General features: G+C 67.7%; 53 protein-coding genes and 2 tRNA genes. 32 read left to right on the top strand and 23 right to left on the bottom strand.

Going from position 1 to position 46,062, the window contains the following annotated elements; translation table 11 throughout:
- Both ASE78_RS00010 and ASE78_RS00015 read right to left on the bottom strand, forming a co-directional pair.
- A partial coding sequence (locus tag ASE78_RS00010; protein ID WP_056491654.1) for a hypothetical protein occupies nucleotides 1-818 on the bottom strand: 818 nt, incomplete at its 3' end.
- Nucleotides 819-893: 75 nt separating this feature from the next.
- Nucleotides 894-1,316 carry a CBS domain-containing protein gene (locus tag ASE78_RS00015; RefSeq protein ID WP_056491657.1) on the bottom strand — a complete coding sequence of 141 codons (423 nt, stop codon included), beginning with the start codon at nucleotides 1,314-1,316 and terminating at the stop codon, nucleotides 894-896.
- Between the two features lie 97 nt (nucleotides 1,317-1,413).
- On the opposite strand from ASE78_RS00015, the gene ASE78_RS00020 reads away from it, so the two are divergent.
- Entirely contained in the window at nucleotides 1,414-1,716 is a 303-nt protein-coding gene (locus ASE78_RS00020; RefSeq protein ID WP_056491660.1) for a hypothetical protein, read from the top strand.
- A gap of 250 nt (nucleotides 1,717-1,966) precedes the next feature.
- On the opposite strand, the gene rpmG is transcribed toward ASE78_RS00020, so the two are convergent.
- Nucleotides 1,967-2,134 carry a 50S ribosomal protein L33 gene (gene rpmG / locus ASE78_RS00025; protein WP_055761635.1) on the bottom strand — a complete coding sequence of 56 codons (168 nt, stop codon included), beginning with the start codon at nucleotides 2,132-2,134 and terminating at the stop codon, nucleotides 1,967-1,969.
- A 181-nt stretch (nucleotides 2,135-2,315) separates the two neighbouring features.
- On the opposite strand from rpmG, the gene ASE78_RS00030 reads away from it, so the two are divergent.
- The 4 genes from ASE78_RS00030 to ASE78_RS00045 all read left to right on the top strand — a co-directional run bounded on the left by ASE78_RS00030 (nucleotide 2,316) and on the right by ASE78_RS00045 (nucleotide 5,432).
- Nucleotides 2,316-2,591 carry a hypothetical protein gene (locus ASE78_RS00030; RefSeq protein WP_156351222.1) on the top strand — a complete coding sequence of 92 codons (276 nt, stop codon included), beginning with the start codon at nucleotides 2,316-2,318 and terminating at the stop codon, nucleotides 2,589-2,591.
- 7 nt (nucleotides 2,592-2,598) lie between these two features.
- Nucleotides 2,599-3,162, top strand: a complete 564-nt coding sequence (locus ASE78_RS00035) for a TMEM165/GDT1 family protein (protein ID WP_056491666.1) — start codon at nucleotides 2,599-2,601, stop codon at nucleotides 3,160-3,162.
- 113 nt (nucleotides 3,163-3,275) lie between these two features.
- Nucleotides 3,276-3,767: a Dps family protein gene (locus ASE78_RS00040; protein ID WP_055761643.1), complete on the top strand. Its 492-nt coding sequence runs from the start codon at nucleotides 3,276-3,278 to the stop codon at nucleotides 3,765-3,767.
- A 51-nt stretch (nucleotides 3,768-3,818) separates the two neighbouring features.
- Nucleotides 3,819-5,432, top strand: coding sequence for a cisplatin damage response ATP-dependent DNA ligase (locus tag ASE78_RS00045; RefSeq protein WP_056491669.1), 1,614 nt, complete (start codon nucleotides 3,819-3,821; stop codon nucleotides 5,430-5,432).
- Nucleotides 5,433-5,478: 46 nt separating this feature from the next.
- On the opposite strand, the gene ASE78_RS00050 is transcribed toward ASE78_RS00045, so the two are convergent.
- The 3 genes from ASE78_RS00050 to ASE78_RS00060 are packed head-to-tail and all read right to left on the bottom strand — an operon-like array spanning nucleotide 5,479 to nucleotide 7,613.
- The gene (locus ASE78_RS00050) at nucleotides 5,479-6,285 is read right to left on the bottom strand and encodes a glutaminyl-peptide cyclotransferase (protein WP_235514819.1); all 807 of its coding nucleotides are present in this window, start codon (nucleotides 6,283-6,285) and stop codon (nucleotides 5,479-5,481) included.
- Between the two features lie 37 nt (nucleotides 6,286-6,322).
- On the bottom strand, nucleotides 6,323-7,255 hold the full coding sequence (locus ASE78_RS00055; RefSeq protein ID WP_056491672.1) for a glutathione S-transferase family protein: 933 nt from the start codon (nucleotides 7,253-7,255) through the stop codon (nucleotides 6,323-6,325).
- A gap of 37 nt (nucleotides 7,256-7,292) precedes the next feature.
- A complete protein-coding gene (locus tag ASE78_RS00060; protein WP_056491675.1) occupies nucleotides 7,293-7,613 on the bottom strand; it encodes a metalloregulator ArsR/SmtB family transcription factor in 321 nt (106 codons plus the stop codon).
- 84 nt (nucleotides 7,614-7,697) lie between these two features.
- On the opposite strand from ASE78_RS00060, the gene ASE78_RS00065 reads away from it, so the two are divergent.
- From ASE78_RS00065 to ASE78_RS00080, 4 genes are all read left to right on the top strand, one after another.
- Nucleotides 7,698-8,624, top strand: coding sequence for an acyl-CoA desaturase (locus ASE78_RS00065; RefSeq protein ID WP_056491678.1), 927 nt, complete (start codon nucleotides 7,698-7,700; stop codon nucleotides 8,622-8,624).
- Nucleotides 8,621-9,058, top strand: coding sequence for a hypothetical protein (locus tag ASE78_RS00070; RefSeq protein WP_056491683.1), 438 nt, complete (start codon nucleotides 8,621-8,623; stop codon nucleotides 9,056-9,058). The genes ASE78_RS00065 and ASE78_RS00070 overlap by 4 nt, the downstream gene beginning before the upstream one ends.
- A 53-nt stretch (nucleotides 9,059-9,111) precedes the next feature.
- Nucleotides 9,112-9,567, top strand: a complete 456-nt coding sequence (locus tag ASE78_RS00075) for a hypothetical protein (protein WP_156351223.1) — start codon at nucleotides 9,112-9,114, stop codon at nucleotides 9,565-9,567.
- A gap of 70 nt (nucleotides 9,568-9,637) precedes the next feature.
- The gene (locus ASE78_RS00080) at nucleotides 9,638-10,090 is read left to right on the top strand and encodes a hypothetical protein (RefSeq protein ID WP_056491690.1); all 453 of its coding nucleotides are present in this window, start codon (nucleotides 9,638-9,640) and stop codon (nucleotides 10,088-10,090) included.
- Between the two features lie 28 nt (nucleotides 10,091-10,118).
- Here the strand turns inward: ASE78_RS00080 and ASE78_RS00085 are convergent, their stop codons facing one another.
- A complete protein-coding gene (locus ASE78_RS00085) occupies nucleotides 10,119-10,475 on the bottom strand; it encodes a bleomycin resistance protein (protein WP_056491693.1) in 357 nt (118 codons plus the stop codon).
- Between the two features lie 87 nt (nucleotides 10,476-10,562).
- Complete coding sequence (locus tag ASE78_RS19825) at nucleotides 10,563-11,429, bottom strand: cold-shock protein (protein WP_056491696.1); 867 nt, start codon at nucleotides 11,427-11,429, stop codon at nucleotides 10,563-10,565.
- 304 nt (nucleotides 11,430-11,733) lie between these two features.
- On the opposite strand from ASE78_RS19825, the gene ASE78_RS00095 reads away from it, so the two are divergent.
- From ASE78_RS00095 to ASE78_RS00125, 7 genes are all read left to right on the top strand, one after another.
- Nucleotides 11,734-12,354: a ribonuclease D gene (locus tag ASE78_RS00095; RefSeq protein ID WP_056491699.1), complete on the top strand. Its 621-nt coding sequence runs from the start codon at nucleotides 11,734-11,736 to the stop codon at nucleotides 12,352-12,354.
- Entirely contained in the window at nucleotides 12,347-12,985 is a 639-nt protein-coding gene (gene lptC, locus ASE78_RS00100; RefSeq protein ID WP_056491702.1) for an LPS export ABC transporter periplasmic protein LptC, read from the top strand. The genes ASE78_RS00095 and lptC overlap by 8 nt, the downstream gene beginning before the upstream one ends.
- Nucleotides 12,986-12,990: 5 nt before the next feature.
- Nucleotides 12,991-13,536 (top strand): LptA/OstA family protein, encoded by a 546-nt coding sequence (locus ASE78_RS00105; protein WP_056491705.1) that lies wholly within the window; start codon nucleotides 12,991-12,993, stop codon nucleotides 13,534-13,536.
- A gap of 125 nt (nucleotides 13,537-13,661) precedes the next feature.
- A complete protein-coding gene (gene lptB / locus ASE78_RS00110) occupies nucleotides 13,662-14,447 on the top strand; it encodes an LPS export ABC transporter ATP-binding protein (RefSeq protein WP_055761683.1) in 786 nt (261 codons plus the stop codon).
- A 1-nt stretch (nucleotide 14,448) separates the two neighbouring features.
- Nucleotides 14,449-15,927, top strand: a complete 1,479-nt coding sequence (gene rpoN / locus ASE78_RS00115; RefSeq protein ID WP_056491708.1) for an RNA polymerase factor sigma-54 — start codon at nucleotides 14,449-14,451, stop codon at nucleotides 15,925-15,927.
- Nucleotides 15,928-16,092: 165 nt separating this feature from the next.
- Complete coding sequence (locus ASE78_RS00120; protein ID WP_056491711.1) at nucleotides 16,093-16,509, top strand: hypothetical protein; 417 nt, start codon at nucleotides 16,093-16,095, stop codon at nucleotides 16,507-16,509.
- A gap of 346 nt (nucleotides 16,510-16,855) precedes the next feature.
- On the top strand, nucleotides 16,856-17,533 hold the full coding sequence (locus tag ASE78_RS00125; RefSeq protein ID WP_056491714.1) for a hypothetical protein: 678 nt from the start codon (nucleotides 16,856-16,858) through the stop codon (nucleotides 17,531-17,533).
- Between the two features lie 577 nt (nucleotides 17,534-18,110).
- Here the strand turns inward: ASE78_RS00125 and ASE78_RS00130 are convergent.
- Nucleotides 18,111-18,782, bottom strand: a complete 672-nt coding sequence (locus ASE78_RS00130; protein ID WP_055761691.1) for a glutathione S-transferase family protein — start codon at nucleotides 18,780-18,782, stop codon at nucleotides 18,111-18,113.
- A 44-nt stretch (nucleotides 18,783-18,826) separates the two neighbouring features.
- On the opposite strand from ASE78_RS00130, the gene ASE78_RS00135 reads away from it, so the two are divergent.
- Entirely contained in the window at nucleotides 18,827-19,396 is a 570-nt protein-coding gene (locus ASE78_RS00135) for a hypothetical protein (protein WP_156351224.1), read from the top strand.
- 113 nt (nucleotides 19,397-19,509) lie between these two features.
- Nucleotides 19,510-19,938 carry a DoxX family protein gene (locus ASE78_RS00140; protein WP_082466913.1) on the top strand — a complete coding sequence of 143 codons (429 nt, stop codon included), beginning with the start codon at nucleotides 19,510-19,512 and terminating at the stop codon, nucleotides 19,936-19,938.
- A gap of 252 nt (nucleotides 19,939-20,190) precedes the next feature.
- On the opposite strand, the gene gltB is transcribed toward ASE78_RS00140, so the two are convergent.
- From gltB to ASE78_RS00165, 5 genes are all read right to left on the bottom strand, one after another.
- Nucleotides 20,191-24,720: a glutamate synthase large subunit gene (gltB, locus tag ASE78_RS00145; RefSeq protein ID WP_056491720.1), complete on the bottom strand. Its 4,530-nt coding sequence runs from the start codon at nucleotides 24,718-24,720 to the stop codon at nucleotides 20,191-20,193.
- Nucleotides 24,717-25,274 carry a hypothetical protein gene (locus tag ASE78_RS00150; RefSeq protein ID WP_056491723.1) on the bottom strand — a complete coding sequence of 186 codons (558 nt, stop codon included), beginning with the start codon at nucleotides 25,272-25,274 and terminating at the stop codon, nucleotides 24,717-24,719. Before ASE78_RS00150 ends, gltB begins: the two co-directional genes overlap by 4 nt.
- Complete coding sequence (locus tag ASE78_RS00155) at nucleotides 25,271-26,716, bottom strand: NAD(P)-dependent oxidoreductase (protein WP_056491726.1); 1,446 nt, start codon at nucleotides 26,714-26,716, stop codon at nucleotides 25,271-25,273. The genes ASE78_RS00150 and ASE78_RS00155 overlap by 4 nt, the downstream gene beginning before the upstream one ends.
- 151 nt (nucleotides 26,717-26,867) lie before the next feature.
- Nucleotides 26,868-27,665: an undecaprenyl-diphosphate phosphatase gene (locus ASE78_RS00160; RefSeq protein WP_056491729.1), complete on the bottom strand. Its 798-nt coding sequence runs from the start codon at nucleotides 27,663-27,665 to the stop codon at nucleotides 26,868-26,870.
- Complete coding sequence (locus ASE78_RS00165) at nucleotides 27,666-28,619, bottom strand: complex I NDUFA9 subunit family protein (RefSeq protein ID WP_056491732.1); 954 nt, start codon at nucleotides 28,617-28,619, stop codon at nucleotides 27,666-27,668. It lies immediately after the preceding gene.
- Between the two features lie 151 nt (nucleotides 28,620-28,770).
- Here ASE78_RS00165 and ASE78_RS00170 point away from each other — a divergent pair.
- Nucleotides 28,771-28,857: transfer RNA gene (locus ASE78_RS00170), tRNA-Leu, on the top strand.
- A gap of 17 nt (nucleotides 28,858-28,874) precedes the next feature.
- On the opposite strand, the gene ASE78_RS00175 is transcribed toward ASE78_RS00170, so the two are convergent.
- Nucleotides 28,875-29,363 carry a thiamine phosphate synthase gene (locus tag ASE78_RS00175; protein ID WP_235514820.1) on the bottom strand — a complete coding sequence of 163 codons (489 nt, stop codon included), beginning with the start codon at nucleotides 29,361-29,363 and terminating at the stop codon, nucleotides 28,875-28,877.
- A gap of 58 nt (nucleotides 29,364-29,421) precedes the next feature.
- Here ASE78_RS00175 and ASE78_RS00180 point away from each other — a divergent pair, with 58 nt between their 5' ends.
- From ASE78_RS00180 to ASE78_RS00210, 7 genes are all read left to right on the top strand, one after another.
- A complete protein-coding gene (locus tag ASE78_RS00180; RefSeq protein ID WP_056491739.1) occupies nucleotides 29,422-30,096 on the top strand; it encodes a YggS family pyridoxal phosphate-dependent enzyme in 675 nt (224 codons plus the stop codon).
- A 10-nt stretch (nucleotides 30,097-30,106) separates the two neighbouring features.
- Entirely contained in the window at nucleotides 30,107-30,790 is a 684-nt protein-coding gene (locus ASE78_RS00185) for an HAD family hydrolase (protein WP_056491892.1), read from the top strand.
- Nucleotides 30,791-31,677: 887 nt separating this feature from the next.
- Nucleotides 31,678-31,878, top strand: a complete 201-nt coding sequence (locus ASE78_RS00190; protein WP_056491742.1) for a ParD-like family protein — start codon at nucleotides 31,678-31,680, stop codon at nucleotides 31,876-31,878.
- A gap of 2 nt (nucleotides 31,879-31,880) precedes the next feature.
- The gene (gene map / locus ASE78_RS00195) at nucleotides 31,881-32,648 is read left to right on the top strand and encodes a type I methionyl aminopeptidase (protein ID WP_056491745.1); all 768 of its coding nucleotides are present in this window, start codon (nucleotides 31,881-31,883) and stop codon (nucleotides 32,646-32,648) included.
- A gap of 295 nt (nucleotides 32,649-32,943) precedes the next feature.
- Nucleotides 32,944-33,366: a VOC family protein gene (locus ASE78_RS00200; protein ID WP_056491747.1), complete on the top strand. Its 423-nt coding sequence runs from the start codon at nucleotides 32,944-32,946 to the stop codon at nucleotides 33,364-33,366.
- Nucleotides 33,363-34,070, top strand: coding sequence for a glutathione S-transferase family protein (locus ASE78_RS19745; RefSeq protein ID WP_056491750.1), 708 nt, complete (start codon nucleotides 33,363-33,365; stop codon nucleotides 34,068-34,070). The genes ASE78_RS00200 and ASE78_RS19745 overlap by 4 nt, the downstream gene beginning before the upstream one ends.
- On the top strand, nucleotides 34,067-34,426 hold the full coding sequence (locus tag ASE78_RS00210; protein ID WP_056491753.1) for a DUF1428 domain-containing protein: 360 nt from the start codon (nucleotides 34,067-34,069) through the stop codon (nucleotides 34,424-34,426). The genes ASE78_RS19745 and ASE78_RS00210 overlap by 4 nt, the downstream gene beginning before the upstream one ends.
- Before the next feature lie 179 nt (nucleotides 34,427-34,605).
- On the opposite strand, the gene dnaN is transcribed toward ASE78_RS00210, so the two are convergent.
- Both dnaN and ASE78_RS00220 read right to left on the bottom strand, forming a co-directional pair.
- Nucleotides 34,606-35,718, bottom strand: coding sequence for a DNA polymerase III subunit beta (dnaN, locus tag ASE78_RS00215; protein ID WP_055761728.1), 1,113 nt, complete (start codon nucleotides 35,716-35,718; stop codon nucleotides 34,606-34,608).
- Between the two features lie 256 nt (nucleotides 35,719-35,974).
- Nucleotides 35,975-36,634 carry an outer membrane protein gene (locus ASE78_RS00220; protein WP_056491756.1) on the bottom strand — a complete coding sequence of 220 codons (660 nt, stop codon included), beginning with the start codon at nucleotides 36,632-36,634 and terminating at the stop codon, nucleotides 35,975-35,977.
- 143 nt (nucleotides 36,635-36,777) lie between these two features.
- Here ASE78_RS00220 and ASE78_RS00225 point away from each other — a divergent pair, with 143 nt between their 5' ends.
- The 4 genes from ASE78_RS00225 (at nucleotide 36,778) to rlmN (ending at nucleotide 39,925) form a co-directional block, all read left to right on the top strand.
- On the top strand, nucleotides 36,778-37,431 hold the full coding sequence (locus ASE78_RS00225; RefSeq protein WP_055761734.1) for a histidine phosphatase family protein: 654 nt from the start codon (nucleotides 36,778-36,780) through the stop codon (nucleotides 37,429-37,431).
- Complete coding sequence (locus tag ASE78_RS00230) at nucleotides 37,428-37,880, top strand: hypothetical protein (protein ID WP_056491759.1); 453 nt, start codon at nucleotides 37,428-37,430, stop codon at nucleotides 37,878-37,880. Before ASE78_RS00225 ends, ASE78_RS00230 begins: the two co-directional genes overlap by 4 nt.
- A 123-nt stretch (nucleotides 37,881-38,003) precedes the next feature.
- Entirely contained in the window at nucleotides 38,004-38,729 is a 726-nt protein-coding gene (locus tag ASE78_RS18055; RefSeq protein WP_082466916.1) for an NYN domain-containing protein, read from the top strand.
- Entirely contained in the window at nucleotides 38,726-39,925 is a 1,200-nt protein-coding gene (gene rlmN / locus ASE78_RS00240) for a 23S rRNA (adenine(2503)-C(2))-methyltransferase RlmN (protein ID WP_235514821.1), read from the top strand. Before ASE78_RS18055 ends, rlmN begins: the two co-directional genes overlap by 4 nt.
- Before the next feature lie 206 nt (nucleotides 39,926-40,131).
- Here the strand turns inward: rlmN and ASE78_RS00245 are convergent, their stop codons facing one another.
- Nucleotides 40,132-41,127 carry a ligase-associated DNA damage response exonuclease gene (locus ASE78_RS00245; protein WP_055761747.1) on the bottom strand — a complete coding sequence of 332 codons (996 nt, stop codon included), beginning with the start codon at nucleotides 41,125-41,127 and terminating at the stop codon, nucleotides 40,132-40,134.
- An 81-nt stretch (nucleotides 41,128-41,208) separates the two neighbouring features.
- On the opposite strand from ASE78_RS00245, the gene ASE78_RS00250 reads away from it, so the two are divergent.
- Nucleotides 41,209-42,474: a DUF5690 family protein gene (locus tag ASE78_RS00250; RefSeq protein WP_056491769.1), complete on the top strand. Its 1,266-nt coding sequence runs from the start codon at nucleotides 41,209-41,211 to the stop codon at nucleotides 42,472-42,474.
- Nucleotides 42,475-42,479: 5 nt separating this feature from the next.
- Here the strand turns inward: ASE78_RS00250 and ASE78_RS00255 are convergent.
- From ASE78_RS00255 to ASE78_RS00275, 5 genes are all read right to left on the bottom strand, one after another.
- Nucleotides 42,480-42,556: transfer RNA gene (locus ASE78_RS00255), tRNA-Arg, on the bottom strand.
- A 37-nt stretch (nucleotides 42,557-42,593) separates the two neighbouring features.
- Nucleotides 42,594-43,259 carry an endonuclease III gene (gene nth, locus ASE78_RS00260; protein ID WP_055761753.1) on the bottom strand — a complete coding sequence of 222 codons (666 nt, stop codon included), beginning with the start codon at nucleotides 43,257-43,259 and terminating at the stop codon, nucleotides 42,594-42,596.
- The gene (gene dapB, locus ASE78_RS00265; protein ID WP_055761758.1) at nucleotides 43,256-43,984 is read right to left on the bottom strand and encodes a 4-hydroxy-tetrahydrodipicolinate reductase; all 729 of its coding nucleotides are present in this window, start codon (nucleotides 43,982-43,984) and stop codon (nucleotides 43,256-43,258) included. Before dapB ends, nth begins: the two co-directional genes overlap by 4 nt.
- A 67-nt stretch (nucleotides 43,985-44,051) precedes the next feature.
- On the bottom strand, nucleotides 44,052-44,423 hold the full coding sequence (locus ASE78_RS00270; RefSeq protein ID WP_230770873.1) for a hypothetical protein: 372 nt from the start codon (nucleotides 44,421-44,423) through the stop codon (nucleotides 44,052-44,054).
- Between the two features lie 48 nt (nucleotides 44,424-44,471).
- The gene (locus tag ASE78_RS00275; protein ID WP_056491772.1) at nucleotides 44,472-44,996 is read right to left on the bottom strand and encodes a DUF2306 domain-containing protein; all 525 of its coding nucleotides are present in this window, start codon (nucleotides 44,994-44,996) and stop codon (nucleotides 44,472-44,474) included.
- A 175-nt stretch (nucleotides 44,997-45,171) separates the two neighbouring features.
- Here ASE78_RS00275 and ASE78_RS00280 point away from each other — a divergent pair, with 175 nt between their 5' ends.
- Nucleotides 45,172-45,957 carry a LytTR family DNA-binding domain-containing protein gene (locus tag ASE78_RS00280; RefSeq protein WP_056491775.1) on the top strand — a complete coding sequence of 262 codons (786 nt, stop codon included), beginning with the start codon at nucleotides 45,172-45,174 and terminating at the stop codon, nucleotides 45,955-45,957.
- Nucleotides 45,958-46,062: the final 105 nt, after the last annotated feature.

Raw genomic sequence — 46,062 nt, forward strand, 5'->3', positions numbered from 1 at the left:
TCGTTCCAGAAATTGAAATAACGCGCATAAGGCAGCAGCACCGGATCGGGATCGTTGGCGACGACGAAATTCGCCGCGACCTGCTCGCTGCCCCAGCGCCGCCACTGCGACACGCCGATGATCCGGTCCATTTCCAGCGACAGCGATTCGGCCAGCCCCCGGCCGTCGTCACTCCGCGCGAAACCGGCGAAACCGGCGCAGCCGCGCACATAGCGCAGCGATTCGCGCCCCGGCACGTCGATCCGGCCGAGCACCGCTTCCGACGCATCCTGCACATGGGTCGCGGGCGAGCGCGGATCGACCGGCCGCCTTGTCGCGACGAATGCCGCCACCGGCATCAACCGCGCATCGCCTTCGCCGAGCAGGGTGAAGCTGCGCCCGGCATCGATCGCCGCCGCGACCTCCGCCACCGGCCCCAGCGTTACCGTGTCCGAATCGAGCTGGATCACATAGTCGCGCACGCGCAGGTCGAGGATGGTCAGCAACCGCTCCCATACGTCGCGGCGCGGGCAGGGATCGGTCGCGACATCGTCGATCGCGACGATCCGGGGGTTGCCCAGATGCGCCGCCAGCACCGCCTTGTCCTCCGGCGTCAGCGTCCCGTCGTCGAGGATCACCACCCGCCCGCGCCCCAGATGATGGAGCAGCGATTTGACCGCGACGAGATAGGGCAGCAGCACCGCCCCGCCGATCATCGAGAAGATCACGACTCCGTCGTCGCGCACGACCGCCGGCGGCGTCGTCAGGATGCCGCGCGCCAGCCGGCGGTGTCGCCACTGTTTCCAGTGCCAGTTGAGATGTTCGCCGAGCGAGGCCATGTCCGGGTCCTATCGGCCGACGATTAAGGCGGCGTCAACGGGGTGGCCGGATCAGACTGGCGCTGGCCCCATCCCCTACCCCTGCTGGATATAGTCGCGCATCGCCGACGCCTCGGCCTCGATCCCGTCGATGCGATATTTGACGAGGTCGCCGATCGAGACGAAGCCGATCAGCGCACTACCCTCCACCACCGGCAGGTGACGGATGCGCCGGTCGGTCATCAGCGCCAGCGCGCCGAGCACCGACTGGTCGCGGGTCACGGTGACGACCGGCGTCGTCATCCGTTGTCCGACCACCGTATCGAGCGCCTCGCCACCGCCGTCCGCCAGCGATCGGATGACATCGCGTTCCGAAAAGATGCCGACGACCTCCCCGCCCCGCAGCACCGGCACCGCGCCGATCCGGTGCCGCGCCAGCAGCGCGATGACCTCGGTCACGGCCATATCGGCGTCGACCGCCACTATCGCGCGGTCCTGAATGATTCGTCCGATCGTCATCTGCCTGTTCCCTCTCCTGTGCCCCGCTTCGTCGCGTTCCGGTGCGCGAGCGGGTTCCCGAGTTGAGACTTTCACGGTTCGCGCGCATTGGAAAGCCATGGAACAGGATCTGGACGATCCCGCCTATGCCGCCTTCGCATGGGGGCGGTTCCGGCGGATGCTGGCATGGATGGCGCTGCTGTCGCTGATCGCGGCGCTCGCCGCGCTGGCTGGCATCTGGTGGTGGATCGGCGGCATGAACTGGGTGATCGCGCTCGCGACGATCGCTGGGGTCGGGCTGTCGGTGCTGCTCGGCACCGCGCTCATGGGGCTGGTGTTCCTGAGCAACGGATCGGGCCACGACGCGGCGGTCGATTCGTTCAATGCCCCGCGTGATCCGGGGCGCGATGTGGAGCGCTAGGGATTGATCCATCCACCTTCAAACAAGCATCATCCCGGCGAAGGCTGGGATCTCCCGGTGGCGGAGAGGCGACAGGAGCCGCTTGAGGCCCCAGCCTTCGCTGGGGCGACGGCTAGACGCGATGGATCGGACACGAGGTTCGATCCGGTTCGCCCGGTCGGCCTCAAAACGACAAGGCCCGCCGGTCGCACCCATGGCGACCGGCGGGCCTTGGCCAAAGCGGCACCCCCGTCACCGGGGGCGCAGGCGCTTACTTGATCTTCGCTTCCTTGAAGTCGACATGCTTGCGCACGACCGGGTCGTACTTGCGGAAGGTCAGCTTCTCGGTCTGGTTGCGCGGGTTCTTCTTGGTGACATAGAAGAAGCCGGTGTCGGCCGAGCTGACGAGCTTGATCTTGACGGTGGTCGGCTTTGCCATGACCCAAAAACCCCTTGGGCCTGACGCCCCAAAATTGACAACGAAAAGCGGCCCGCCATGCGCGGACCGCTGCATGACCGGAGCGCATGGTCCAACCGGTCGGCGAAGTCAAGACCAAGCACCTTCACGCCCCCGTAACCAATCATCCTTAGGTTGTAAAACAACAGCTTCGGGAGAGACGGTGATGCGAATCGAAAGCGCCCATATCGACGCGGAACATGCGTTCGCGCGCGGCGGCCATAGCGAACTGGACGCGATTCGGGCGATCGCCCATGCGCGCGACAACCTGCCCGCGCTGTCGGTGCTGGCGGTGGTCGACGCCGCACTGGCGCGGGGCGAGCGGCGCTCGATCGCCGAATGGACCGCGCTGGCGCGCGAGGCGGTGCGCTGCGGCCGGAGCGATCCGGCGACTGCGCAGAGCTTCGCCGCCGCCTGCGCCGTCCGCATGGCCGACTGATTCGGGGTTGGACCCGCTCGTTCCCGCGTTCGTCGCGGTGTTGCTCGCCGGCTGGACCGACAAGCCGGCGGCGCTAGCGGCGGTGCTCGCCGACCGGTTCGGCGCGCGCGCGGTGTGGCCCGGCGCGGTGCTGGCGCTGGCCGGGGGATTCGCGCTGGCCGTCGTCGGCGGCGTACTGGTCGCGCCGATGCTCGCCCCAAACGCCCGCGCGCTGTTGCTCGCGCTGGCGCTGCTGTCGGCCGGGGCGGCGGCGATGTGGCGCGGCGGGCGGTTCGACCGGCTGGAGGGGTGGAAGCTTCCCGGCAGCCTCACGTCGCTGCTCGGGCTGTTCATCCTGACGCTGGGCGATCGCAGCCAGTTCCTCGTCTTTGCGCTGACTGCGCGGACGCCCGAACCATGGCTGGCGGTGATCGGCGGCACGCTGGCCGCCACGATCCCGATCGTCGCAGCGGCGATCCTCGGCGAGCGCGACTGGCAGCGGCTGCCGCACCGCGCGATCGGCGTCGGCGCGGGCGGGCTGTTACTGATAACCGGCGCGGTGATCGGCCTTTCCGCGCTACGGCTGCTCTGATCCGGTCTGATCCAGCGCGTCGATCACCGCATCCGGAATTTCCGCCACGCCTCCACGGGAAAGATTCGCCACCGCGATCGTTGCCCACGCGACCCCATCATGGAGAACGCCCCGTGACCAATCCTGCGCTCGACACGCCGACCGATCTGCCCAACAACAAGACCGTGACGGTCGCCGACGGCCTCAACGCCGCGCTGTCGGACTGTTTCACTTTGTATCTCAAGACCAAGAACTTCCACTGGCACGTCTCCGGCCCGCATTTCCGCGACTATCACCTGATGCTCGACGATCAGGCGTCGCAGATTCTCGCCGTCACCGACGTGATCGCCGAGCGGGTGCGCAAGACCGGCAACACCACGTTGCGCTCGATCGGCGACATCGCGCGGCGCAGCGCGATCAAGGACAATGACAAGGACTTCGTGAAGCCCGACGACATGCTCGCCGAGCTGCGCGACGACAATCTCAAGCTGGTCGAGCGCTTCCGCGAAGCGCGCGAAGCCGCCGAAGACGCTGGCGACACCGCCACCAGCAGCCTTGCCGACGACTGGATCGACCAGGCCGAGGAACGCGCCTGGTTCCTATTCGAAGCCGCGCGCAAGGGCTGATCGACCGGCGGGGCGGGCGGCATTACCCCCGCCCCGCAGCTCGCGCCGCCCATGCGCGCCTTCGCCGACCTTCTCGACCGACTGGTCTATACCCGGTCGCGCAACGCCAAGCTGGCGCTGATCGGCACCTATCTGCGCGCGACGCCCGACCCCGACCGGGGCTGGGCGATCGCCGCATTGACCGGCGACCTCGATCTGCCCGCCGTCAAATCCGCCGCGATCCGCGCGCTGATCGTCGAACGGGTCGACCCGGTGCTGTTCGCGCTCAGCCGTGATTTCGTCGGCGACACCGCCGAGACGGTCGCGCTGCTGTGGCCCGATCCGCCTGCGGGCACCGCGACCCCCGGCGACTCGCTCAGTCTCGACAGCGTCGTCACCCGTCTCGCCACCCTGCCCCGTGCGCAGGCGCCGGCGGCACTCGCCGGGATGCTCGACCGGCTCGATTCGGACGAACGCTATGCGCTGCTGAAACTCGCCACCGGGGGCCTGCGCGTCGGCGTGTCCGCCCGTCTCGCCAAGACCGCGTTGGCGCAGGCGTTCGCCCTCGACGTCGATGCGGTCGAGGAGGTGTGGCACGGCATCGCCCCGCCCTATGCCGAACTGTTCGACTGGGCCGAGGGGCGCGCGGAACAGCCGCATGCCGCCGACCTGCCGGTGTTCCGCCCGTTCATGCTGGCGCATCCGCTCGACGATCTGGTCGTCGACCTCGCCGACTATGCCGCCGAATGGAAATGGGACGGCATTCGCGTGCAACTGGTCCATGTCGGCGGCGAGACGCGGCTCTACAGCCGCGCGGGCGACGACATCACCGCCGCCTTTCCCGAAGTCGCCGCCGCCTTCCGCACGCCGGGCGTCCTCGATGGCGAGTTGCTGGTGCGCGGCGACGGTCAGGGCGCGGCGCTCCATGCCGAGGACAGCGGCGCGGCCAGCTTCAACGCGCTGCAACAGCGGCTGGGGCGGAAGGTCGTGCCGAAGGCGATGCTGGCCGATTATCCCGCCTTCGTCCGCCTCTACGACATCCTGTTCGACGGCGGCGAGGATCTGCGCGAGCTGCCGTGGGACCAGCGGCGGGCGCGGCTTGAAACGTTCGTGCCGCGGCTCGATCCCGTCACCTTCGATCTCTCCCGCCTGATCGACGCCGCCGATTTCGCCGCGCTCACCAGCTTGCGCGCCGGCGCGCGCGATGCGGCGATCGAGGGGGTCATGCTCAAACGGCGCACCTCGCCCTACGTGTCGGGGCGGCGCGTCGGGCTGTGGTATAAATGGAAGCGCGATCCGTTGGTCGCCGATTGCGTGCTGATGTATGCGCAGCGTGGCAGCGGCAAGCGATCGTCGTTCTACAGCGACTATACCTTCGGCTGCTGGACCGCCGATCCGGCCGATGGCGGCGAATTGTTGCCCGTCGGCAAGGCCTATTCGGGGTTCACCGATGCCGAGCTGAAGGACCTCGACCGCTTCGTGCGCCAGCACACGACCACCCGCTTCGGCCCCGTCCGCGAGGTGGAGAAGTCGCTGGTGTTCGAGGTGGCGTTCGATTCGATCCACGCCTCCAAACGCCACAAATCGGGAGTCGCGATGCGCTTCCCCCGCATCAGCCGCATCCGCCGCGACAAACCGGCCGCCGAAGCGGACCAGATCGCGACGTTGCTCAAACTGGTGAGTTGACCAGACACCCCGTCACCCGGGACGCGTTCCAGGGTGACGATCGCGGTCAACCGGCCGCCACCGGCTCCAGCGCGATCTCGAACAGCGTCGGCCACCATTTGCCCGTCACGAACAATCGCTTGGCCCCGGCATCCCATGCGATGCCGTTCAGCACCGCTTCGGGGTCGAGCGGCCCCAGTTCGGCGCGGAGCGGCGCCAGATCGACCAGCGCATCGACCACCCCGGTCGCGGGATCGATCCGCACGATATAGTCGCGGTGCCAGATATTGCCCCACAGCTTGCCGTCGATCATCTCCAGCTCGTTGAGATTATGCACCGGCCGCCCGTTCGCCGTCACCGTCACCCGGCGCTGCTCGGCAAAGGTCGTGGGGTCCATGAAGCGCAGCTCGGGCGTCCCGTCCGACAGGATCAGCGATCGGCCGTCGCTCGCCAGCCCCCAGCCCTCGCCCGGATAGCGCGCATTGCCGCGCAGCTTGAGCGTCTTCGCGTCCCAGCGATGCGCGATCCCGTCCTGCCACGTCAGGCTGACCAACGTATCGCCCTGTAGCGCCAGCCCCTCGCCGAACTGCCGCCCCGGCAGCTTCGCGCGCGCCAGCACCTTGCCATCGGCCAGCCGCACCCGGCGCACGTCGGAGACGCCGGGCTGGCCGGTACTCTCGAACAACTGCCCGTCGTGCCATACCAGCCCCTGGGTGAACGCGGTGCGATCATGCGGATAGCGCGCGACGATCCGCGCGGCGATCCCCTCGACCGCGACCGGCGCGGTGACGGCCGGCGGCGGGGTCTGCGCGCTTGACCCGGTCGCGATCAGGAGGGCGGGCGCCAGCCAGCGCAGGAAACTCGTCATCGCCATGGCTTGGTCGCTCCTCGCTTGCCGCTCGCTGAACCGTTCAGAACGGCACCGCCGGCCCGGCCGGCACGATGCCGCTGGGATTGATGCCGGGATGGCTACGATAATAATGCTGCTTGATCTGGTCGAGGTCGATCGTCGCGGCGACTCCGGGCAACGCCGCGATCCGCTCCGTCAGCGCGCGCAGCCGGGGATAGTCGACCAACCGGCGGATGTTGCACTTGAAATGCCCGTGATAGACCGGGTCGAACCGCACCAGCGTAGTGAACAGGCGGATGTCGGCCTCGGTCAGCCGCCCACCGACCAGCCAGTCGCCCGTCAGCCGCGTCTCCAGCCAGTCGAGCGAGTCGAACAGGCCATGGACCGCCTCGTCATAGGCTTCCTGCGATTGGGCGAAGCCCGCGCGGTACACGCCGTTGTTGACGCTGTGATAGACCCGGTCGTTCATCGGATCGATCTCGTCGCGCAGCTCGGGCGGATAATAATCGCCCGGCTTGGCCCCCAGATCGTCGAACGCGGTGTTCAGCATGCGGATGATCTCGGCCGATTCGTTGTTGACGATCCGCCGCTCGCGCTTGTCCCACAACACCGGCACCGTGACCTTGCCGGTCATGCCGGAATCGGCAATCGCATAAAGCTGGTGGAGGTGCTCCACCCCCTCCACCGGATCGCCGCTCCCGCCGAACCGTTCGGCGAAGCTCCAGCCGCATTCGCCCATGATCGGCCCGACCACCGTCACCGGCAGCAGCTCCTCCAGCCCTTTGAGCGCACGCACCACCAATGTGCGATGCGCCCATGGACAGGCGAGGCTGACATAGAGGTGATAGCGATCTGCCTCCGCCGCATATCGGCTGGACCCGTCGGCGCTCAGCCGGTCGCGAAAGCCGCTGTCGGCGCGCTGGAACCGGCCCTTGTCGTCGGTCGGCGCGACCGGCGTTTCGTTGGTCCAGCGTCCGTCCTGCAACATGCCCATCGCGTAATTCCCTGTAGCCGAAGCGCTGCAACGCGCCTCAGGGGGTGTCGGGTTCCCGCGCCGCGCGCGCCGCCGCGCTCTCGCGCTTGAGCGGACGGCCGACCGGACAGACTTCCTGCACGAAGCCGTTCAGCGTGTTGGTGAGATTGTCGGGCACCAGCGCATAGAACACGAACTGCCCGCGCTTCTCGCTGCGCACCAGCCCCGCCGCCTCCAGCACCGACAGATGCTGCGAGATCGACGGCTTGGACATCTCGAACCGCGCAGCGATCTCGCCCGCGCTCATCTCGGCATGGGCGAGATAGGCGAGGATCTTGCGTCGCGGCACCGACGCCAGGGCTTCGAACACACGTTGCATGGCGCATGATCTAGGCGTTCGCACCGCGCTTGACAAACATGCTTCGCTATTTAGGTATATACCTAATTACCGAAAGGACGCCTTATGGCGATGTCAACAGCACGGATGAAGGCGGACCCCGACACCTCGGCAACCGACGGCCGGGTGCGCTGGGCACCGGTCCGCTCGCTGTGGATCGGGGGCATGACGCTGGCGGCACTCACCGCCGCGCCGTTCCACACGACCTGGGGCAGCGTGGCGCTGTTCCTCGTCACCAGCGGCGTGACCTTGTGCGCGGGCCATTCGGTCGGGCTGCACCGGCTGCTGATCCATCGCAGCTTCGTCGCCCCGCGCTGGCTCGAACGGCTGCTGGTCTATCTCGGCACGCTCGTGGGCATGGCCGCGCCGCTCGGCATGGTGCGGCTGCACGACACGCGCGACTGGGCGCAGCGGCAGACCGACTGCCATCCGCTCCACGCCCATCGCGCCCGCCCGTTGCGCGATGCGTGGTGGCAGATGCACTGCCGGCTCGACCTCGCGCATCCGCCGCGCTTCGTCCCCGAAGCCTATCTGCGCGACGATCGCTTCCTGCGCTGGCTGGAGGCGAGCTGGATGGCGCAGCAACTGCCATGGGCGCTGGTCTTCCTCGCGATCGGCGGCTGGCCGTGGGTCGTGTGGGGGGTGCCGGTGCGAGTCGCGGTGAGCGTCACCGGCCACTGGCTGGTCGGCCACATCACCCACCGCCACGGCCCGCAGGGCTGGGCGGTCGACGGCGTCGCGGTGCAGGGCCACGACCTGCCCGCCGCCGCGCTCCTCACCTTCGGCGAGGCGTGGCACGGCAACCACCACGCCTTTCCCGACTCGGCCCGGCTGGGGATCGAACCCGGCCAGCATGATCCGGGCTGGTGGCTGCTGCTGGCGCTGCGCCGCGTGGGGCTGGTGCACGACCTCAACGAACCGGCGCACCTGCCGCCACGCGCAGGGGTGCGGCGGGTGGGGCCGGTCGAGCTGCGGGCGGGAGGGATCGCGTGAATAGTGTCGCAGCGCCTTCCGTCTGCCTGCGTATCGGCTCGCTGATCGTCGCCACCGTTGCCGGAGTCGTGATCGTCATCGCGCTGTGGCTGGTGCGCGGGATTCTCGCCACCGGAGGTCGACTTGCATTTAGCTGGTGGAGGATGTTCGACTTCCTGCCGCTGACCATCATCGTCGGGTCGCTCATCGCCATCCCCTTCTGCCTGATGATCGGCCTGCCATTATGGCATCTGGCCGTGGGATCGGGCCGGCAGAGTCGCCGCGACGCGCTTCGCTTCGGGCTGATCGTCGGCGCGATCATCGGGCTGGCGATGGCCGTCTTCGGCGTGAACGATGGCGCATGGTATGACGAGCCACTCGATTTTCTCGGCTATTGCCTTGCCGGCCGCTGCGCCGGGTCCATCACCCACCGCGCCGCCTATCCACCCGGCTGATGTTTCGTGGCGCAACCGTTGCCTTGACGAATCGCTCGAACCGGAGCCGCCTGATGACCGAACAACCCGATCGATTCTTGTCGCTTGAGCGCAAGCTCACCGCACTTTCGCTTGCCGCCGTGGTCGGCGTCATCGTCAACCTTGCGTTCGACTATGCGCGCGCCGTGATCATCAGCACGGGCCAGAACGGGATAGCGGATGCGCTGCCTCCGGCTTTCTGGGCGTTCTACATCGCCTTCGGGTCCTTAATCGCGGTGCCGGTCTGCCTCGTCATCGGCATGCCGCTCTGGTATTTCGCCGAGCGCGCCGGATGGCGCAGCCGGCACAAGGCCATACAATTGGGCACGCTTGCCGGCGCGATCGTCAGTATCGGCTTTGTGCTGCTGGCCGGCCCACAACAGCTTGTCCGCGCCGGCTACGCCGGACTGTGGGAATTCGCAGGATTCTGCATTGCGGGTGCGGCTGGCGGCCTGGTCGCACACTTCGTCGCATCCGGCGTCGACCGGTGACGGACACAGCATGGACCCGTCGCGCTACCGGCTCACGCCTTTCCTTACCCGCCATCGAAAGCCAGACGCCATGATCGACCATTCCGACCTCACGCCCGGCCATCGCGCATGCGCGTTGTCGCTCGCCGCCGTCGTCGGTGTCATGGTCGACGTGTTTCTGTGGCAACTGCGCCCCGCGCTCGCCAACTGGCAGGGCGGCCTTGGCTTCACCCTGCCGCCGTTCGGCTTCTTTGCCCTGTGCATCGTCGTCGGATCGTTCGTCGCGATCCCGCTCTGCCTCGCCATAGGCATGCCGCTGTGGCACCTCGCCGCGCGCGCCGGGCGGCGGCGCAGGCGGGATGCGCTGGGGTTCGGCGTGCTGACCGGGGCGGTCGTCGGCGCGTTGATGCTTGCGACAAGCCTGTCCCGCGAAGACGCAGTCGGCGGGATCGACCGCGACGCGCTCCTCGACTTCCTCGATTATTGCGCCGCCGGTGCCTGCGCCGGACTGGTCGTCCACCGCGCGGCCTTTTCCCGCGAATAGCGGCCAACCGCTCTGATCCGACGACCGCTCAAGGGTTCTGGATTAGCCGGAGCAACGACCCGTCGGGATCGAGCAGCGCGCCGATGCGCAAACCGTGCTGCATCGTCGGCGGGTGCAGCCGGGGAAAGCCGATGGTCGCCTCCGGGATGCCCGCCGCCAATGCCATGCGGTACAACCCGTCGAGATCGTCGAGCCGCAGGCAACTGCCGAAGCTGCTCGTCGCCGGATCGAGGTCGGGGTACGGGAAAAACTCCAGCAGCAGGTCGCCCCGGCGCAGGATCATCCAGCCGCCATCGCGCCATTCCTCCGCGAAGCCCAGCGCCGCATAGAAACCGGCGGTCGCCGCGAAATCGCGCGACGGCAGGTTCGGGGTCGCCTGATCCATCGGACATTGCCTCCCGTCTCACGAACAAGAAAAAGGCCGGCCACCCTTTCGAGTGACCGGCCCCTTGTCTTCGCGATCGCGAGACCCTCAAAGCTTGTTGAGGTTCACCGCTGCGTGCTTGCCGCGACGATCGACTTCGAGCTCGAATTCGAGCTTGTCGCCTTCGTTGAGCGTCGGGAGACCCGCGCGCTCGACGGCCGAGATGTGCACGAACGCATCGGGCTGTCCGTCGTCGCGCTGAATGAAGCCGAAGCCCTTCATCGCATTAAAGAACTTGACCGTCCCGGTCGCGCGCTCGCCGGTGAGCTGACGCTGCGGGCCACCCATGCCACCGGCACTGCCGCCGGCGCGGGGTTCACGCGGTTCGCGCGGCGCGCCACCACCACCGGTGGCAGCCATCGGCTCGCCATCGATCTTCAGGTCGGTCGCCGAGATGCGGCCGCCACGATCGACGAGCGTGAAGCCCATCGGCTGACCTTCGGCCAGCGCGCTGAGGCCCGCCTGTTCGACCGCCGAGATGTGGACGAACACGTCTTCGCCGCCGTCATCACGCACGACGAAGCCGAAACCCTTCTGCGCGTTGAAGAACTTGACCACGCCCGTCGCCTCGCCGACGACCTGCGGGGGCATGCCGCGGCCACCGCCGCCGCCGCCGCCACCACCGAAGCCGCCACCGCCGCCGCCGCGGAAACCACCGCCGCCGCCGCCGAAGCCGCCACCGCCGCCACGATCACCGTAGCTGCTGCCGCCGCCGCCGAACCCGCCGCTGCTGCCGCCGCCGAAGCCACCGCCGCCGCCGAACCCGCCGCCGCCGAAGCCACCACGATCGCCGCCGCCGAAGCCGCCGCCACCGAAGCTGCTGCCGCTGCTGCTGCCGCCTTCGTCACCAAAACCGTCGCGCTTGTCCCTGCCGCGCCCACCGCGCTCGCCGCGCCGTCCTCGATCGAAACTCATTGCCCTGTTCGTCTTCCCGGTTCGCCCAAATTCATCCTAAACCCAAGCGCCGAGCGAAAAACGCAGGTGTTCGGGCACCACCAGACCGGGTGCCACTTCCCTGCCATAACCGAAAAGTCGGTGCGCCCAAACGAATTTCGCGGACGCAATCGTTTCGCACCCCCGATCCACGACGAGTTGTGGCGAAAGCGGCACAGAACTACGGCGCATCGGGCGCAATTCCCGTGCGATCGCTTGGACCTGCCCGGTACGAATCGACGATCGCGCCATTGAGCCGCACCCGCGAAGCCGCTAGGCGCAGGCGATGACCGTCCATTTCCATGAAGAAGACCTGCCCGAAGGCGTGTTCGCGCCCGGCACCGACATCGCCGTCGATACCGAGACGATGGGCCTCATCACCCCGCGCGACCGGCTCTGCGTCGTCCAGCTATCCGACGGCGGGCAGGACCAGCATCTCGTCCGCTTCAACCCGGGCAGCGATTATGCCGCGCCGAACCTGAAGGCGGTGCTCGCCGATCCGGCGCGGGTGAAGCTCTATCATTTCGGCCGGTTCGATCTGGCGGCGATCGACCATTATCTGGGCGTCACCGCCGGCCCGGTGTTCTGCACCAAGATCGCGTCGCGACTCGTGCGCACCTACACCGACCGCCACGGGTTGAAGGAACTGGTGCGCGAACTGCTCGGCCAGGATATTTCCAAGCAGCAACAGTCGTCCGACTGGGGCGGCCCGGTGCTGTCGGACGCGCAGCGCGACTATGCCGCCTCCGACGTGCGCTTCCTCCACGCGCTGCGCGAGGAACTGAGCAAGCGGCTAGCGCGCGAGGGGCGTACCGCGCTGGCGCAGGCGTGTTTCGACTTCCTGCCGCACCGCGCGCGGCTCGATCTGGCGGGCTGGCCGGAGACGGACATCTTCGCCCATGTCTGAGGTCGCCCGCCTGGAGCGGAGCCGGCGGCAACGCCGCGCCGCGCCGGGCAGCGCCCACGACCGGCGCATCGCCTTCCTGCTGGTGGCGCTCCCGATCGCGATCGGGGTGCTCGCCGCATTCCTCGTCATGGCCCCGCTGTTCATGCGCGGCGATACCAGCTTCATGCTCGACAAGAACAAGGTCGACATCGCGCAGGAACGCATGCGGCTGCGCGCCGCCGAATATCGCGGACAGGATGCCAAGGGGCAGCCGTTCGTCATCGACGCCCGTTCGGCGGTGCAGAAAAGCTCGGCCGAACCGGTCGTGCAGTTGCAGGAACTGGCCGCCGCGATCCGCCTGCCCGACGGGCCGGCGCGCCTCACCGCGCCGCGCGGCCGCTATGACATGGCCTCCGAACAGGTCGACGTGCTGGGGCCGATCCGCTTCCGCGCCGCCGACGGCTATTCGCTCGATACGACCAACGCGACGGTCGATCTCAAGACCCGGAAATTGCAGAGCGGCAGCGCCGTCACCGGCACGACGTCGATGGGCGTCTTCAGCGGCGACCGGCTCGACGCCGATCTCGAGTCGCGCACCGTGCGCCTCACCGGCAATGCGCGCTTGCGTATCGACCCGGCACGCACGAAATAGCCGCGATGATTCGCACCGCGCTTCCGAGCTTCGTCGTCACCGCCGCGCTGCTGGCGCTGGCCGGCCCCGTGCTCGCGCAGGCGCGCCACGACTCGAACGCGCCGATCGATTTCTCGGCCAACGCCATCGAATTGCAGGACAAGGCAAATCGCGCGGTGCTGACCGGCGGTGTCACCATCCGCCAGTCGACGATGACGATGACCGCCGACCGCGTCACCGTCGCCTATACCGGTCAGGTGACGGCCGGCGCCTCGCCGCAGGCATCGCGGATGGACGCGACCGGCAATGTCGTCGTCACCCGTCCCGATCAGACCGCACGGTCGCGCTTCGCCGTCTATGACGTGGGCGCGCGCGTCGTGACGATGATCGGCGGCGTGCGGCTGACACAGGGGGCCAATACGCTGACCGGCGGACGGCTGTCGATCAACCTCGACACCGGCCGCGCGACGATCGACGGATCGGGCGTCGGCAGTCCCGCGACGCCGGGCGGCACCGTTACCCAGGGCGGCGGGCGCGTGACCGGACGATTCTCGGTGCCCAAGCGCAACTGATCGCGGTTTCCGGGCACGTCGCGGCGGTGCGATCTTTCCTTTCGCGTGCCCGTGATGCAACAATCCTGCCAAATCACCGGTGGTAAGCACCTGCTAACCACCGACATGCGATCAGGACGCCGCCGATGACCGACACGACCCTCCTCAGCCCGGCGGCCAACACGCCGCCGATCGCCGAACCGCCGAGCGACCATGGCCTGTCGGTCGTGTCGATCGCCAAATCCTATGACAAGCGGGTCGTGCTGTCCGACGTGTCGATGTCGGTCGGGCGCGGCGAGGTCGTCGGCCTGCTCGGCCCCAATGGCGCGGGCAAGACGACCAGCTTCTATTCCGCCATGGGGCTGGTGAAGCCCGACGCCGGCCGCATCCTGCTCGACGGCGAGGACATCACCGCACTGCCGATGTATCGCCGCGCGATCCTCGGCCTCGGCTATCTGCCGCAGGAAACGTCGATCTTTCGCGGATTGTCGGTCGAAAAGAACATCCTCGCCGTGCTCGAACTGGCCGAGCCGGACAAGGCGCGGCGCGCCGCGCGGCTCGAACAGTTGCTCGAGGAATTCGGCCTCACCCGCCTGCGCACCGCCGCCGCGATGGCGCTGTCGGGCGGCGAGCGCCGCCGCGCCGAAATCGCCCGCGCGCTGGCCGCCAATCCGACGATCATCCTGCTCGACGAACCCTTCGCCGGGATCGACCCGATCTCGATCGCCGACATCCGCGACCTCGTCATCCAACTCAAGTCGCGCGGCATCGGCGTGCTCATCACCGACCACAATGTCCGCGAGACGCTGGAAATCGTCGACCGCGCCTACATCATCTACGACGGGCGCGTGCTGTTCGCCGGATCGCCCGCCGAACTGGTCGCCGACGCCAACGTCCGCCGCCTCTATCTTGGCGAAGGGTTCGAACTCTAAAGTGAGTCTCGCCCCGCGCCTCGACCTGCGCCAGTCGCAATCGCTGGTGATGACGCCGCAGTTGCAGCAGGCGATTCGCCTGCTCGCGCTGTCGAATCTCGAGGTCGAGGGATTCATCGCCGAGGAGATCGAGAAGAACCCGCTGCTCGATTCGGGCGGTGGCGACGACGACGGCGGCCCGGCCGAACCGGTCGAGATCGCCCCCTCCGGCGAACCGGCCGGATCGGACGAACTGCTGATGGGTGGGAGCGGCAGCGAATCGCTCGACGTCGATCCGGGCGACACCTTCCACCACGACGGCCCGTCCGACGGCGTCGGCAGCCTCGACGGCGGCCTCGGGCTGGCCGCGACCGGCAGCGGCGGGTTCGACGACGCGCCCGATCTCGACGCGCTGGCCGGCGACGACCTCTCGCTGATCGACTATCTGCTGCAACAGGCCGGGACCAGCGTCGCCGGCAGCGACCTGTTCATCGCCAGCGCGATCATCGACCAGATCGACGAGTGCGGCTATCTCTCCGCCTCGCTGCTCGACATCGCGACCCGCCTCGGCGTCCCGCTCGCCCGCGTGGAAGCGGTGCTCGGCATCGTCCAGACCTTCGATCCCAGCGGCGTCGGCGCGCGCAGCCTGGCGGAATGCCTGACGATCCAGGCGAAGGAGGCCGATCGCTACGATCCGTGCATGGCGCGGCTGATCGACAATCTCGATCTCGTCGCGCGCGGCGCGCTGCCGCAACTGCGCCGCATCTGCGACGTCGACGACGAAGACCTCGCCGACATGATCCGCGAGTTGCGCGGCTATGATCCCAAACCCGGCTGCCGCTTCGGCGGCGAACGCACCCAGTCGGTCGTCCCCGACCTGTTCGTCGCGCCGCGCGCGGCGGGCTGGGCGGTCGAGATCAACGGCGCGACGCTGCCGCGCGTCCTCGTCAATCGCGGCTATTATGCCGAACTGTCGACCGGCGGGACCAAGGCGTCGAAGGCATGGCTGTCCGACTGCCTCGCCAGCGCCAACTGGCTGGTCAAGGCGCTCGACCAGCGCCAGCGCACCATCCTGAAGGTCGCGACCGAGATCGTGAAGCAGCAGGAGGCCTTCTTCCGCCACGGCGTCGCGCACCTGCGCCCGCTGACGCTGGCGAAAGTGGCGGAGGCGATCGAGATGCACGAATCGACCGTCAGCCGCGTGACCTCGAACAAATATCTCTCCTGCCCGCGCGGCCTGTTCGAGCTGAAATATTTCTTCACCTCGGCGATCCAGTCGGCCGACGGCGGCGAGGCGGTGTCGGCGCTGGCGGTCAAGGACGCGATCCGTACCCTGATCGCGCAGGAGGATGCCAAGAAGATCCTCTCCGACGACACGCTGGTCGAACTGTTGCAGGCGAAAGGCTTCGACATCGCGCGGCGGACCGTCGCCAAGTATCGCGAGTCGCTCGGGCTGGGATCGTCGGTGCAACGCCGCCGGCAGAAGGCGCTGGGGCATTAGGCGCGACTGACTTCCCGAGGCAACAGGTGGAAGCCGGTTGTAACGGGCCGACGGGCGTTGTTGTGAGGATGTCGACCTTCGTCCAGTTGCGGACGTTGGCCTGCGATGCGAAGCTGCGCAGGCCAACGAGGAGGACGACCCATTCCCATCCTGCTACGATCTTTCGTGCTTGCCGCCATCCTGCCGACGCTTCCGGTCGGTGCGGACGCCGCTGTGCCTGCCGCTGATCGCGCTTTCGCCGCCGCGCTCAACGGTTCGCCTGTCCGGGTCCTGCAAGCCAAGGACTTCAAGGAACTGAAGCGCGGCACGATAGCCGGCGTCGAATTGCCTGATCGCTGCACACTGCGATTGACGCTGCAGGGACTGACCCAACTGGAAACAGTGTCCCTGGGAGAGCTGCATTTCGTGCAAGGCGACGGCGTAAGCATCGACATTGCCTCGCGCACGGGTGAGCAGCGCGAGTACGTCATCCAGATTGGCCAAAAGCGATACGCGCAAGCCTCCCGGCTGCTGACGTCGCGCGCGACTAGCTGCGGCGCCAAGCTTGTCGGTCCGCCACCCATCGTGACGAAAGGCGGCTGACGTTCGGTTCGTCCGGATTTCGTCCTGCGTCCGCTTTCCACCCTGATCGCGACAATCGCTGTCCGCATCCTCTAACTACCCGGTTCCCTCTACCTTCGCGATGCGGCTATCAAGTGGCGACCGGCACCTTCCCTCGCCAGCTGCCCGCCACTCGTTCCGGGCAGGAAAATGGCAGATCGCCGTTCGATCTACCCGAAACGGATCGATCTTCTCCGCCAATCCCGGCTCACGCCCTCACTCCGTCCAATCCGGTGCCAGTCGCCGAAGCGTCGCCCGCCCTCGTCCAGTAGGACCGGGGCGGGGCGTTCTTTCCGGGTTTGCGATCATCGAACGACGGGGGGAACCGATGCGAACCTATCTGCTCGCGGCGCTCGGCGCGCTGCTGCCGGCGACGGCATTTTGTCAGGAAACACCGGCGATCTTGGCGCAGCCCGCCGCCACTGCCGACACGAAGGTGGCCGCCGACAAGGCCGCCGCCGGATCGGGCAAACAGAATTTCAGCGGCGTCGATTTCGGCATCGGCCTGTCGATGTCCTATGATCTCGGCAACAACGACCGGGTGCTCGATGCGTCGATCGTCGACGGCGTGGTCCGGGTGAACCGGACGGAGAATATCCGGGCGCGGGTCGTCCTCGAACTCCATCATTTCTGGACCCCGACGTTCAGCGCGTCACAGCGCGCCGCCGATCATGGCTATTGCCAGGACTTCGGCACCGGTTCGCGCGAATACAAGAATTGCCGCTCGGCGCTCGCCGATTTTGGCATCGGGCCGTTCATCGCATTCCAGCCGGGCAGCGACAAGGTGATCGACGCGATCGGTGCGGGCGTGCTGGTCGGCCTGCGCCGTGGCGACGATCGCAAGTCGAGCTTCAATCTCGGCATCGGCGTGTTCTACGACGTCGATGCGCAAATCCTCGGCAAGGGCTTCGTCGAGAACCAGCCGCCGCCCGGCAACGAAACCGAGGTCCGCTTCCGCCGCCAGTCGCAAAGCGGGCTGCTGTTCCTCTCGTCCTATTCGTTCTGAACCGGGCTGTCCTACAGGGCGGCGGCCTGTCAGGATTGGTGACGCTCTTCGACAATTGAATCAACGACGTACCCGGTCCGGCCGATGCCGGGGTGCGCTGCAGTGCCAAACCCGCCGCGAGTGTAAACTTTGTAAACTTTGGGGGGAATTACTCCGGTCAGGACCCGCCCCGCCCCGCCGCAACGCGCCAACCCTGCCGCCCCTATCGTCATTCCGGCGAAGGCCGGAATCCATACACGCTGACGATGCGACTCCTGACCGGGAGCCGTTCCGATCGACCTAACACCCGCCACGGGCAGAGCCCGTGTCGTCGGACGGCGCCGTCAGCGCCGCCGGCCGGGCGCGCCTCGGGCGGCTTGGCGTAGCTTCGCTACGCCTTGCCCGGCGCGCCATCGTCATTCCGGCGAAGGCCGGAATCCATACACGCTGACGGTGCGCTTCCTGACCGGTAGCTGTTCCAAGCGACCCAACACCCGCCACGGGCAAAGCCCGTGTCGTCGGACGGCGCTGGCAGCGCCGCCGGCCGGGCGCGCCTACTGCGGCTCGGTCCAGCTACGCTGGACCTTGCCCGGCGCGCCTACACATCCAATTTCTCGTAATCCGCCGGCGGTGGCACCCCCTCCATCCGCTCGGCAAGCAGCGGCCGGAAGCTCGGGCGGCTCTTCATGCCGATGTACCACCGCTTGGCGAGGTCATGGGTCTTGAAGTCGATGCCCCCCAGATAATCGGCGATCGAGATCTGCGCCGCCGCCGCCAGATCGGCCAGACTCATCGTCGATCCCCCCAGCCATTGCCGGTGGTCGAGCAGATAATCGATATAGTCGAGATGCTCGACCGCCGCCTTCATCGCCTCGCGCAGCGCTTTCGTGTCGGGCGACTGGCGATGGACGATGCGCTTCTCCATCCGCTCCATCAGCAACGGGCCGGTGATCTCGCGGTAGAATTGCGTGTCGAACCACGTCACCAGCCGCCGCTGCTCGGCACGGTCGGCGGCGCTGCCGTTCAGCATCGCCGGGCGGTCGCCGGTCTCCTCGATGAACTCGCAGATCGCCATCGAATCGATCAGCCGGATGCCCAGCGCCTCATCGATCATCACCGGGGTCTGTCCGGCGGGGTTGAGGTGAAGGAACTCGTCGCGCCTGGCCCATGGCGATTCGCGCACCGGCTGATAGCCGATGCTCTTTTCGGCCAGCAGCAGGCGGACCTTCCGCGAGAAGGGACAAAGCGGGAATTGCAGGAGCTGCCACATACTCTCGTGTTAGGCGGGGCAATTGCTCGGTGGAAGGGGGTTCGGTGGGTTTGCTCGTATCGCTGCTGTGGCTGGTCGCGGCGCTGCTGGTCGCGCGCTTCGCCACGCGGCCGTGGGTGGAGGGGGTGGCGGCGGTGCTGGCGGGGGTTGCCGGTACGACGCTGCCCGATCTCGACCTGCTGCTGCCGCTCGGCCATCGCAGCGGCCTGACCCATTCGCTGCTGCCGTTGCTGCTCGCCTTCACCGTGCGCAACTGGCGGCCGGTGCTGGGCGGCCTCGCGATCGGGATCGGGCTGCATCTGGCCGCCGACGTGTTCCCCAATGCGATGCGCGGCTTCGCGACGGTCAAGCTGCCGGGCATCGGATCGATCGGGGCCGGGGCGTCCTACGGCTGGCTCGGGGTACAGGCGTTGCTGGCGACGCTCGTCGGCGTCGCCCTGCTCGTCACCCGGCTGCCGGTACGGATCGCAGGCGTGGGGGCGGTGCTGCTGATCGCGATCGGCGTCGCCTATCTCCACGCCACCGACGGCGGCTGGCCGGCGCTGTGCGTTTATGCGGCATTTGGCTGGGCGGCGGTACGGCGACGCTCGACATCCGATAGGATGAATGGATAGGATAGCGCGGTGTGTCGAGCGGCCCAATGCCCTCGACGTCTCCGGGGGGCGGCGAAGTGGGTCGCACCGGCCATGCGTATGCAACCATCGCCCGCCCTGTGGAGAGTATCCCCATGCCTGCCGCTTCCGTGTCCCGTCGTATCGGCCAGTTGCTCAGCGCGACCGTCGTGGTGCTGCTGCTGATCGATGGGGCGGTACAATTGTTCCAGCCCGCGCTGGTCGCCCAGGAGATGATCCGCAGCGGCTGGCCGATGGAGATGGCCCCGGTGGTCGGCGGCATCGCGCTCCTGTGCGCGCTGCTCTACGCCATTCCGCAGACGGCGGTGATCGGCGCGATCCTCATCACCGGCTTCGTCGGTGGCGCGATCGCGACGCATCTCCGCCTGAACGAGATCGGATCGCCCGACGAACTGATCTGCGCCGCGATCGGCATCGCGGCATGGGCCGGCCTGTGGCTGCGCGGCCGGATCAGCCGCGAACCCGAAACGATGCAGCCCAACACCCGCCTCAGCAGCCGCGCACCGAACCGCCGCCCGGTATAGGCCGGATCGACCTTCACGCTCCCATCGTCACCCCGGACTTGTTCCGGGGTCCACCTGGCCCCAAACGCTGCCGATACAGCCTCAGGGCGCACCGATTGCCGGGCCGTGGACCCCGGAACAGGTCCGGGGTGACGAAAGGGATAGCTGTTTCGGCCGAAAATGACGAAGACTGGCCGGAAATGCTGAATGTCGATCCCGCCTAGCGCCCGGACCGGCATCCCTTCTGTTGGGAAGGGATGCCGGTCCGGGCCTTCAGGCCGCCGCGACCGCCTGACCGGGTTCGCCGGCGGCATCGTCGAGCAACGGGTGCGCCAGGCGGGTCAGCATTTCCTTTGGCACCACCTGCCAGAAGCGGCCCTTGGTCCGCTCCCAATCCTCGAGGATCGCGCCCGACCAGCGGCTGTCGGTCGCCTTGTGGTGCTGTTCGATCAGGTCGCGCAGGCTCGCTTCCCAATGCGCCGATCCCAGCCGGTGGAGCGTGATGCTTTCCGGGTTGTGATGCCGCTCGAAGCTCGCGTCATGGTCATAGACGAACGCCATGCCGCCGGTCATGCCCGCGCCGAAGTTCGTACCGGTCCGCCCCAGCACCACCGCGACGCCGCCGGTCATGTACTCGCAGCCATTGGCCCCGCAGCCCTCGACCACCACGGTCGCGCCCGAATTGCGCACCGCGAATCGCTCGCCCGCCTGCCCCGCCGCGAACAGCTTGCCGCTGGTCGCACCATAGAGGACGGTGTTGCCGAGGATCGTGTTCTCGTGGCTCCTGAGCGGTGACGACACCATCGGCCGCACCACGATCGTGCCGCCCGACAACCCCTTGCCGACATAGTCGTTGGCGTCGCCGAACACCTCCAGCTTCAACCCCTTGCACAGGAACGCGCCGAGGCTCTGCCCCGCCGACCCACGCAGCCGCACCGTGACATGCCCGTCGGCCAGCTTCGACATGCCGAACGTCCGGGTGATCTCGGAAGACAACCGGGTGCCGACCGCGCGGTGGGTGTTGCGCACCGAATAGGTGAGCTGCATCTTCTCGCCACGCGAGAACACCGCCGCCGCATCCTTTATCATCTGCGCATCGAGGCTGTCGGGCACCGCATTGCGGAACGTCGACAGGCTGAACCGCCGCTCGCTCTCCTCGGCATCGACCTTCGCCAGAATCGGGTTGAGGTCGAGATCGTCGAGATGCTCGGCCCCGCGGCTGACCTGCCGCAGAAACTCGGTCCGCCCGACCACCTCGTTCAGCGACCGCACGCCGAGCCGCGACAGGATCTCGCGCACTTCCTCGGCGATGAAGGTCATCAGGTTGATGACCTTTTCGGGCGTGCCGGTGAACTTGGCCCGCAGCCGCTCATCCTGCACGCACACGCCGACCGGACAGGTGTTGCTATGGCACTGGCGCACCATGATGCAGCCCATCGCCACCAGCGACAGCGTGCCGATGCCGAACTCCTCGGCCCCGAGGATCGCGGCGGCGACGATGTCGCGCCCGGTCTTGAGGCCCCCGTCGGTGCGCAGCACCACCCGCCCGCGCAGGCCGTTGAGCGTCAGCGTCTGGTTGACTTCGCTCAGCCCCATTTCCCACGGCGTGCCGGCATATTTGATCGACGTTTGTGGGCTGGCCCCGGTGCCGCCGACATGGCCCGACACGAGGATGACGTCGGCATGCGCCTTCGCCACGCCCGCCGCGACGGTGCCGATGCCCGCCGAACTGACCAGCTTCACGCAGACCCGCGCCTTGGGATTGATCTGCTTGAGGTCGTAGATGAGCTGCGCCAGATCCTCGATCGAATAGATGTCGTGGTGCGGCGGCGGCGAGATGAGCGTGACGCCCGGCGTCGCATGGCGCAGCTTGGCGATGAACTCCGTGACCTTGAAGCCGGGCAACTGCCCGCCCTCACCGGGCTTGGCACCCTGCGCGACCTTGATCTCGATCTCGTCGCAGGCGTTGAGATATTCGGCGGTGACGCCGAAGCGGCCCGACGCCACCTGCTTGATGACCGAGTTGCCGTTGTCGCCATTCTCGTACGGCTGATAGCGGATGCTGTCCTCGCCGCCCTCGCCCGACACTGCCTTGGCGCCGATGCGGTTCATCGCGATCGCCAGCGTCTCGTGCGCTTCGGGGCTGAGCGCACCGAGCGACATGCCCGGCGTCACGAACCGCTTGCGAATCTCGGTGATCGCCTCGACCTGATCGATCGCCACGCCGGTCTCGGGGAAGTTGAACTCGAGCACGTCGCGCAGATAGACCGGCGGCAGGTCGCGCACCCCGCGCGAGAACTGCATATAGGTCGAATAGCTGTCGGTCGCGACCGCCGTCTGCAACAGGTGCATGAGCTGCGCCGAATAGGCATGCGCCTCGCCACCGTTGCGCTGGCGATAGAAGCCGCCGATCGGCAGGTTCACGACGGCACTGTCGAACGCCGCGTCATGCCGCTGCGTCGCGTTGACGTGGAGCGAATGATAGCCCTCGCCCGAAATCTTGGCGGGCATGCCGGGGAAGAAGTCGTTGACCAGCGCGCGGCTCAAACCGACCGCCTCGAAATTATAGCCGCCGCGATAGCTGGAGATCACCGCGATCCCCATCTTCGACATGATCTTGAGCAGCCCCTCGTCGATCGCGGTGCGATGGCGCGTCAACGCCTCGTCGATCGAGATGTCGCCGAACAGCCCGCGTGCATGGCGATCGGCGATCGCCGCCTCGGCCAGATAGGCGTTCACCGTCGTCGCGCCGACGCCAATCAGCACCGCATAATAATGGGTGTCGAGACACTCCGACGAGCGCACGTTGATCGACGCATAGGACCGCAGACCCTTGCGCACCAGATGCGTATGCACCGCCGCCGCCGCCAGCACGCCGGCGATCGGGACCTTGGTCGCGTCCAGATGCTCGTCGGTCAGGAACAGCTCGCTGCGCCCTTCGCGCACCGCCTGTTCGGCCTGCGCACGAACGCGGGCGATGGCGGCACGCAGCGCTTCCGGCCCTTCGCCCGCCGGGAAGGTGCAGTCGATCTCCGCCGTCTGCGCGCCGAAATGGCTTTTGAGCCGAAGCCAGTCGGTGTTGGTCAGCACCGGGCTGTCGAGGACCAGCACCTTGCTCGACCGGTCGCCGGTGTCGAGGATGTTGGCGAGGTTGCCGAAGCGCGTCTTGAGCGACATGACGTAGCGCTCGCGCAGCGGATCGATCGGCGGGTTCGTCACCTGCGAGAAATTCTGGCGGAAGAAATGGCTGATGAGCCGCGGCTTGTCGGAGATGACCGCCAGCGGCGTATCGTCACCCATCGATCCGATCGCTTCCTTGGCCCCTTCGACCATCGGTGATAGGATCAGCTCCATGTCCTCCAGCGTCTGCCCGGCACACACCTGCCGCCGCGCCAGCTCGGCACGGTCGTAGCGCAGCGGATCGGCGGTGGCGGCGGGAAGATCCCCGATCGTCAGGAACTTGGCGGTCATGGCGGCATAGTCCGCCTCGCCCGCGATCTTGTCCTTGATCGCGCGGTCCTTGTAGAGTTTGCCTTCGGTCAGGTCGACCGCGAGCATTTCGCCCGGCCCAAGGCGGCCCTTCTCGACCACCGTCGATTCCGACACCGGCACCATGCCCGCTTCCGACCCGACGATCAGCAGCCCGTCGCCGGTGATGGTATAGCGCAACGGGCGCAGCGCGTTGCGATCCAGCCCGGCGACCGCCCAGCGGCCGTCGGTCATCGCGAGCGCGGCGGGACCGTCCCACGGCTCCATGACGCTCGCGAGATAATCATACATCGCGGTATGCGCCGGCGGCATGTCGGCGGCACCCTGCCACGCCTCGGGCACCAGCATCAGCTTGGCGGTCGGCGCGTCGCGGCCCGACCGGCAGATCGTCTCGAACACTGCATCCAGCGCCGCCGTGTCCGACGCGCCCGCCGGGATCACCGGCTTGATGTCCTCGGAGCGCTCGCCGAACGCGATGCTCGCCATCTTGATCTCGTGGCTGAGCATCCAGTTCTTGTTGCCGCGGATCGTGTTGACCTCGCCATTGTGCGCGAGGCAGCGGAACGGCTGCGCCAGCCACCATTGCGGGAAGGTGTTGGTCGAATAGCGCTGGTGGAAGATCGCGACGCGCGATTCGAACCGCTCGTCGTTCAGGTCGGGATAGAAGTCCGACAGCGATTCGGCGAGGAACAGCCCCTTGTAGATGATCGAGCGACACGACAGCGAACAGAAGTAGAAGCCGGTGATCTGCGCGGCGATGATCCGCTTCTCGATCCGGCGACGGACGAGATAGAGGTGCTTCTCGAACTCGGCCTCGTCCATGTCCTCGGGCGCGGGGCCGGCGATCATGATCTGCTCGATCTCGGGGCGGGTCGCCTGCGCCTTCATGCCGATGACCGACACGTCGACCGGCACCTGCCGCCAGCCGTAGATCGACCAGCCGGCCTCGATGATTTCCGATTCGACGAGCGTGCGGCACGTCTCCTGCGCGCCAAGGTCGGTGCGCGGCATGAACACCATGCCGACCGCGAGGCGGGCGTGCATCGGCTTGTGCCCCGATCCGGCGATCGCATCGTCGAAGAAGCGGTGCGGCAGGTCGACATGGATACCCGCGCCGTCGCCGGTCTTGCCATCGGCATCGACCGCGCCGCGATGCCATACAGCGCGCAGCGCATCGATCGCCGACTGCACGACGCGGCGCGACGGCTTGCCATCGGTCGCGGCGACGAGGCCGACGCCGCAGGCATCGCCTTCGTATTCGGGGCGGTACATGCCTTCGGTGGCGAGGCGGAGGCGTTCGGTTTCGAGGGTCATGACAGAGTTTCCTCAGGCAACAGCATGGAAGTCCGCTTGGGCGGAAAAGATACGTTCAACGCGGCACAATCAGCCGCGATCGAGATGGGATCGCGCGTAACCTCGTAGTTTTTCGGGTCCGCCAGCGAAGCACACCAATTCGATAACAGGGTCAGTTCAATACAGCTTCGCAAACCGATCAGCTCCCGCATCGACCAATCACGAGCCAATGATTTGATGCGGGCCTCGTCTGCGTACATCGCATCGATCGAAGAAGACGCGACCCATAATCGCAGCGCGTCAGATTCCCTAACGGTCCCACGATGAACCAGCGTCCAAGGTGTCGCCTTGCAGTCAGGCTCATCGGCGTCGATCAAAACCATCATCATCGACCGAGCTTCGCGTGCTTGGCCAGCACGATACAGCACGCCCGCCGCCTGAAGCTTGCCCACCTCTTGACTGGCGATTCGCGAATAACGAAGCCAATCGGCAGCGAACAAGGCCGTCGGCGGCAGCGCAAGTGCGACGAGGACAGCGATCACGACGGTTCGCAATATGCGAACCGCCTTAATCACGCCGCCACCCTCGCCGCCTTGGCCTTCGCCTTGAGATAGGTGTGCATCCGCTCGGTCACGTCGCGGCCGTCGCGGATCGCCCACACGACCAGCGATGCGCCGCGCACGATGTCGCCGGCAGCGAAGACGCCGTCGAGCGAGGTCATCATCGACTTGCCGTCGACGCGGACCGTGCCCCAGCGCGTCACGCCCAGTTCGGGCGCGTCGAACAGCGTCGGCAGGTCCTCGGCATCGAAGCCCAGCGCCTTCACCACCAGATCGGCGTCGAGCAGGAATTCGTTGCCCGGATCGGTTTCCGGGGCGCGGCGGCCCGAGGCGTCGGGCGCACCGAGGCGCATACCCGTCGCGCGGACCTGCACCACCTGTCCGTCGCGGTCGTCGAAGGCGGCGGGGGCGGAGAGCCAGACGAACTCGACGCCCTCTTCCTCGGCATTGGCGACTTCGCGCTGCGATCCGGGCATGTTCGCGCGGTCGCGGCGGTAGAGACACTTCACCGACTTCGCCCCCTGGCGGATCGCGGTGCGGACGCAGTCCATCGCGGTGTCGCCGCCGCCCACGACGACAACGTTCTTGCCCGCCGCATTGAGCGATCCGTCGTCATAGGCCGGCACGGTGTCGCCGAAGCCGATCTTGTTCGACGTGGTCAGATAGTCGAGCGCATCGACCACGCCGCCGCTGCCGACGCCGGGTGCCTTGATCGCACGCGGCTTGTAGACGCCGGTGGCGATCAGCACCGCGTCATGCTGCTGGCGCAACTGGTCGAGGGTCGCGTCGCGGCCGACCTCGAACCCTTCGTGAAAGACGATGCCGCCTTCCTTCAACCGCTCGACGCGGCGCATGACAACCGGCTTCTCCAGCTTGAAGCCGGGGATGCCATAAGTCAGCAACCCGCCGGCACGGTCGTAGCGATCATAGACATGGATGTCGTAACCGAGGTTGCGGAGCCATTCCGCCGCCGCCAGCCCGGCCGGGCCGGCCCCGACGATCCCGACCGACTGGCCGCGCGCCGGGCCGACCGCCACGGGCTCGACCCAGCCGTTTTCCCATGCGGTGTCGGTGATGAACTTCTCGACCGATCCGATCGTGACCGCGCCGTGCCCTGAAAATTCGATGACGCAATTGCCCTCGCACAGCCGGTCCTGCGGGCAGATGCGGCCGCAGATCTCGGGCATGGTCGAGGTACTGTTGGAAAGCTGATACGCCTCCTGCAACCGCCCTTCGGCGGTCAGGCGGAGCCAGTCGGGGATATGGTTGTGCAGCGGGCAATGTACCGAGCAATAGGGCACGCCGCATTGCGAGCAGCGCCCGGCCTGATCCTCGGCCGCCGGCGGCGCATAGCGCTCGGCGATTTCGCGAAAGTCGTCCGCGCGCAATTCGGCTTCGCGCTTGGCCGGATAGGCCTGCGGACGCGCGACGAACTTCAACATTGCTTGATCGGCCATGGTGCCCTCCGATCGTCCGAAAAGCATATCCGGGCGACGGAGTCACGCAACAAACTACCGATAGGTCAGCTTTGGTGTCCCATTTATCTTAATGCGAACGGTTTGCAGAATTTTCAGAACCGTTCGTCATACGGTTGAGGCCGATCCGGCCCTATCGCGCAAGCAACCAGATTAACGCCATGCTGCCGGCGACGATCCGATACCATGCGAACGGCGCGAAACCGAAGCGGCCGACGATCCTGACGAAACCCTTGACCACCAGCAGCGCCACCACGAACGCCGCGCCGAAGCCGATTGCGATTCCCGTCAGATCGTCGAGCGTCAGCAGCGCGCGATCCTTGTAGAGCGAATAGGCGGTCGCGCCGATCATCGTCGGCACGGCGAGGAAGAAGCTGAACTCCGCCGCCGTCCGCCGCTCGACGCCGAGCAGCAGCGCACCCATGATCGTCGCCCCCGAACGGCTGACGCCCGGCAGCATCGCGATACACTGCATCGCCCCGACCGAGATAGCGTTGCCGACGCTCATGTCCTCGACCGCGTGGATGCGCACCCGCTTCACCATGCGTTCGATCAGCAGGATCAGCATCCCGCCGACGATCAGCGCGACGGCGACGATCACCGGTTTCTGCATCACCGCGCGGATCGCGTCATAGAACAGCGCACCCGCGACCATCGCCGGCAGAAAGCCGATCAGGATGTTGCGGGTGAACGCGATCGCTTGGCGGTCCATCCGGGTCAGCCCCAGCGCCACGCCGGTGAAGCGCGCGCGATAGGCGACGAGCACCGCGAGGATCGCGCCCAACTGGATCGCGATCTTGAACACGATCGAGCTTTCGTCGGTATAGCCGAACAGCTCGCCCGCAAGGATCAGGTGCCCGGTCGAGGACACCGGCAGGAATTCGGTCAGCCCCTCGATGATGCCGAGGACGACGTAGGTGATCCACTCCACTTACGCGCCCTTCAGTTCGGCGATGCGACCGAAGCGCCCGCTCTTGCGATATTGCACCAGCCAGTCGGGGGCGACGGTGGCCATCGGCACCGGGCGATGGTCGAACGCCTCGATTCCCGGAACGCCGCTGCCCACGACATTGTCCTGCGAGAGCATCGCCCATTGATCCTTCGAGATCGGGGTGAGCGGCATCGCCGCGATCACCCCGCCCAGCTCGTTCGGGATTTCGAGGAAGCGCACGTCGCGGCCGATCGCCTGCGCGATCCAGCGGTTGAGCCCGCCCATCGTCACCACGTCGGGGCCGCCGATCGCATAGGTCTGTCCACCGAACCGGTCGGGATCGCCGAGCGCCTTGACGATCACCTGCGCCAGATCGACGACATAGACCGGCTGGAACTTCGCCGAAGCCGCCATCACCGGCACGATCGGGCGACCGATCAGCGCGGGGGCGCCCGCGATCATGCCGGCGAAGCGGTTGACGAAGCCGTCCTCGCGCCCGAACACGATCGAGGGGCGCAGGATGGTGGCGCCGGGAAACGCCTGACGTACCGCCTCCTCACCGCCCGCCTTCGAGCGGCCATAGGCCGAGGGCGAGTTCGCATCGGCACCAATCGCCGAAATCTGCACGAACGACGTGGCACCCGCCGCCTGCGCGGCTTCGGCGACCGTGCGGGCACCGGCGACATGCACCTTGTCGAAATCGCCCGCCAGCACGCCGACGAGGTTCACGACCCCGTCCGACCCGGCGACCGCGCGCGCGACCGTTTCCGGCTTCGACAGGTCGGCGGCGACGAACTGCGTCTGGCCCAGCCCGCCTTGCGTCTTGAGGTAGAGCGCCTGGCGCGGATCGCGCTGGGCGATGCGGACGCGGGCGCCGGCCTTGAGCAATTCCTGCACGACATAGCGGCCGACAAAGCCGCCACCGCCGAACAGCGTGATCAACTGGTTCTTCATCGTGCCTGCCTTCTGCTTCGCGGGGCGGTGATCGGTTCGAATGCGGGAACCCCATGCCGTTCCGCCACGCAAACGGCAAGGACCGCAATTATTCGCAACAACGTTGTTGACACCCCCGGCGACCCCCCGTAGAGGCGCCCTCCTACCCCGTGCCCAGATGGCGGAATTGGTAGACGCACCAGCTTCAGGTGCTGGCGATCGCAAGGTCGTGGAGGTTCGAGTCCTCTTCTGGGCACCATTTTCCCGAGACCAATTTCACACCGCCCAGGCGTCGATCGCGGCCCAGCCGTGGATCGCCCGGCCCGTGAGGCTGCGCGCGCGTGGCGCGTCCATGCCGCCGAGCGCGATGGTCGGGAGGCGGTTGTCGCGCAGCAGCAGGCCGAGGCGGACCCGCCCGAGCGCGCGGGCGCCGGGGTGCGAGCGGGTGGCGAAGACCGGCGAGACGAAGATCGCGTCCACCCCGGCGCGCTCTGCGGCGATCCGTTCGCGCAGCGTGTGGACCGGGCGGGTGGCGAGGCCCCTGCCCGGTCGCGCGGTGCGGCCGTGGATGCCATCGGCGCGGGGCAACGCCGGCCCCGCCACCAGCAGCACCAGCCGGCGGGCGCGGGCGATGCGGCGGACCTTCGTGAACAGCGCGCGGCGCTCGACCGGCGGCGTCGCATAGTGGCGGAACACGATGCCGCTCCCCTTCGGCATCCGGGCGACGATCGCGGGCAGCGCCGCGCCCAGCCGTTCGTCGGTCATCAGCCAGCGGCGCGGCAAAGGGTGGCGGGAGCGCATATGCGCCCCTATAGCGCGCGCCATGCACGAACCCGAGCCCCAAGCACGCCTGTCCGCCATCCGCGACGCCATTGCCCGTGCCGAGACGATCGCGCGGCGCGAGCACGGATCGACCACGCTGATCGCGGTCAGCAAGACGCACGACGCCGCGACGATCCAGCCGCTGATCGATGCCGGACAGCGGACGTTCGGCGAGAACCGGGTGCAGGAGGCGCAGGGCAAATGGCCCGCGCTGCGCGAGGCGACGCCGGGGATCGACCTCCACCTGATCGGGCAGTTGCAGTCGAACAAGGCCGAGGATGCGGTGCGGTTGTTCGATGCGATCCATTCGGTCGACCGGCCCTCGCTCGTCACCGCGCTGGCGAGGGCGATCGACAAGGTCGGGCGGGCGCCGGCCTGTTTCCTTCAGGTCGATATCGGCGACGAGCCGCAGAAAGGCGGCTGTGCGCTGGCCGATCTGCCCGCGCTGCTGGATCAGGCGAAGGCGGCGGGGCTGCCGGTTGCCGGGTTGATGTGCGTGCCGCCGTTCGACGTCGAGGCCGCGCCCTATTTCGCGCTGACCGCGAAGCTGGCGCGCGACCATGGCCTTGCCGGGCTCAGCATGGGCATGTCGGGCGATTACGAGGTGGCGGTGACGCTGGGCGCTACGCATGTGCGCGTCGGATCGGCGTTGTTCGGGCAGCGCCGGACGGTTTAAGGACAGGATGATGACGCGACCCAAGGCCCTGCTGTTCGATTTCGACGGGGTGCTGATCGAGAGCGAGTTCGCCGGCAACCGGCATATCGCCGAGGTGCTGACCGCCGCCGGCCATCCGACGACGGCAGCCGATTCGATGGCCCATTTCATGGGACTGTCGGGCAGGCAGTTCACCGATGCGATCGAACGCTGGGTCGGCGGCCCGCTGCCCGCCGGATTCGCCGAGGCGCGGGCGATCGAGGATGCGCGGGTGCTGGCCGAGGGGGTCGAGGCGGTGGCGGGGGCGGTCGCGTTCGTCCGCTCGCTGCCCGCCGATCTGCCGAAGGCGATCGTCTCGTCGAGCACGACGCACTGGATCCGCACCCACCTCGACCATATCGGGCTGGGCGATGTGTTCGGCGAGCATGTGTATAGCGGCAAGGAGCATGTCGCCAACGGCAAGCCCGCGCCCGACCTGTACTGGTATGGGGCCGAGCGGCTGGGGGTCGCAATCGAGGATTGTGTGATCCTCGAGGACTCGCCGGTCGGGGTGCGCGGCGCGGTCGCGTCCGGCGCGCGGGTGATCGGGCTGTGCGCGGGGTCGCACTGCGCGGTGGGCCATGATGCGCGGTTGCGCGAGCTGGGCGTAAGCGAAATCGCGCATGGGTTTGATGCGGTGGCGGAATTGATCGGCGGCGCGCCGGGCGAGGCGTAGCGCAGCTACGCCGCGCCGAACAAGGCGCGCCCGGCCGACGGCGCTGGCAGCGCCGTTCGACGGCACGGGCTTTGCCCGTGGCGGGGCCTGTCGCACGCTTCGATTCCCCCCAAAGTTTACATTTACCGCGCGTTTCGTCGGCACGCGGCAGAATGGGTTCACGCGGAGGCGCGGAGACGCGGAGGGGGCGTGGACGCCGTGGGGTCACGCTTCCGCACGGCCGTGTTGCAGGTTTGCCGGCGCGCCGGGCAAGGTGCAGCGAAGCAGCACCGCGCCGCACAAGGCGCGCCCGGCCCGCGGCGCTGGCAGCGCCGTTCGACGGCACGGGCTTTGCCCGTGGGGTGGCGCAATCCCCGCCAAAGTTTACAAAGTTTACACTAACGGCGCGCCGGGCAAGGCGCAGCGTAGCTGCACCGCGCCGCACAAGGCGCGCCCGGCCGGGGGCGCTGGCAGCGCCGTCCGACGGCACGGGCTTTGCCCGTGGCGTGGCGTAATCCCCGCCGAAGTTTACAAAGTTTACACTAACGGCGCGCCGGGCAAGGCGCAGCGTAGCTGCACCGAGCCGCACAGGGCGCGCCCGGCAGGGGGCGCTGGCAGCGCCGTCCGACGACACGGGCTTTGCCCGTGGCGTGGCGTAATCCCCGCCGAAGTTTACAAAGTTTACACTAACGACGCATTTGTTGTGAAGCGTTCGCAGCATCGGACGGCGTATCGTCGATCGGGTCGGCACGCGGGGGCCCCGCCGGTCAGGAATGTTGCGTATCTCCACCACCCGCCCCCCGCATCGCGACCCGGCGGACTCTGACAGCGACCGGCGCTGTAGGACAGCGCGTTGACCAGCCATGATACGAACCATATATGATCCGTATGCTGCACAGGAAACCGACATGGGTATCGTGAAGATCGACGACGCGCTGCACGAGGCGGCGCGGCGCTCCAGTACCGTGCTGTGCCGGTCGATCAATGCGCAGGCCGAATTCTGGATGAAGATCGGGATGCTGGCCGAAGCCAGCCCGACGCTGTCGTTCAACGCCATCGTCGCGCGCGAGATCGCAGCCGCGCACCCGCCGGTCGCGGACGCCGCCTGACCATGGTCAAGACGATGGAGGAACTGGCGGCGATGCGCCGGTCGGGCAAGCTCCTGGCGCAGGTATTCGCGATGCTCGACCGGACCGTGCTGGAGGGCTTGTCGACGCTGGCGATCAACGATCTGGTCGAGCGGTTCATCACCGATGATCTGGCGAGCCGGCCGGCGAGCAAGGGGCAATATGGCTTCGCCTATGTGCTCAACAGCTCGATCAACGACGTAGTGTGCCATGGCGTGCCCTCGGCCGGGGCGATCGTGCGGGGCGGCGACATCGTGAACCTCGACATCACGCTGGAGAAGGACGGGTTCATCGCCGATTCGAGCAAGACCTATACGGTCGGCACGGTCAGCCCGCAGGCGCGGCGGCTGGTGGAGGTGACGCAGGGCGCGATGTGGCAGGGCATCGCCGCGGTACGGCCCGGCGCGCGGCTGGGCGACATCGGCCATGCGATCGAACGCCACGCCAAGCAGCATGGCTATAGCGTGGTGCGCGAATTCTGCGGCCACGGCATCGGGCGGGAGATGCACGAGGAGCCGAACGTGCTGCATTTCGGGCGGCGCGGCAGCGGCATGCTGCTGCGCGAGGGGATGACCTTCACCATCGAACCGATGCTCAACCAGGGCAGCCGGCGGATCGAGCAGAGCGACGACGGCTGGACGGTGACGACCGCCGACGGGAAGCTGTCGGCACAGTTCGAACATACCGTCGCGGTGACGGCCACCGGGGTCGAGGTGCTGACGCTGCGCGAGGGCGAGCGGCTGGCGGCTTGAAGGGTCGCGCCGGGGCTTGCCCCCTCGGCGCGGAACCGTTGCCCCGACGCAGGTTGGGTCTGATCTCCCCACCCTGAAACAGACGTCATCCCGGCGAAGGCCGGGATTTCCCGGGGTTGATGCGCGACAAAAGCCGCTTGAGGCCCCAGCCTTCGCTGGGGCGACGTTCGTTTCCGGGTCGATGGGTCGGACCTTGGCGCGCCTTGCTTGGCGCGCCCCCTTTCGACGAGGGTTGCATCGGCGCGGCGGGTGGCGATGATCGTGGCACCAGCGACTCGGGCGAAGGTGGGCGAGCATGACGCGGATGATCTTCGTGAACCTGCCGGTGAACGACGTGGCGCGGGCGACCGCCTTCTACCAAAGCGTCGGCTTCGTGCGCGATCCGCGCTTTTCGGGCGACGACAGCGCGTCGATGCAATGGTCCGAGCATATCGTCGTGATGCTGCTCCACCGTGATCGCTTCGCCGGTTTCGCACCGCTGCCGGTCGCCGACGAACGGACCGCGACGGCACATCTGATCGCGCTGTCGCTGGACGACCGCGCGGGCGTGGATAGCTTCGTCGCGGCGGGCGCGGCGGCGGGCGGGACCGCCGATGTCCGGCCGCCACAGGATCACGGCTTCCTGTACGGCCGCACGATCGCCGATCCCGACGGCCATGTCCTCGAACCGATGTGGATGGATCTTGCCGCGTTCGAGGCAATGCAGGCGGCGGCGTGAGCGGCCGGCCGGTCGTCACCGCCTATGACTGGGTGCCCGATTTCGCGCGGGGGCAGGTGCGCGACCTGCGCGTGCGCTGGGCACTGGAAGAGATCGGCCAGCCCTATGACGTCGCCTATCTGGCGCAGGGTACGCAGAAACGCGAGGCGCACCGCGCGCTCAACCCCTACGGCCAGGTGCCGACCTATGCCGAGGGCGAGCTGGTGCTGTTCGAATCGGGGGCGATCGTGCTGCATCTCGCGCGCACCCATGGCCGGTTGCTGCCCGACGATCCGGGCGGCGCGGCGCGGGCGAGCGAATGGCTGTTCGCGGCGCTCAACACGGTCGAGCCGCCGATCGCCGATCATGCGACGGCGACGATCTTCGAGGCGCACGAACCATGGTCGCGTGCCCGGCTGCCCGGCATCGAGGCGCGGGTGCGCCAGCGGCTGGCCGAGACGGCGGCGCGGCTGGGCGAGCGCGAATGGTATGACGGCGATTTCTCGGTCGGCGACCTGATGATGATTTCGGTGCTGCGGCTGCTGCGCGACGATGTGCTGCTGGCCGGGGAGCCGACGCTGGCCGCCTATGTCGCGCGGGGGCAGGCGCGCCCGGCGTTCGCGCGGGCGCTGGCGGGGCAGATGGCGGGGTTCACCGGTGCGCCGCCGCCGAGGTTCGACCGATGGCGCGCCCGGCTGGCCGCCGCACAGGGAGCAGACACATGAGCTATGTCAGCGGATTCGTGACCCCGGTGGCCGATGCCGACCGCGACGCCTATCGCGCGTCGGCCGAGGCGGCGTGGGCGATCTTTCGCGATTATGGCGCGACCGGCCAGATGGAGGCGTGGGGCGACGACGTGCCGCCGGGCAAGCAGACCGACTTCGCCCGCGCGGTGGCGCTGAAGGACGGCGAGAGCGTGGCGCTCGGCTGGGTGCTTTGGCCCGACAAGGCGACGGCGGAGCGGTGTTTCGCGGCGATGCCCGACGATCCGCGCTTCGCGGAACTGCCGATGCCGTTCGACGGATCGCGGATGATTTATGGCGGGTTCGTGCCGATTTTTAGCGGTGGGGTAGTGGGGTAGCGGCTCTTTGGTGTCTCCCCTCCCTGACAAGGGAGGGGAGCAGGTTGTCATGGCATCGCGTCGGGGGCCGTCATGGGAGTTAATCCCATGACGTCGGTCGCCGTTGTACGGCGCCGGCCGGTCTGGCGCGTGCGCTTTGCGCACCGGCGAATAACGTTGTTATTCGCCTCGCTTGGTCCTTAGACCCTCATCGGCATCAAGACATACAGTGCCGGCGACGCATCATTCTCGCGGATCAGCGTCGGGGCGGCGGCGTCGGCGAGGTGGACTTCGCAGATGTCGCTGTCGATCTGGCCGAGGATGTCGAGCAGATAGCGGCTGTTGAAGCCGATCTCGAACGGCAGCGCGCTATAATCGCCGGGCACTTCCTCCGCCGCCGCGCCGTTTTCGGGGCTCGTGACCGACAGGGTGATTTTGTCGCGGTCGAGCGCCATCTTGACCGCGCGGGTCTTTTCGGTGGCGATCGTCGAGACGCGGTCGACGCCGGCCATGAAGCTCTTGGGGTCGAGTTTGAGCAGTTTGTCGTTCGCGGTCGGGATGACGCGCGAATAATCGGGGAAGGTGCCGTCGATCAGCTTGCTGGTCAAGATCGCCTGCCCCAGATCGAAGCGGATCTTGCTGGGCGAGAGCGACACGCCGACCGACCCGTCGACCTCGTCGAGCAATTTGCGCAGTTCGGCGACGCATTTGCGCGGCACGATGACGTCGGGCATCTTTTCCGCACCCTCCGGCCGGTCGACCGTCATCCGCGCGAGGCGGTGGCCGTCGGTCGCGGCGGCCTTCAGCACCGGTTTACCGTCGTTCTCGGCGACGTGGAAGAAGATGCCGTTCAGATAATAGCGCGTCTCTTCGGTCGAGATGGCGAAGCGGGTCTTGTCGATGATGTCTTTCAGCGTCTTGGCCGGCAACTCGAACTGGGTCGGCAGTTCGCCTTCCGCGATCACCGGGAAGTCGTCGCGCGGCAGCGTGGCGAGGCTGAAGCGGGCACGACCCGCGATCACGGTCAGCCGGCCTTCGGCGGCGGCGAGCTGGACCTGCGATCCTTCGGGCAGCTTGCGGGCGATGTCGAACAGGGTGTGCGCCGATACGGTGATCGCACCCTGTTGATCGACAGCGGCGGGCACCGTCTCGTCGATCTGCAGGTCGAGGTCGGTCGCCATCAGGCGGATGGTCGATTCGCGCGCATCGATCAGGACGTTCGACAGGATCGGAATGGTGTTGCGCCGCTCGACCACCGACTGGACATGGCTCAGCCCTTTCAGGAGGGTCGCGCGTTCGATCGTCGCCTTCATGAATATCCCCCGCGCGGATGCGCTCGCAGCTCGGCCGGCGGGCTGGATTCGCCGGCAACGTATGAAACCTGAACGATACCCCTAGCGCAAAGAAAGGCCGGCGCAAACCGCCCCGGCCTTTCTTGCCATGGCAATATTCGACCCATTTTCGTCATTCCCGCGCAGGCGGGGACCCATTGCCGCAGCGGCTGCGATCCTGCCGAAGCCTCGGCGGCCATGGATTCCCGCCTGCACGGGAATGACGAGCGTCAGGGCTTTAGAACCGGATGCCGACGCCGGCGACGACCTGATGCCGGTCGGTGTCGATGTCGTAACGCGGCGAGGTTGCGCCGTTGCCGAGCTGGAAATCGGCGTTCGAATAGTTCGAATAGCGATATTCGAGCTTGGCATAGGCGCGCGTGCCGATCGCCTGTTCGACGCCCGCGCCCAGGCGATAGCCGTTCAGTTCGAAATTCTCGCGGCTGTCGGTGGTGCCGTCGCTGGCCAGCACGTTGAGGCGCGCGTTGGTGTAGCCGCCCTTCACATAGACCAAAGTTTCAGGGGCGGCGAGGATGCCGGCGCGCGCGCCGACGTACAGGTCGCGGCCGGTCTTGACGTTGCCGAAGCCGAAGAAATTGGGATCGGTGCGCGCGGTTTCGACCTTGCCGGTCGATCCGGTATATTCGCCCTCGACACCGACGAGGAAGTTGCTGAGCGCGAAGTCGTAACCGGCCTCGACGCCATAGAGCAGGCCGTTGACCGTCTCGTCGTCGCCGTCGAGGTCGCTGTCCTCGGTGCTGCCCGGGCGGATGCCGTCATAGCCGGCGAGCGCGCCGACGCGGAAGCCGGTGAACGCGGGGTTCACGTCCTGCGCCAGCGCCGGGGTGGCGAGCGCGGTGCCGGCAGCGAGGCCAAGAGCGATCAGGGTGGTACGCATGGTGTTACTCCGTCAACAAGTGCCCGCACGTCACATCCGGCCGGCGCACGGCTCCAATGGACGGTTTGGGCGGGCGTTGCATGAACCTCACCTAAACAGCGAAATGCGTTGCAATCGGGCAACATCCCCTTGAAAGCGGGGCCATGACGAACCAGCGCAAGGGGCGAGACTTCATCGCCCGTCACGGCGAGACGGTGTACAATATCGCGCAGCGGATGCAGGGCGACCACCCGCACACCCCGCTGACCCGCGCCGGCTTCGCGCAGGCCGATGCGATGGGCGCGGCGCTGCGCGGGATATTGGGCGTTCGCCCCAAAATCACGCTCTGGGCGTCGAGCGCGGGGCGCGCGCTCCAGACGCTGGCGATCATCGCCGAGCATCTCGACCTCGACTGGCACGGCGCGCACCGCGACGACCGGCTGGTCGAGATCGGCATGGGCGAGTGGTCGGGGCGCTATTATCATGAACTGACCGGTCCGCACGCCGACTTCCTCGATGTCGAGGCCAGGCTGTATCGCCGGCCGGCGCCAGGCGGCGAATGGTATGACGCGATCGCCGCGCGCGTCGGTGGCTGGGCGGCGGATACCCATGACGATCCCGGCGACCGGCTGGTCATCATGCACGGCATGTCGAGCCGGGTGTTGCGCGGGGTGCTGACCGGGGCCGAGGTGCTGCCGCCATTCGATGCGCCGGTCGCCCCCGATCTGCCGCAAGGGTCGATCGTGCGGATCGAGGGCGGTCGCGAGACGGTGGTGCATACCGGCAGCGGCCGGGCGTCGGTTTCGGCCCCGGCGTGATCGCGCTGCTGCTGGCGGTCGCCGCGCCGCCGCAGGCGATCGGCATCTACCGGCGCTGGGGTGCGTTCAGGGGCACCGGGCCCAGCCGCTGCTACGCCATCGCCCAGCCGGTCGAGCCCAAGGGCGGCCGCGCGTTCGCGAGCGTCGCCAACTGGCCGGGCGCAGGCGTGCGGGCGCAGGTCCATGTGCGGCTCAGCCGCGCGCGGGCCGAGCGCGCGCGGGTCGTGCTGGCGATCGGCGAGCGGCGCTTCGAGCTGACCGCGGGGGCGAGCGACGCCTGGGCACCCGATGCCGCCGCCGACCGGGCGATCGTGGCGGCGATGCGCGGCGGCCGGTCGATGAGCGTCGAGAGCGTGAGCGCCGCCGGCGCGCCGTTCGTCGACGTCTATACACTCGGCGGCGCGGCGAGCGCGATCGACGCGGCGCGGCTGGGGTGCCTGCGCGGTTGATTTCTGCGCATCTATACGTTATGTATAGATCATCCTGCCCCCGGCATGCCGTCTTGAGGCGCTCGCAAGAGCAGACATCAGCTCAAGGCCGATCCCGGGGGCAACCTTTTTCCGGTATCCTCCATGTCGACTGCTATAGTGATCGATGGTGCGTATTTTCTGCGCCGCTTCGGTTACAGCTTTCCTCATCTGGATCGCAATGATCCGGCGCAGGTCGCATGGGCCGTGCCGTATCTTGCCGGTTGGCATCTGGCCATCCGGCATCGATCCGAACCGCATGCGTTGGGCGATGTGACGCAAGGCTATCGGCCGGGCGAATCGTCGGACCTGTATCGCATCTTTTTCTATGATTGTCCGCCGCTGACCAAGCGGCTGCACTATCCCATCTCGCGCAAGTCCCTAGACTTGGCCAAAACGTCGACCGCGTTGCAACGGCAGGCGATCCACCGCCGGTTGCTCGACGCGCGCAAGGTAGCGCTGCGTCTGGGACGGCTGAACGACGACGTGGTCTGGGTTCCCAAACCCGAAGCGATGCGCCGCTGGCTGGACGAACAGTTCGTCGCCAGCGACGAGGATTTCGAGATAAAGACCGTCCAGAAGGGCGTCGACATGCGACTCGGACTCGATGTCGCGGCAATGGCCTTCAAACGGCAGGTCGATCAGATCATCCTTGTCGCCGGTGATGCCGATTTCGTGCCGGCGGCGAAACTGGCCCGGAGGGAAGGCATCGATGTCGTGCTCGACCCGATGGGCGGCCGGGCGGCGCGTGACCTGCTCGACCATGTCGATGGCGTTCGGATGTGCCGGATGCTCGAACCCTCCAGCGATACCGAATGGCGGATAGAATGAACGTTGCCCTCGCCTCCCCGCCCATGCCGATCCCCGGCCATGTCGATCCCGTGCCGGTGCCGCGGCCTGCCGTGCCGCGTGCCGATGGGCGTACCGACCTGATCGGGCTCTCGCGCCCCGAGATCCGCGACGCGCTGGCCGCCGCCGGGCTGGATGCGCGTCAGGCGAAGCTGCGCACCAAGCAGCTCTGGCACTGGATCTACAATCGCGGCGTGACCGAATTCGCCGCGATGACCGATATTGCCAAGGCGCAGCATCCGTTGTTCGAACGCCATTTCGTGATCGGCCGGCCCGACGTGAAAGAGGCGCAGGTGTCGAACGACGGCACGCGCAAGTGGCTGCTGACCTCGCCCGACGGGCAGGACTACGAGATGGTGTTCATCCCCGACGCCGATCGGGGGACGCTGTGCGTGTCGAGCCAGGTCGGCTGCACGCTCAACTGCACCTTCTGTCACACCGGCACGATGCGGCTGGTGCGCAACCTGACGCCGGGCGAGATCGTCGGGCAGGTAATGCTGGCACGCGATGCGCTGGGCGAATGGCCGAGCCAGCCCGAGGGGCGGATGCTGACCAACATCGTGATGATGGGCATGGGCGAGCCGCTGTATAATTTCGATGCGGTGCGCGATGCGCTGGGCGTGGTGATGGACGGTGATGGCCTTGCGCTGTCCAAGCGGCGGATCACCCTCAGCACGTCGGGCGTGGTGCCGATGATGGCGCGCGCGGGCGCGGAGATCGGTGTGAACCTTGCCGTGTCGCTCCATGCCGTGACCAAGGAAGTGCGCGACGAGATCGTGCCCTTGAACCGCAAATACGGCATCGAGGAGCTGTTGCAGGCGTGCGCCGATTATCCCGGTGCCAACAACGCGCGGCGGATCACCTTCGAGTACGTCATGCTCAGGGACAAGAACGACAGCGACGCCGATGCGCGCGAGTTGGTGCGGTTGCTGCGCAAGTACCAGTTGCCGGCGAAGGTCAATCTAATCCCGTTCAATCCGTGGCCGGGGACGGTGTACGAATGCTCGACGCCCGAGCGGATCCGCGCGTTCAGCGAGATCGTGTTCGAGGGCGGGATTTCCGCTCCGGTGCGCCGCACGCGCGGGCAGGACATCGGCGCGGCGTGCGGTCAGTTGAAGACCAGCGCCGAGAAGAAAAGCCGGGCGGAGCGCGATCGCGAGGCGGCGGGGGTGGCGTAAGGCGGTCCGATCGACATTCCGTCGGAACGCCGCCAGATCTGCTCCCCTCCCTGACAAGAGTTTCGGGTCGGTCATGCCCCCGGCATGACCTGAACAGTNNNNTCCGCGAGGAAACCTACGCGCTCCACAACCGGCCTACCCACCCCCGCCCCCTCCCTTGTCAGGGAGGGGAGAAATCGAACCTCTCGCCGAAATGCTGATCTGCCCTAATCATCCTCGTCCTCGAAGCCGACGAGGTCGAGCGCGCGGGCCTTGATCTGGCGGGTCATGCACCAGTGGACCAGCGCGTCCTCGCGGCCGTGCGTCACCCAAACTTCGCGCGGGGCGATTTCGGTGAGCGTCGTCGTCAGTTCGTCCCAGTCGGCGTGATCGGACAGGATCAGCGGCAGTTCGACGCCGCGCTGGCGGGCGCGCTGGCGCACCCGCATCCAGCCGCTGGCCATCGCCGTAATCGGATCGGGCAGCCGCCGCGACCAGCGATCGCCCAGCGCCGAGGGCGGGGCCATGACGATATGGCCCTGTAGATCGGCCTTGTCCGCGTCCATCACGGCACGCAGCTCGCCCAGATCGACGCCGAGTTCGACATAAAGATCGCACAGCCGTTGCAGCGCGCCGTGCAGATAGATGGGTTCGTGATAGCCCAGCGCCCGGACCTCGGCGATCACCCGCTGCGCCTTGCCGAGCGCATAGGCGCCGACCAACACGCAGCGCTCGGGCTCGGTGGTGAGCGCGGCGAGCAGCTTGCGCATCTCGTCGCGGGTATCGGGGTGGCGGAACACGGGGAGGCCGAAGGTCGCCTCGGTCACGAACACGTCGCACTTCACCGGTTGAAACGGCGCGCAGGTCGGGTCGGCACGACGCTTGTAGTCGCCCGATACGACGACCCGCTCGCCGGCATGGTCGAGGACGATCTGCGCCGATCCCAGCACATGGCCGGCGGGGACGAACGACACGTCGATGCCGTCCATCGCGATGCTTTCGCCGTACGCGACGGGGACGCCGTTCTGCGGGCCGTAGCGGACGGCCATGATCGCCAATGTCTCGGGCGTCGCCCACACCTGGCCATGGCCGCCGCGCGCGTGATCGGCATGGCCATGCGTCACCAGCGCGCGGGCGACGGGTTGCGACGGATCGATCCACGTATCGATCGCGGGAAGATAGATGCCGGTCGGCTGCGGCGAGATCCAGCGGGCAAGGGCCATGGTGGACAAGATGGGACGCCCCGCCCCCGCTGCCAACCGGTCACGGAACCGACATGGTAACGGTTCAATACAGCGTGCGTCGTGCCGGCCCCCTCCCCCACTAGTCGCCAGCTCCTGACCGCCGGGCTGGCCGCGTTCGCCGTCTATTTCGCGATGTACGCCTTTCGCAAGCCGGTGACGGCGGTCGGCTTCGCCGATCAGGCGGCGCTGTGGCCGGGGCTGGACTATAAGGCGACGATCGTGATCGCGCAGGCGATCGGCTATGCGCTGTCCAAGATGCTGGGGGTGCGGGTGGTCGCCGCCCACCGTGCGGGCGGGCGCGGGCGGTTGATCCTCGCGCTGGTCGCGCTGGCGTGGGGGGCGCTGATCGGCTTCGCGCTGCTGCCGGCGCGGTTCGGGCCGCTCTGCCTGTTCCTGAACGGATTGCCGCTGGGGATGATCTGGGGGCTCGTGTTCCGCTATCTGGAGGGACGGCGGGCGTCCGACCTGCTGGCGGCGATGCTGACCGCCAGCTTCATCCTGTCGTCGGGCGTGACCAAGAGCGTCGGGGCGCTGCTGGTCGCAGGCGGGGTGTCGCCGTTCGTCATGCCGGCGCTGACCGGCGTGTTGTTCGCGCCGGTGCTGGTCGTCGCGCTGGCAGTGCTCGGCCGGCTGCCCCCGCCCGATGCGGCGGACGAGGCGGCACGCGGCGTCCGCCTGGCGATGGATGGGCCGGCGCGGCGGGCCTATGTCCGCGCGCATGCCGTGCCGCTGATCGTGCTGATCCCCGGCTATGTGATCCTGACCGCGCTGCGCGATTTCCGCGACAATTTCGCCCCCGAACTATGGGCGGCGCTCGGCCACGCCGCCTCGCCCGCGATCTTTGCGGTGTCGGAGGTGCCGGTGACGATCGTCGTGCTGGCGGCGATGGCGCTGCTGACGCTGGTGCGCAGCAATCTGGGCGCGCTGCTGACGATCCATGCGGCGGTGTTCGCCGGCGCGGTGCTGCTGGTCGTGGCGACGTTGCTGTTCCGCTCGGGGGTGCTCGGCTCGGTCGGCTGGGTGATCTGGACCGGAATCGGCATCTACATCGCCTATGCCCCGTTCAGCGCGGTGCTGTTCGACCGGATGATGTCGCTGTCGCGGATGCCGGGCAATGCCGCGTTCCTGATCTATCTCGCCGATTCGTTCGGCTATGCCGGCAGCGTCGCGCTGCTGGTGCTGCGCACGCTGACGCAGGGGCATGGCGCATGGCTCGGCTTCTTCGAGCGTGCGGTGCTGGCGACCGGGGTCGTGCTGGCGGTGGCGAGCGCGGTGTCGGCGGCGTGGTTCGTGCGGCGGCATGGCGGCACATCATCGACGCGGTAGGAAACTGGTGCACCCGACTGGATTCGAACCAGTGGCCTCTGCCTTCGGAGGGCAGCGCTCTATCCAGCTGAGCTACGGGTGCATCGCCGGGACGCAGGCACCTAGCAAAGCGTGATGGCTTATGCCAGCCGTTTCGCCGGTTTTTCGGGCGGAGCCGGCGTTTTCGGGCGGAAGGCGCACAGATCGGCGACCGGGCAGCGCCAGCATTCGGGCCGCCGCGCCTTGCAGACATAGCGGCCGTGGAGGATCAGCCAGTGGTGCGCGTGGAGCCGGAACGGCTGCGGCACGACGCGGTCGAGCACCGCTTCCACCGCGTTCGGCGTCTTGCCGCGCGCGAGGCCGGTGCGGTTGCCGACGCGAAAGATATGGGTGTCGACCGCGAAGGTTTCCGCGCCGAACGCGACGTTCATCACGACGTTCGCGGTCTTGCGCCCGACGCCGGGCAGCGTTTCCAGCGCGGCACGGTCCGCCGGGACCTGTCCGCCGTAATTGGCGACCAGCGACTCGCTGAGCGCGATCACGTTCTTCGCCTTGGCATTGAACAAGCCGATGGTGCGGATGTGCGCCTTCAGGCCATCCTCGCCCAGCGCGATCATCTTTTCGGGCGTGTCGACGGTGGCGAACAGCGCGCGCGTCGCCTTGTTCACGCCGACGTCGGTCGCCTGCGCCGAGAGGACGACCGCGACCAGCAGCGTATAGTCGTTGACCGATTCGAGTTCGGTTTCGGGGTGCGGATTGTCCGATGCCAGCCGTTCGAAAAAGGCAAAGACGTCCGCCTTCCTCAAACGCCGACCACCGCGTCCATGCCGTGGCGACCGACGGGAGCCTGCGTCAGCCACTGGGCGGCACGCACCGCGCCGCGTGCGAACAGCGCGCGGTCGTCGGCGCGGTGCGACAGTTCGATCCGCTCGCCCTCACCCGCGAACACCACCTGATGATCGCCGATGACGGTGCCGCCGCGCAGCGATGCGAAGCCGATCGTGCCGCCCGCGCGCGCGCCGACGAGTCCCGCGCGGCCGATCACCCCGCTGTCGGCGAGCGTGGTGCCCAGACCCTCGGCGGCGGCATCGCCCAGCATCAGCGCGGTGCCCGACGGCGCGTCGACCTTCAGCCGGTGGTGCGACTCGACGATCTCGATGTCCCAGTCGGGACCCAGCCGCCGCGCGGCGTCGCGCACCAGCCGCGACAAGAGCGCGATGCCGAGCGAGGTGTTGCCGGTCTGGAGCACGGCAATGTCCTGCGCGGCGGCATCGATCATCGCCTGGTGACGGTCGCTCAGGCCGGTGGTGCCGATCAGGATCGGGGTGGCGTGCGCGCGCGCCGCCGCCAGATTGGCCTCGAGCGCCAGTGGCGAGGAGAAGTCGACCAGCACGTCGGCCTTGGCCGCGAGCGCCGCGGGATCGTCGCCCTGATCGGTGCCGCCGGCGAAGCCTTCGCCGATCCGTTCGATCTCGCGTTCGATCGCGTGCCCCATTCGGCCCTGCCGGCCGAAGATGCCGATGCTGGTCATTGATCTTCGTCCGCCATGATTCCGCCCAGGGGCTCCATGGCCCCGCGTGCGACGGGGTGCAAGCGGATCAGCGCCCGACGTGCGCGATCGGGGCCTCGGCATATTTGGGATCGGCGGAGTTGAAATCGGTCTGCGGCACGAAGGTGCGCGACGTGAGCGCGACATTGCCGAGGCCGAGCAGCTTGAACGTGCCAAGCTTCGTCACCTTGGGCGCGCTGCCGGCACGTTCGACCGTCACCGCATCGACGTGCAGGTCGCCGTGCCGGGTCCACAGCATGTGCGGGGCGAGCAGCATGTCCATGTTGTTGTAGCGGACCGAGATGCAGATCTTCTGCATCAGCGCGAAGCGAATGATGTCGCTGATCGACGCGCGCAGTTCCTCGGTGGCGGAATCGGTCGCAGGGTCGCGATCCTGCGTGGAGGCGGTGACGTTGTGCATTGCAGCATAATGTAACGGTTGTGACCGCCATCGGCAAGAGGCGCGGCCTCATCCAAAAGCCCAAGTCCACATGACCCGCCCCGGCGCGAAGGCGAACATCCCCGGAATGACCAGCGCGCCGACATACATGCCGATCAGCCGGTTGCGATGCTTGGCGATCCGGCCGGCGCGGGCCGCGGCGATCGCGGCCCATGCGGCGAGGAGCGTGACCGGCACGAAGATGTGAATCCACGAGAAACCGCCATGGTTGAGCTGGCGGATGAAGAGCGCGCTCAAGGCGGTCGACACCATCAACCCCATCCAGACGCGGCCGAGCAGGCGGTGGCGTGCCCCGCCCTTGCGCGTGAGCAGGACATAGAGGCCGAGCGGGATCGCGGGCAGCACGCTCATCAGGTGGATCGCGACCGCCACGTCATGCGCGCCGGGCGCGACGGGGGCGAGCCCGACGAGCGCGCGCAGCAGCGCATAGATGCTGCCAAGGCCGAGCAACCCGCCGCCGACAATCGCCACGATCCGCGCGGCGAGCGGCACGTCGGGGGTGACGGGGGGGCGGGAAAGCGTGGCGGCGGTCATCGATCGGCTCCGGTAGCTGGTGTCGGCCCCGGTGATGGCGTGCCGCGCTTCGCGGGCAAGCGGGGTTACGCGAAACCGGCACGTGCCATCGTGAAAGCGGCGCCCTGCCCCTTCACGAAGCGTGAAATGGCAGGGTATTGGACGCCCGTCCTGTCCCTTTGCGAGCGAACCGCCGATGCCCGATGCCCGCCGACTGCTGATCGATCTTGCCATCATCGGCGGCGTGGGCGTCGTGCTGGCGGTGCTGGGGCCGTTCGGCAGCTTCGCCGCGCCGTTCGCGTGGCGGCTGGTGTATTGGGTGGCGGTCGTGCTGGCGGGATACCTTTGCTACCGACCGGCGACGGTGGCGGCGTGCCGGGTGGCGGACGCGCTCGACCTGCCCGAAGCGGCGCTGTGGGTCGTCGCCTGCCTTATCGCGACGGTGCCGATGACGGTGCTGACCTGGGCGGCGAACGGCGTGTGGCAGCCGCTGGTCCTGCCCTCGGCAAGCGGGTGGCTTGCCACCTATGCCAATGTGCTGGTGCTGGGGTCGGCGATCACGCTGATCTTCTGGCTCGGGCACCGGCGGGTGCTGCGCACGGCGCCGGTGGTGGAACGGATCGAGCCGCCGGCCCCGCCGGTCGCACCGGTGGTGGTCGAGGCGCTGGCGGCCCCGGCGTTTCTCGACCGGTTGCCGCCGCATCTGGGGCGCGAGCTGATCGCGCTGGAGATGGAAGATCATTATGTCCGGGCGCATACCCCGGCGGGATCGACACTGATCCTGATGCGGATGCGCGACGCGGCCGCCGAGCTGGAGGGGATCGACGGACGGCTGGTCCACCGGAGCTGGTGGGTGGCGCGCGGCCATGTGCGGGGGATGACCCGCGACGGGCGCAACCTCCGCCTGACGCTGACCGGCGGGATCGAGGCACCTGTCGCGCGTGGACAGGTGGAGGTATTGCAGGGCGAGGGGTGGTTTTAGGGCGGATCGACGTTCAACGAAATGCCGTCCCAATCTGCTCCCCTCCCTGACAAGGGAGGGGCAGGGGGTGGGGCGGCCCGCGAGGAAACGTAAGCGCTCCACAAC

It is taken from the genome of Sphingomonas sp. Leaf25, from assembly GCF_001421635.1.
Lineage (GTDB): Bacteria > Pseudomonadota > Alphaproteobacteria > Sphingomonadales > Sphingomonadaceae > Sphingomonas.

Coding starts and splice junctions, on each gene's coding strand:
- ASE78_RS00105 (WP_056491705.1), top strand. CDS start 12,991: ATGATTCGCACCGCGCTTCCGAGCTTCGTCGTCACCGCCGCGCTGCTG.
- map (WP_056491745.1), top strand. CDS start 31,881: ATGGTCAAGACGATGGAGGAACTGGCGGCGATGCGCCGGTCGGGCAAG.
- ASE78_RS00095 (WP_056491699.1), top strand. CDS start 11,734: ATGACCGTCCATTTCCATGAAGAAGACCTGCCCGAAGGCGTGTTCGCG.
- ASE78_RS00165 (WP_056491732.1), bottom strand. CDS start 28,619: ATGAAGAACCAGTTGATCACGCTGTTCGGCGGTGGCGGCTTTGTCGGC.
- ASE78_RS00140 (WP_082466913.1), top strand. CDS start 19,510: ATGCCTGCCGCTTCCGTGTCCCGTCGTATCGGCCAGTTGCTCAGCGCG.
- ASE78_RS00210 (WP_056491753.1), top strand. CDS start 34,067: ATGAGCTATGTCAGCGGATTCGTGACCCCGGTGGCCGATGCCGACCGC.
- ASE78_RS00280 (WP_056491775.1), top strand. CDS start 45,172: ATGCCCGATGCCCGCCGACTGCTGATCGATCTTGCCATCATCGGCGGC.
- lptC (WP_056491702.1), top strand. CDS start 12,347: ATGTCTGAGGTCGCCCGCCTGGAGCGGAGCCGGCGGCAACGCCGCGCC.
- dapB (WP_055761758.1), bottom strand. CDS start 43,984: ATGACCAGCATCGGCATCTTCGGCCGGCAGGGCCGAATGGGGCACGCG.
- ASE78_RS00055 (WP_056491672.1), bottom strand. CDS start 7,255: ATGGGCATGTTGCAGGACGGACGCTGGACCAACGAAACGCCGGTCGCG.
- ASE78_RS00185 (WP_056491892.1), top strand. CDS start 30,107: ATGACGCGACCCAAGGCCCTGCTGTTCGATTTCGACGGGGTGCTGATC.
- ASE78_RS00125 (WP_056491714.1), top strand. CDS start 16,856: ATGCGAACCTATCTGCTCGCGGCGCTCGGCGCGCTGCTGCCGGCGACG.
- ASE78_RS00075 (WP_156351223.1), top strand. CDS start 9,112: ATGACCGAACAACCCGATCGATTCTTGTCGCTTGAGCGCAAGCTCACC.
- ASE78_RS00200 (WP_056491747.1), top strand. CDS start 32,944: ATGACGCGGATGATCTTCGTGAACCTGCCGGTGAACGACGTGGCGCGG.
- ASE78_RS19825 (WP_056491696.1), bottom strand. CDS start 11,429: ATGAGTTTCGATCGAGGACGGCGCGGCGAGCGCGGTGGGCGCGGCAGG.
- ASE78_RS00045 (WP_056491669.1), top strand. CDS start 3,819: ATGCGCGCCTTCGCCGACCTTCTCGACCGACTGGTCTATACCCGGTCG.
- ASE78_RS00065 (WP_056491678.1), top strand. CDS start 7,698: ATGGCGATGTCAACAGCACGGATGAAGGCGGACCCCGACACCTCGGCA.
- ASE78_RS00245 (WP_055761747.1), bottom strand. CDS start 41,127: ATGGCCCTTGCCCGCTGGATCTCGCCGCAGCCGACCGGCATCTATCTT.
- ASE78_RS00080 (WP_056491690.1), top strand. CDS start 9,638: ATGATCGACCATTCCGACCTCACGCCCGGCCATCGCGCATGCGCGTTG.
- ASE78_RS00155 (WP_056491726.1), bottom strand. CDS start 26,716: ATGGCCGATCAAGCAATGTTGAAGTTCGTCGCGCGTCCGCAGGCCTAT.
- ASE78_RS18055 (WP_082466916.1), top strand. CDS start 38,004: ATGTCGACTGCTATAGTGATCGATGGTGCGTATTTTCTGCGCCGCTTC.
- gltB (WP_056491720.1), bottom strand. CDS start 24,720: ATGACCCTCGAAACCGAACGCCTCCGCCTCGCCACCGAAGGCATGTAC.
- ASE78_RS00130 (WP_055761691.1), bottom strand. CDS start 18,782: ATGTGGCAGCTCCTGCAATTCCCGCTTTGTCCCTTCTCGCGGAAGGTC.
- ASE78_RS00175 (WP_235514820.1), bottom strand. CDS start 29,363: ATGACCGACGAACGGCTGGGCGCGGCGCTGCCCGCGATCGTCGCCCGG.
- ASE78_RS00270 (WP_230770873.1), bottom strand. CDS start 44,423: ATGCACAACGTCACCGCCTCCACGCAGGATCGCGACCCTGCGACCGAT.
- dnaN (WP_055761728.1), bottom strand. CDS start 35,718: ATGAAGGCGACGATCGAACGCGCGACCCTCCTGAAAGGGCTGAGCCAT.
- ASE78_RS00190 (WP_056491742.1), top strand. CDS start 31,678: ATGGGTATCGTGAAGATCGACGACGCGCTGCACGAGGCGGCGCGGCGC.
- ASE78_RS00015 (WP_056491657.1), bottom strand. CDS start 1,316: ATGACGATCGGACGAATCATTCAGGACCGCGCGATAGTGGCGGTCGAC.
- lptB (WP_055761683.1), top strand. CDS start 13,662: ATGACCGACACGACCCTCCTCAGCCCGGCGGCCAACACGCCGCCGATC.
- ASE78_RS00085 (WP_056491693.1), bottom strand. CDS start 10,475: ATGGATCAGGCGACCCCGAACCTGCCGTCGCGCGATTTCGCGGCGACC.
- ASE78_RS00050 (WP_235514819.1), bottom strand. CDS start 6,285: ATGGCGATGACGAGTTTCCTGCGCTGGCTGGCGCCCGCCCTCCTGATC.
- ASE78_RS00060 (WP_056491675.1), bottom strand. CDS start 7,613: ATGCAACGTGTGTTCGAAGCCCTGGCGTCGGTGCCGCGACGCAAGATC.
- ASE78_RS00180 (WP_056491739.1), top strand. CDS start 29,422: ATGCACGAACCCGAGCCCCAAGCACGCCTGTCCGCCATCCGCGACGCC.
- ASE78_RS00275 (WP_056491772.1), bottom strand. CDS start 44,996: ATGACCGCCGCCACGCTTTCCCGCCCCCCCGTCACCCCCGACGTGCCG.
- ASE78_RS00225 (WP_055761734.1), top strand. CDS start 36,778: ATGACGAACCAGCGCAAGGGGCGAGACTTCATCGCCCGTCACGGCGAG.
- rpmG (WP_055761635.1), bottom strand. CDS start 2,134: ATGGCAAAGCCGACCACCGTCAAGATCAAGCTCGTCAGCTCGGCCGAC.
- ASE78_RS00220 (WP_056491756.1), bottom strand. CDS start 36,634: ATGCGTACCACCCTGATCGCTCTTGGCCTCGCTGCCGGCACCGCGCTC.
- rlmN (WP_235514821.1), top strand. CDS start 38,726: ATGAACGTTGCCCTCGCCTCCCCGCCCATGCCGATCCCCGGCCATGTC.
- ASE78_RS00020 (WP_056491660.1), top strand. CDS start 1,414: ATGGAACAGGATCTGGACGATCCCGCCTATGCCGCCTTCGCATGGGGG.